We start from the raw sequence: 55,643 nt of genomic DNA, 5'->3' as shown, positions 1-55,643 counted from the left end.
GGCCCAGCTGCGGCTGGACCTGCGCACGTCGATGCGGGCCACTCAGACGGCGCTGCACGAGGGGGTCAGGCAGGACGGCTCGCTGTCGGAGTCGATCGCGCTCTTCGAGCGGCTCAGTGCCCACGGGTACGAGCTGGACGGCGAGCTGCGGCGGCTGGAGCAGGAGCCGGACAAGGCGAAGATCGCCGAGCGGCTGCCGGACCTGCGGGAGCGCACGCGGAAGATCACCCAGTCCGCCGACTCCCTGCGCTGGGCCGCCCGTGACCGTGCGCGCCGGTTCGCCGACGACGACCTGACGAGCCTGACCGGCGAGATCGCCATGGAATCCGACGCCCTCCGCGACTGGTCGCGGGCGCCGTCCGCGTCGCCGTGGGGCGACGATCCGGCCGGTGCCGGGGGTGTGGGGTATCCGGGTGCGGCGGGGACGGGCGCGGGTGCGGCCGGTTCGGGTGCGGGTGCTGGTGCTGGTGCTGGTTCGGGTGCTGGTGTCGGTGCGGGTGGTGGGTCGGAGGGGGCTTCGGCTGCGGCACCGGCTGCGGCTCCGAAGCCGCTGGACGCTCCGCCTGCGGCGACGCCGTACCCCTGGCAGAAGCAGGCCCGGCCGGAGACCACGGCCTGAGCCAGAGCGCTGTGGGGGCGGCGGAGTGGACAGGGGGGCCTGGCAGACCACCCCTTAGGGGGTGCGGGTGCCGTCGGCTGGGGCATGCGGGTGCCGTCGGCGAGTGCGACGGCGGCCGCGAGGGTCGCCACGGTGCGGTCCCGTACGGGCCCCGGCTGCCGGGAGGGCACGCGGCCCGGTAACCTCCCGCTCATGTCCCGCCATGTCGCGATCGTCACGGATTCCACGGCCTACCTGCCCCCACCGGCGATGCGGCGCCACCACATCACCGCCGTGCCCCTGACGGTGGTCCTCGGCGACCAGGCCCTGGAGGAGGGCACGGAGATCTCCGCCCGCTCCCTCGCCCTGGCCCTCCAGAAGCGCCGTCCGGTGACGACCTCCCGGCCGAGCCCTGAGGAGTTCGTCCGGACCTACCAGGAGGCCGCCGACGCCGGGGCCACGGCCATCGTCTCGCTCCACCTCTCCTCCGAGTTCTCCGGCACGTACGACGCCGCCGTGCTCGCCGCCAAGACCGCGCCCGTGCCCGTCCGGGTCGTCGACACCGGCATGGTCGCGATGGCGCTCGGCTTCTGCGCCCTGGCGGCCGCCGAGGCAGCCGAGGCGGGCGGGTCCGTCGACGACGCCGTGGCCGCCGCCGAGAAGCGTGCCGCGGGTATGTCGGCCTTCTTCTACGTCGACACCCTCGACTACCTCCGCCGCGGCGGCCGCATCGGCGCCGCGCAGGCCCTGCTCGGCTCCGCGCTCGCGGTCAAGCCGCTGCTGCAGCTCGACGGCGGCCGCATCGAGATGCTGGAGAAGGTCCGCACCGCGTCCAAGGCCATCGCCCGCCTGGAAGAGCTGGCCGTGGAGCGCGCCGGCAGCGGCAGCGTGGACATCGCGGTGCACCACCTCGCCGCACCGGAGCGGGCCGAGAAGCTCGCCGCGCACCTGCGCGAACGCGTTCCCGCCCTCGGCGAGCTGCACGTCAGCGAGGTCGGGGCGGTCATCGGGGCGCACACCGGCCCGGGGCTGCTCGCGGCGGTGATCGCGCCCCGCTGAGGGGGCGCGGTGTCGGCTGCCGGCGTCTCACTCTTGTGGGTGGCGGAGTTGTCCACAAGTGCGGGGATATCCACGGAAGTGCGGGTGTCCGGCCCGCAACTTTCTTTTCTGGCTAACGTCTTGTGGCATGACTCTTCGAACGTCCGTAGCCACCACCGTCTCCCGTTCCACCAGCGGCCCCGGGCGCGCCCGGGGCTCCGACAGCCGCTCCCGGCGGCGCCGGGCCGCTGCCGCCTTGGATGCCGAGGCCGCCCGGCGCCGCGCCGAGGCGCTGTTCGGTGTGCAGGTCGCGCCGGGGGGTGAGGCGGGTCCGTTGCCAGGGGCCTTACCGCCGCCCGAGCCGGGGCAGCCGGAGCCGGAGCGGCCCGATCCGGTACGGCCCGATCCGGTACGGCCCGGGGCGGTACGGCCCGGGGCGGGGCAGCCGGAGCCGGAGCCGAGGGCGGGGGTGGTTGAGCCCGTGCCGGCCGGGTCGGTGGTGGGCGGGGCGCGGCCGCTGCCGTTGTACGAGCGGATGCGGGAGCGACTGCCGGTGTGGGTGCAGTTGCGGTGCGGGCTGGAGCCGAGGGCGCTCGCCGCCGTCGCCGTGGTGCTGGTCGGGGCCGTGGGGTTCGCCGCCACGCAGTTGTGGTCCGGGCGGCCCGATGCCGTGGCGGCCCCCGAGATCACCGCGGTCGCCCCGTCCGCGCCCCGGCCGGAGCCCTCCCGGGTCGTGGTCGACGTGTCGGGGAAGGTCCGGGTGCCGGGGGTGCGGCGACTGCCCGCCGGGGCACGGGTCGAGGACGCCCTGGCCGCCGCCGGGGGAGTGCGGCCCGGCGCGGACACCTCCGGGCTCAACCGGGCGCGGGTGCTGGTGGACGGCGAGCAGGTGCTGGTCGGGGTGACCGGGCCACCGCCGGCCCCGGGTGCTGTCGCGGTGACCGGAGCGGCCGGGCCCGCCGCCCCGGTCAGCCTCAACACCGCCACCGTGGAGCAGCTCGACGGCCTGCCGGGTGTCGGACCCGTGCTGGCCCAGCACATCGTCGACTTCCGTACCGCGCGGGGCGGCTTCCGCTCGGTGGAGGACCTCCGCCAGGTGAACGGCATCGGGGAGCGCCGCTTCGCCGACCTGCGGGCCCTGGTGCGGCCGTGAGCGGCGCGGTGGTTCTGCCGGACGCGGAGCTGCGGGGCGGGGCCGGGGAGCCGGAGCGGGAGGGCCCGTCGGACCTCCGGCTGGTCGGGCCCGCCCTGGGGGCCTGGGGCGCGGCGGCCCTCGCGCTCGGGATGCCGGGCGGGTGGACGGCGGTCGGGGTGGCGGCCGCTCTGGTGCTGGGCGGTGTGCTGCTGGCCCGGGGCGCCGGGGGAGGAGCGGTGTGGCGGCTCGGGGCGACCGCGGTGGCCGGGGTGCTGCTGTGCGGGGCCGCCGGGGGCGCGGTCGCGGGGCTGCGGGCCGCCGAGGCGCGGGCGGGTCCGGTGCCGGAGCTGGCCCGCGGACACGTCCGGGTGGTGGCGGAGCTGACGGTCACCTCCGATCCCCGGCGGACCAGGACCGGGCCGCCCTCCGTGCTGCTGGACGCGGAGCTGACCCGGGTGACCGGACCCGACGGCAAGGTGACCCGGGCCGGCACGCCGGTGCTGGTCGTGGCCCGGCACGAGGGCTGGACGCGGTTGCTGCCCTCGACCCGGGTGCGGGCCGTGGTGCGGCTGGCGCCCGCGCGGGAGGCCGGGGAGCGGGCCGTGGCGGTGGCGCGGGCGGGGAGGGGGGCCGCTCCCGAGGTGACCGGGGGGCCGAGCCGGCTCCAGCGTGCGGCCGGTGCGCTGCGGGCCGGGCTGCGCGAGGCCACCGACGGACTGGCGCCGGACGCGCGGGCGCTGCTGCCCGGACTGGTCGTCGGGGACACCTCCCGGGTGCCGCCGGACCTGCACGAGGCGTTCCGGGCCACCGACCTGGTCCACCTGCTCGCCGTGTCCGGCTCCAACCTCACGGTGGTGCTGTTCCTGCTCATCGGGCCGCCGGGCCGGGCGTTGCGGGCCGAGCGGGGCGGGCTGGCGCCCCGGCTGGGACTGTCCCTCCGCGGGACCGCGCTCTGCGGTGCGGGGCTGACCCTCGCCTTCGTCGTGGTGTGCCGGCCCGACCCGAGCGTGCTGCGGGCCGCGGCCTGCGGTGCGGTGACACTGCTCGCGATCGGTACCGGGCGCCGCAGGTCGCTGGTCCCGGCGCTGGCCGCCGCGGTGCTGCTGCTGGTCCTCTGGGACCCGTGGCTGGCGCGCAGTCCGGGGTTCCTGCTGTCCGTGCTGGCCACCGGGGCACTGCTGGTGCTGGCTCCGCGGTGGAGCGCCGCGCTGCGGCGGCGAGGGGTGCCGGGCAGGCTCGCCGAGGTGCTGGCGGCGGCTGCGGCGGCCCAGGCCGTGTGCGCCCCGGTGGTGGCGATGCTGGCCGCCCGGGTGAGCCTGGTGGCGGTGCCGTGCAACCTGCTGGCCGAGCTCGCGGCGGGGCCGGCGACCGTGCTGGGCTTCGCGGCGCTGGCGGCGGCTCCCGTGGCCATGCCGGTCGCGGAGGCGCTGGCCTGGTGCGCCGGGGTGCCCGCCGGGTGGATCGCCGGGGTGGCCCGGACGGGTGCGGCGCTGCCGGGGGCCGAGGCCGGCTGGCCGGGCGGGGTGGGCGGCGGGCTGCTGCTGGCCCTGGTGACCTCGGCGGCGGTGTTGGTGGCGGGCCGGGCGCGGTGGCGGTGGTGGGCCGGGGTGCCGGTCGCGCTGGTCCTCGTACTGGCGGTGCTGCGGCCGGTGCCGGTGACGCGGGTGCTCACCGGGTGGCCGCCACCGGACTGGCGGTACGTGCAGTGCCCGGTGGGGCAGGGCGATGCCGGGGTCCTCGCGGTCGGCCCGGGTACGGCCGTGGTGGTGGACGCCGGGCCGGAGCCGGGGCCGGTGGACCGCTGTCTGCGCGAGCTGTCCGTCACCCGGGTCCCGCTGGTGCTGCTGACGCACTTCCACGCCGACCACGTGGGCGGCCTGGCCGGGGTGCTGCGGGGGCGGGCCGTGGGCGTCGTGCGGACCACGGCGTACGAGGAGCCGCGGGAGCAGGCCGCGTTCGTGCGGCGGACCGCCGCCGCGGCCGGGGTTCCGGTGGCCCGGGTGTGGGCGGGGGAGCGTGCGGGCGTGGGGGCGGTGCGGTGGGAGGTGCTGTGGCCGCCCGAGGGCGAGCCGCCTTCGGGGAGCCCCAACGACGCGAGCGTGGTGCTGCTGGTGCGCGCCGGCGGGGTCAGCCTGCTGCTCCCGGGCGATCTCGAACCGGCCGCCCAGAGCGCGCTGCTGACCGCCCGTCCGGAGCTGGGGCCGGTGGACGTGCTCAAGGTCGCCCACCACGGCTCGGCGCACCAGGACCCCGCCCTGCTGGAGCGGCTGCGCCCGCGCCTGGCACTGGTCCCGGTGGGGGAGAACCGCTACGGCCACCCCGCCCCCGGCACGATGGCGGCCCTGCGGAGGTCCGGGGCGGCCGTCCTGCGGACGGACGAGGACGGGGCGGTGGCGGTGCTCGGGACGGGGCCGCGGCTCCGGGCCGTGGTCTCCGGGAACCGATGGGGTGTCAGGAGGCGTCCGCTACGGATGCGTGACAGCGGGTCGGGGAACAGCAGCCGGTCACCGCGCCCTTACAAGGGGCGTCGGGTGCGGGCGAGGCCATACCGGGCGGCATCATTCTGTTTGCCCCACACCCGACAGCATGATCGAATGCCTCTTCGCCAGAAGGGCGTCAATCCATACAGCACGGGGGTGCTCCACACATGTTCGGTCGCCGACGGGGGCTTGAGACGGCCGGAAGTTCCAGTTCGACCCAGCTCGCGACGCTGGAGGTCCCGCCGTCCGCGGGGCTGCTCAGCGTCCGGGTGCTCGACCCGGGCCAACAGCCGGTCCGGCAGGCCGTATTCGAGGTCACCGACCCGATAGGCCGCCGCGTCGTGACCGGCGAGAGCGATCCGTACGGCGGCTTCCTCGCCACCGTGCCGGAGGGCGAGTACCGGATCGCCGTCACCGCGGAGGGCTACGCGCCGTACCACGGGTCGACGCTGCTGGTGGCGGGCGGTCAGCCGGGGCCCGGCGACATCGTGCTGGAGCCGGTGGACCCGCCGCTCCTCCCGGAGCCCGGGCACTGGGAACTCGACCCCGGCCACTCGGCGGTCTGCTTCACGGCGGGGCACATCGGACTGGCCCGGATCCGGGGCCGGTTCAACACGTTCGCGGGGGCGGTGCGCATCGCCGACCGCATGGAGAACTCCTCCATGCATGTGATCATCGACGCGGCGGGCATCGACACCGGGGTCCGCATGCGGGACGACCACCTTCGCTCGGCGGACTTCCTCGACGCGGCGCGCTACCCGACCATCGAGTTCTACAGCGAGCGGTTCATCCACCGGGGCGGCAGCCGCTGGGCGGTGGCGGGGGCGCTGACCCTGCACGGCGTGAGCCGTTCGGTGACCCTCGACACGGAGTACCTCGGCGTGGGCACGGGCATGGAGGGCGAGACCAGGGCCGCCTGCCGGGCGACGACCGAACTCCACCGCGAGGACTTCACGCTGACCTGGCAGTCGATGCTGGCCCGCGGGATAGCTGCGGTCGGCTCCAGCGTCGCCGTGGACCTCGACGTCCAGATCGTCCGCAAGAACTGACCCCGGCCGGGGCGGGGCCGGCGCCGGCCCCGCCCACGGATCAGGGGGCCTCCAGCCAGCCTTCGTACTCGGCGGCGAGCTCGTCAAGGGCCGCCGGGTCGAGGCGGGCGCCGGGGTCCTCGACGACGACCAGCCACTGGGCGTCCTCGGCGTCGTCCTCACCGGCCAGGGCGTCGCGGACCAGCTGGGGTTCCTCACCGATGCCGAAGCGGTCGGCGACTTCCTCGGCCACCTCCTCCGCCGCGTCGCGGTCGGGGAGCACCAGTACATGTCGAGCGTTCACCGGACCATTCTCGGGCACGCCGTCCGGGCGTCCGGAGGGGAGTCCCGCCGGGCGGGGACCGGGTGTCAGTGGGGCGTGGGATGCTGGACGGCAATGGCCACCAGGAAGAACTCCACCGACGATCCCCTCGCCCCGCTCACCCTCGCGGTGGGGCAGGAGGACCTGCTGCTCGACCGTGCCGTGCGGGAGGTGGTGGCGGCCGCCCGGGCGGCCGACCCCGACACCGACGTGCGGGACCTCGCCCCGGACCAGCTCCAGCCGGGCACCCTGGCCGAGCTGACCAGTCCGTCGCTGTTCTCCGAGCGCAAGGTCGTGGTCGTGCGCAACGCGCAGGACCTGTCCGCCGACTCGGTGAAGGACGTCAAGGCGTACCTCGGCATGCCGGCGGAGGAGATCATCCTCGTGCTGCTGCACGCGGGAGGCGCCAAGGGCAAGGCCCTGCTGGACGCCGCCCGCAAGGCCGGCGCCCGCGAGGTGCAGTGCCCCAAGATGACGAAGCCGGCGGACCGGCTGGCCTTCGTACGGGGAGAGTTCCGGGGCCTGGGCCGCTCGGCCACGCCGGGGGCGACGGAGGCCCTGGTCGACGCCATCGGCAGCGACCTGCGGGAGCTGGCCAGTGCGGTCACCCAGCTGTGCGCGGACGTCGAGGGCACCATCGACGAGGCCGTGGTCGGCCGCTACTACACGGGCCGGGCCGAGGCCTCCAGCTTCACGGTGGCCGACCGGGCCGTGGAGGGGCGCGCGGCGGAGGCCCTGGAGGCCCTGCGCTGGTCGCTGTCCACGGGCGTGGCCCCGGTACTGATCACCAGCGCGCTGGCCCAGGGCGTACGGTCCATCGGCAAGCTCGCCTCCGCCCCGCGCGGCGCCCGCCCGGCCGACCTGGCCCGGGACCTGGGCATGCCGCCGTGGAAGATCGACCGGGTCCGGCAGCAGATGCGGGGCTGGTCGGCGGACGGCGTGGCGACCGCGCTGCGCGCGATCGCCGAGGCCGACGCCGGCGTGAAGGGCGGCGGCGACGACCCGGAGTACGCCCTGGAGAGGGCGGTGGTGGCGGTCGCCCGCGCCGCCCGCCCCGGCCGTTCCTGACCCCGGGGGCCTGCCGCGGCCGGCCCTTACGGCGTGGCGGCCGGCCGCCTCCGTGACGGGCCTGCCTTCTCCAGCCCCGTCGCGAGCCAGCGCCGCAGCCGCAGGCCCAGCGGCCGTTCGACGAAGCGGTGCACCGCCCAGGACGCGGCCAGCAGCACGGCGATCAGCCCGGCGAGCAGCGCCAGGGGCGGCACCGTGCCGTGCAGCCGCTGGATGGCGAACCAGCCCAGCCGCTCGTGCAGCAGGTACAGCGGGTAGGTGAGCGCGCCGGCGGGCACCAGCCACGCCCGGTTGAAGAAGTTCAGCCGGCCCAGCGCGGCCGCGAGCAGCACGCCGTAGAAGGCCGTCACCAGGACCAGCGAGGCGGTCCAGGACACCTGGACCCGGCTCCACGCCTCGGCTCCCCGCACGAGGGTGAGCAGCTGGTGCTGGGCCAGCAGCCAGGACCCGCCGAGCATCAGCCAGAGCAGCGGCGACGTGCCGAAGCGGTACATCAGGAAGATCAGGACGCCGCCGATGAAGAAGGGGGCGTACTGCGGCTGGAACATCACCACGAGCAGCGGGATCCCGGAGACCGGGGCGAGGACCGAGCCCAGCATCCAGATCCCGCAGAAGGCCATCACCCGCCGGTACGTGAGCCCCCAGAGCAGCAGCCCGCCGAAGAGCACGTAGAAGCGCATCTCGGCCCAGAGCGACCAGTACGACGGGTCGACGTGCGGGACCTTGAGCGGCTCGTGGAGCATCGTGAGGTTGGTCAGCACCCGCGAGGCGGTCATCCCGGTGTCCCCGGACAGCCGCATCGCCACGGCGGTCGCGAGCACGCAGAACCAGAACGCCGGGAAGAGCCGCACCACCCGTGACACCGCGAAGTCCCGCACGTTCCGCCCCCAGCAGGACATGCAGATCACGAAGCCGCTGATGAGGAAGAACAGCTCGACCCCGAGCCAGCCGTACTGGGCGACGCGGTGCAGCAGCGGGAAGACGTCCTCGGTGCTCGCGCCCCACACCCCCGCCACGCCGTAGCGGTCGTAGCCGGCCAGGTGGTACAGGACCACGGCCAGGGCGGCGACGAGCCGCAGCCCGTCGAGCACGTAGAGCCGGGACGGCCGTCGCGCCGGAATGATCGTCGCCCTGCCCGGCGGCGCCCCGGCCCTGCCGGCCGCCGGTTTGAGACCGGGAACGGTCGATGTCGTCATGTGTGCGGGATCCCCCCCGTTTGATTACTTGACGGTAGTGATCCTATTCAGCCCGTTTGCGCAGGTGGGCAGGCCCGCCGGGGGAGGGAGGGTACGAGTACGGCCGGCCGCACGGTGTGCCACCCCCGCGCGCGGACCCCGGACCGGCGTGCTGTTCGATGGCCTCTCGCGCCCCGCCCGTGGGGCGCATGTGACGGCTACCGGGACGTGGTGGTTCCGGCCCCCTACGCGCGGGTCGAAGGGGTCTCTGCCGCCGGTTCCGTCGTCGTGTTCTACGGGTCTGCCACGGGCATCTCGTCCAGCCGCCGTGCCGTCATCAGCCAGGCCTCGCCGGGTGTGCCTGGCGATCCCGAGTTCTGGGATCAATTCGGCTACTCCGTGTCGGCCGCCGATCTCGACGGCGATGGGTTCTCGGACCTGTTGGTCGGGACGCCGTCCGAGGACTGGGGCGGCCACGGTGACGCCGGGGTGGTCACCGTACTGTGGGGCAGCCGTCAGGGCGTGACCTCCGGCAGCAACCTCAGCACCCCCGGCTACGAGGGCTGGTACTACGGCCACGACGTGGCCGCGACCCGCCTCGGCGGCCACGCGACCGTCCTGGTCGGCGGCAACAACGGACTTCGTTTCGTGGGTCCGTTCGACCGTACGGGGAAAGCCGCTGCGCGGATCAGCATGACGAACTACGTCATGGCCCGCCAGACCGCCCTCGGTGATCTCGACAAGGACGGGAAGGCCGACTCCGTCTACGTGTCGGGCGAGGTCTCCGGCTGGGGCGGCGGCGACATGGCCGTCAACCCCACCAGCTCCACGCGCTCGGGCGGGCTGATCCGCGGTGTGGGCATGATGCCCGCCATCGGGGACGTCAACGGCGACGGCTACAAGGACCTCGTCGTCGGCCACCCCGCCGAACCCGTCCTCGGCGCGGACGCCGCACACGTGGGCGGGCGGGTTTCCATCTGGTACGGATCGGCGGACGGTGTGCTGCCCACCGCGAAGCCGGTCCACGTCGCGCAGGACTCGTCCGGCGTGGCGGGAGTGGGCGAGAAGGGCGACCGCTTCGGCGAAGCGGTCGCGGTGGCCGATCTCGACCAGGACGGCAAGGCCGAGATCATCGTCGGCGCCCCGGGCGAGAGCATCGGCGCCGCCGTCCGGACGGGATCTGTGACGGTCATCCCCGGGACTGCGACCGGTGTCCCCGGCGCGGGCTCGTACGTGATCACGCAGGGCACCGCAGGCATCGCCGGCTCGTCGGAGACGGACGACTGGTTCGGCAGCACAGTCGCCGCCGGAGACATCACCAAGGACGGCCGTCCGGAACTCCTGATCGGCGCCGTGGGAGAGGACGGACGGCAGGGAGCCGTCTGGTCGCTCCCGGGTTCCGCCGCCGGCCCCGGGGCCACCGGAAGCACACAGATCCTGGGCTCCGCCCTGGGCCTGGGCAGCGTGCCCCGCTTCGGCGGCACCGGCGTCGTGGACTCCGCGAACTGACCTGGGCGCCGTGCCCGGGTGAGCACCTCATCGGGGACTGCGGCCGACCGCCGGCGCTCAGGTGCGGTCGCGGTTGCGCAGCAGTTCCCGCGCCGCTGTGACCGCCTCGGCGTTGAGATCTTCCGTCGGGGTGCTCCAGCGTTCATCCCAGTCGTCGAAGTCGTCTGCACAGGAGACCAGATCCTGCAGTTCGTCGGGATAGCCGAGGTCGTACGCAACATCGGCCAGGATCCGGTACGCGCCGACGGCCGGGTCGAGGGAGCCGTCCGTCATCTGCTCGGCGATCCAGTACGCCAGTGCCCACTTCGCGGCGGTCGGGTCCTGTGGAGGCTGGTAGCGCAGCCCCAGCTCGTCGAGCACCTGGTCGAACAGCTCGCGAGCCTCCGGCTCTTCCTGTCGTGTGAGCCCGGCCAGCATGCCGATCGAGGGGCAGTCGACTCCGGCGAGCAGCGCGTCCAAGCCGGCCTGGATCAGGCGGTCGGATCCGACGCTCGAACCGAAGGCGCGCCAGCGACCCAGTGCGGCGAGAACCCGGCGGGCTTCGTCCTCCGTCATGACGTGCGGTCTTCTCCCCTGGTGGTCGGGGTCGGGGTGCGCCGCGGGCCCGGGCATGCCGAAGGCCCCGGGCCGTCCTGGGGAAGGACGGGCGCCGGGGCCTTCGGTTCGAGATGAGTGCGCCGCACCCGCGTGGCGAACGCAGGCCGCGTGCGCTGGACGCGGCGCGGCGAGCACTGAAAACACCCTCATATGCCGGTTGACCTGGGGAAATGGCATCCCGCTGTTTCCCTCGTTGTACCGGTCTCTCTGCGCCCCATGTGTACGGCATGTGTACGGGCACAGAGCGGCGCCGCCGAGCGGGGGCAACCGCTTGACGACGCCTTGGCCGGACCCTTCTAACCAAGGAGTCCAGACCCATGGCTGACGCTACACGTCTGCCCGACGCGGACACCCGCGTCCTTCTCCTCGCCCTCGCGGCCCGCCTGAGCGCCGAGCGGCCGACCGAGCCGATGCGCCGCAGCGTCCTCGACGCGCTCGCCCTCACCTTCGCTGTCCGCCGACACGGCCAGACCCGCCGTGCCGACGTCGCGGAGGCCAACCTGCTGAACCACGCGCCCGACGTCCCCGACGGAGCCAGCCGCGGCCAGTACGCCCGTCTCCTCCGCCTCGCCGCCGGCGGTGAGGGATGACCGCTCCCCGCACCGTCGTGGTGCCGACCCTCGACCACGGCCCGGTCACCCTCACGTGCCCGCGCTGGTGCGTCGAGCCGCACACCACTCCCGAGCACCGGGCCGACATCTCCCACACGGGCCCCGAGCACCGGTTCGCCTTCGGTGGGACCTCTCTGCTGGTGGCGATGCTGTCCGCCGACCCCTTCGGGCCGGCCTGGCGCCGCCCCACGGCGCTGTACGTCGAGCAGCAGGACTTCGCCCGGACCCTCGCCCCGGACGGCCTGCGGCAGCTCGCTGCCGCGTACGCGGTCCAGGCGCATCGCCTACGGACCCTCGCGGATGAGCTGTCCGTCCTGCTTTCCGGCGGTGGCCAGTGACCACGCCAGCGGAGATCGCCAACCGGTGCGCCAAGGTGCGCCGCCTGGCGCAGGGTGGCGCATCCACGCGCCAGATCGCGGCGCAGCTCGGCGTGTCCAAGGACACCGTCCGCCGGGACCTCGCCAGGCCGGACGCTCCACCGCAGACGCCGGCGGAGCGACGGGCGGCCCGGGTGGCGCAGTCGGAAGCGGCGGTGCGCCAGGTTGGCGCCGCAGTTCAGGCGGTAGCCGCCGCTCAACCGGCGTACACGATCGCTGACGACGCGACGGCGCAGCGCTGGTGCGCCGAGCTGCGCGCCGCGGGCGAAGAGCTGCTGGCGCACGCCGCGCGGTTCGCGGACTACTACCCGTCCGCCACCGCCTGATGGTCACCGTTCTGTTCGCCGCTGCGGCGGTTGGCGGGTTCGCGGGGTTAGTCCTCGCGGGCCCGCCCCGCGGCCGCGGCCTCTACGCCGCGCCTGCCCTCGGCACGTGCGCCTTCATCGTCCTGCTCGCCGCGCTCGGCGCGGCTCTCCTCCCGTGAGGACCCTCATGAACTTCCCCACGTACGGGATCGTCTCGCTCGGCGGCGTCACGGTCGGCCTGTCCCTGCTCGCTTGGGAGGTCACCCGCTGGTGGCCGGGCCTGAAGAGCGCCGGCAAGCCCAAGCAGCTGCTGAAGCTGGCACCGTTCCTGATCGTCTGGCTGTACGGCATGCTGCTGGTGCTGTCCGCCGGCGGACTCCTCGGTGCCGGGGCCGACTGGAGCCTGTGGGGCTCCTCGGCCATCGGGGACGCCGCTCTCGCCTACGGTGTCGGCGGCGGCACTCCCACCGTCACCCGCGCTTCGCACCTGGTGTTGTCCGACGGCGGGCACGCGGTCGTCATCATCGCCACCGTGGCCCTGATCGCTTTGTGGACCAAGCGGCGCGGCATCAACTGGATGGTGGTTCGGGCGCTGCTGTCCGGGATCAGCCTCGGCCTGGCCTCGGGTGTCGCCGGGGCCGCGGGTTACGTCCTCTCGCCGGTCGTCTCCACCGCCGGCGACTACGTGGCAGGCCTGCTGTGACTGCGGCCCGCCAGGCGAGGAAGGACGCTCGGGCGGACGCGGGGCGACGCCTCGCTCGTGGGACCGGCCTGCTGGTGGAACTGCCCTCCCGCTGGTTCGACGTCCACACCACGGGCGCGCTCCTGGTGCGCCTGGCCGTGCCGGTGCCGGTCCTCGCCTTCGCCGGCAAGGTGCTGGAGCGTGGCCCCCACCTGATCTACGCCGTGCCGGTCGTGTGGTGCCTGGCCGCTTGGCAGCTGTCCGATTCGTCCGCCACTCCCCCACAGGAAGCGGCCGCCCCTCTCGGCGACGAATTCGCAGGTGAGACGGGCGAGATCGCGAGAGTGGTCCGGTCCCCAGAAGGGGTTATGTGCACCTACCACCCGGTGCGCACGGAGGAGTCCCAGCCCGGCGCTTGACCGGCGTTGCATCGAGTTGCAAAACGGCTCCCGGCGCGGGTTGTACGCGTCGGGAGCCGTTGGCGCTTCACTGCTCAGCCGTCAGACGGGCTGCACGCTCCGCACGCGACGTTCAGGGGCGTGCGGTTCACCGGGTCGACCATGAGGGTCACTCCGAGCCCGTGCGGACAGACCCGTCGGGGCCTCCTTCCGCGGCGTCGCTCAACTCGGGTCGTGGCCCAGCTCGCTACGACGGCACTCAGCCGCGGGTCTACCCAGCTCTCTCCGGGATTGCTCACCGCAACGTCCTTCCTCACGGAATGCAGTCGACTGTAGCGAAGCGGAGTCGGGCACGGCAGCGTTCTAGGCGGCCGGCGGCGCAGTGCAGGCCGATCCGCCCTCGGTGCACTCGCTGTGCATGCAGTCGCCCGCGTGGATCTCTGCGTCGGCCAGCGGCCCCCACAGGTAGGCGTCCGGCTCGTAACCGGCGTCGCGGATCGCGGCCATGGTGAGGTCGAGCGTGTCAGCGTCGCGGCGGAGCGTCTCCGGGCCCTCGGGCCGGTGGTCCACGAACCGGCCGAGCGACGCGCACAGCGAGCGGTACATCGCGGTGTGGAGGATGAGCGCGTGCCAGCCCATGTCAACGGTCTTGGACGGGCGCAGGTGCCGGCCCGTGGTCGTCGCGGCCGCCGCGACGAACTTGATCGCCTCGTCCACGATCCGCACCGCCAGCGGTTCATCAACGCCGTCGTTGTCGCGCATCACGAGGTGGACGACGCGGCGGAAGCCCTCGGCAGAGAGCAGCTGACGGGCGGACGTTTCCGGGATAGTGGGAGTTGCCATCGGTCCTCCAATAGTTGGGCCTGGTGGTGTGGCCCGCTCCGGTCGTGGTCCTGGCAGATGCGCGGCCGGAGCGGGGTGTCGCCCGGCCCTCCCGGTCGGCGTCACGGGAGGACCGGAGATCAGTGGGAGTCGGCCGGGTCCTGGCTGGTCATCGGCCGACACGTCGGGTCGCCCGTCGGGTGGGCGTACACGTCCGGGCGGGCGCCGGACGCCGAGTCCGGCGTCCTCACACGGGCCTCGCCCCGGATCGTGCGCTGGCAGTAGCAGCAGATGCGCACGGCTCTACCGGACCTGCTGCCAGCAGCGCACCGGGTCGTGCCAGATGCCGAACCCGTGCTGGCACGGGGTGCAGTAGACGAGGTGGGAGCCCCACCGCTGTTCGAGTCTGCCCGGCCGGCGGCAGAGCGGGCACGGCACCTTGGTGGCGCGGCAGACGCCCCCGGGATGGGCCAGCGACGGGCGGACGTCCAGGCCGAGGCCCGTCACGTGAAGGTTCGCGGCCTCGGCCTCCATCTGGGCCAGGCTCCGCCACCCGCTCACTGGGCGGCCCTCACGGCCTCGATCGGGGCGTCGAATTCCAGGTGGTCGTCGCCGCGGATGTACGCCACCCGCTTTCCGTCCTCAACCAGGACGGCCTCCAGGACGCCCTCGCGGAGCGAGTGGGTGTCGACGACGCGCTCCTTCAGGAGCGGGTGGTCGACGTGGTTGAAGGTCATCGCGTGGGCGTCCATGCCGCGGTGCTCCCTACCGTCATCAGCGGTTGATGGCAGCAGGTTGGCAGCAGGCGAGAATCGCGGGCATGCGTGATTCTCAGTGATTCTCGGGTGCGCGCCCGAAATTCCCGGTGGTTCTCACGCGGCGTGCAGGTGCGTCCGCGCCCCTGCGATCAACCGGTGTGCGGCCGGGCCGTACACGGCAGCGGACTCCAGGGCCGCCCACACGCGGGTGTACGTGCCGATGCTGTCCGGATCGTTGAGCCACAGCTCGGCATGCCAGTCCTCCGCGATGACCAAGCGGTCGTCGTACATCCAGAACCCGTTCGCCGGCGGGATCGGGACCGGCGCACCGAGCGGGACGATGCCCAGCCGTACGGTATCCAGCCCCACCACCCCTGCAAGGCGGTCGAGTTGGGCCGCAAGGACCACGGGCGGACACACGCCCGCGTGCAGGGCTGCTTCCCACATGACGATGTCGAACCGGCGCCCTGGCTGGTACAGAATCTCCTGGCGCCGCATACGCGCCCGCACCGCGTCTTCAATGTCCCTCACGGACTGGTGCAGGTCGGCGTACCGGGTGAAGACGTGCCGAGCATAGTCGGCGGTCTGGAGCAGTCCCACGACCATGGCGCCTTCCCAGGCACGCAGGTGAGCGGAGCGCTCGTACTCCACCGTGAGGGCATCCTGCACCGGCCGGTGCCCGGCGCGCAGTTGGCGGCGCCACGACCGGGTACGGGACTCCAGCCCTTGCAGGCGGGCCCGCAGCTCCTCGCCGGACTCGGGGTGGCCGGTGGCCGCGGCCCAAGCATCGAGGTCGGCCGGGGTGGCCGTCTGCCGGCCGGTCTCCAGCTTGGACACCTTCGACTGCGGCCAGCCCAGCCGGGCCGCCAAGTCACGACCGGTGGCCTCGCCGCGCAGCTCCCGGAGCCGAGCGCCGAGGGCCACCCGCGACTGCTGGAAATCGGTGCTCACCCTTGGGACGGTACCGGCTCTCGTCACGCTCTATCCGGCGGTCGCATGATGCCAGGCTGCTTCCCTGGCCTGGCAGTACCGCAGTACGTCCACGGGGTTCGTGACCAGCTCAACGCCGATCATGCGGTCCCCGGTGTCGAAATGCAGGAGCGCCACCACCCGCGCGTCGAAGATCCAGAAGTCTTCCATGGGGAGGCCGAGGAGTTCCGCTTCCACTCGGGTCAGCGTGCGGATGTCCTCACCGACTGCCCTGTTCCGGCGGGCGTTGTCCAGGAGGTACCGCTGTCCTTCCGTGGCGGGTTCGTCAAGGATGCGCACGCGCTCGAACCGCTTGCCGAGTGCGACCTGTTCCCGGCGCTCCATGCACCATGGGTCGTTGAGGTCCCACTCGACCGGCTGGCCAGCAGCGAACTGGCGGTAGGTGTCGGTGTCCTCGTCCGAGGCGTACCGTCGGCGCGTCTCAAGGCGCCACGCACAATGCGCGAGGCTGGTGAACATCCCGTCGAACTCTTCGAAGGTGATGAACTGCGGCACGTGCACGGCCTCCTTGGGGCCGAAGTTCGCCAGGAGTTCGCGCGGCACGGTAACGGCCCCCTCGTCGGCGGTCAGGTGGTCGAGCTGGTCCAACTCGGCGGGGTCATCCACGCGGGTGCCCTGCACGACGTAGTCCCCAGTGGCGGGATCTTCGTACAGCGTTGGGCATCCGTTGTTCCCGCTGTTCGTACCGACCTTCAGCAGTCGTCGGGCCATGAGGTCCCCCATCCGTGCGCACGGTCTGTGTCGATCGCACCGTAGCCACATGCCCGCAGGTGCGACAGAGCGCACGCGGGCAACAGCGCGGCGCCCGGCGTCCTCAGGTGAGGAACCGGGCGCCGTGGCCAATGGGGTCAGGCTGCGCGTCGCCTGAGCAGCTCCACCTTGGCCTGGTGCGGGGTGAGGGTTCGCGGGCCGCCGAACCGGGCGCGTGCCTGCGCGCCGACCATCCGCCGATCGCGGGCGGCCGCCCGGAGCCGCTGGTACCGGTACACGGCGACCTCCAGACTCCCGTTGGCGGCAAGCGACCGGACGGTGTCGAGGTCCATGTCCGCGCCCTCCGCCAGGCTGGCCAGCGCGCTCCCGGAGATCTCCGTCATGACGTGTGTCCCTTCTCGAAGGTGATGTGCCGCTCACGGCCAAGCCGGGCGGCCAGGGCGAGGACCTCGTCTCGTCGCTCGCCGAGGATGAGCCGTGCCCGGCGGCGGGCCCGGTGGATGTCGTGGTCCCCATCGGTGCTCCGGACGAGGAGCCGCATGTCGTCCCGACAGCCGTCCGCATCACCCCGGGGATAGGCCAGGGCTCGGAATTCGGTGAACCACACCTCGGCGGCCGCGGCAACCGCGGCAGTCTCATCCCGGCCGGCAGCCTCGTACGTCGTAACGCCGTCCCGGCCGTTCTCGCCGATGGACACCTTGGCCACGTGCAGGCCGAGCGCCCAGGCAACGACCACGTGCGCGGCCTCGTGCTCGGCAGTCCGTGCCAGGACGAGATCCGGGTCCGTGCCGAGCTGCCGACGCTGCCAGTCGACGACATCGTCCGCCGGAACGCGCAGAGGCCTGGCGCTGCCGAGGGCCCGGGAGTTCATCAGGGAAGTCACGAGGTCGTTCCCCAGGGACCGCCACGCGTCCACCGCCCGGCGGTCCCTCTGCTCCAGGCCCGCGTACAACTGCCAGGCCACTTCTTCCGAACTTGCCATCACCGCTCCTCGCCGCTGGATACGACGGGGCGGCGCCCTCGCTCGGCCACGTCACGCCCCGGGACATCTGCCAGGTACGCCGTCGGCCGCGTCCCCGGGCGATCTGCCGGGCAACGCTGCTCAGGCTGAGAGATCGGCGTGCCCCCGGCGGTGCTCCGCGTACGCGAGAACAGCGGACCGGTCCAGCAGCCAGCGGCCGCCGACCCGGCGACCCATCCCGCCAGCCGCCAGCTGCCGTACCCGCCGCTCCCCGAGGCCGAGCAGGACGCTCGCCTGGTATGTGTCGATCTCATGGGGAGAGAGTGGCCCGAGTGCCGCAGCCTGCGTTGCCGCACTGCCGTCCACGGCAACGGGCAGTCCCTCGTACTCCTGCGCAGCCAGCCGGATCGCCCGCCGCGCACCATCCACCTCCGGCCGCATCCAGGCCGGCAACTCGTCCAGGAGCCGCGCAACGTTCGGCGAGCGCAGCACCCGGTCGAAGACGTGGGCGCTGACCCCGTGAATCAGAGCGCCGTGTACGTACTCCGGCGCGGTCACGGGCGCGCTCTGCGCTTGCGGCGGCAGGGCTGGCACACCCGTTGCCCCGCGGGCAGGGAGCCGCGGCCGCTCCACAGCAGTCGGCCGCACATCGCGCACGGCACGGTCGGTTTCCTCGACATGGATCCTCCTTCAAGATCAACCGTTGGGATTTGGGCCTCGGAGAGAAAAAGGAAAGCTGGACGCGGGGCTGGGAAGAAGATCACCCCAAAAAAGACGCGTTGACCTGGGGTGACGATTTTTTTCGGCGTTGATCATTGGGGGACCCCGCGCCCAGTCTTCCGTCTCTCTCCCCGTGGATTGCCCGAGCGATTGCGGGCTGTCTCGTCATGCGCGCGGGAGAGGGTGGAACCGGATGCGCGCCTTCGTCACCAGGACCGGAAGGTGTCCGGGATGCTGGCGGCGCGAACCATGTCAGGCGATGCGGGCAGGGTGCCTGCGAGGACCGGGCACCCGTCGTCGTGCTCGATGCCTGCGTGCAGGGTCTCGCCGACGGTGGCCAAGTACGCGACTTCTCCGGTGCAGTGGCCGCACGTGTAGTTGGTGACCATGCGTGCGATCAGGTGCCTGTCGCCCGCAACGAACGTGCTGTGGGTGATGGTCACAGCGGACTCCTCGTGTCGGCGTGAATCAGGGGGTGGACGTCGAAGCGGGGAGAGGGCTTGCGGCCGCGGCGCACGGTCTCCGGGGAGGGGGCGAGGGCGATCCAGCCGTACTCCTCCAGCTGCAACAGGACGTCGTTCATGACGTCCATCTCGGTCGCCCACTCGCGTCCCTTGAGGGCCTGCCAGGCGTCGCGCGCGGAGAACGGTGCCGTGGGGGACGGGCGGGTTCGGAGCCACGTGACGACGTCGCGGAGCGGCTTGACGGCACCTTCGCGATTCTTGCCCATGAGGTCGAACACCGCTCGGGCGTGAGCGATGAAGTACGGGGCCAGCGCCAGGACGTCGAGGACGCGCTGGTGGCTGATCTCGCGAGCGCCTGGGTCTTCGTAGAGGGTGAGGCACGCGGCGATGCGGATGAGCTGGCCGCGTAGCTTGCCGGCCCAGTCGGCCAGGTCGTGAAGGTCGCCTGCGGGCTTCCTGCGCTTGGCGAACGCGTCGTAGAACGCGGCGAAGGCCTGCCGGGCCGGCGCCGACAACTCCATTGTGAGGATGTCGGGACAGGCCCACACCCGCTGGACGAGGTCGCGGATGCGGCGGTCGTAGTCGTTGGCGATGTGCTGAGGGATGGGCGGCGAGTCGAAGGTGTCCTCTTCGGTGGGAACGGGCTTGGCGTACAGGAAGCGGCCCAGGAGCCCGGACTGGCGAAACTCGGGGTTCTGCTTCTCCAGCCCGGAGATGATCCCGGGCTGCACGATCAGGCCGAGTGCGAGAAACGTGTGGGGCATCCTCGCAGAGGGGCGGCCGGTGCGGTCGATGGTGTACGGCCCGCCTGTGTAGGCCTCCAGCAGCAGATCGGTGTTGGCCTTGCCGTTGCTGCCGTACAGGCCAGCCGCGACCTTGAAGAGCCCGCCCTCGGAGGCGAGAGAGCCGATACGGCCGCCCTGCTCGTACATGCGCTTGGCGAGCGCTTCGAGGGTGATGTCGCGGACCAGGAGCCGGGGCAGCTCCGGGGTGTCGCCGAGCTCCAAGAGCTTCACGCGCGCCGCCTCGGCGTCCGCCTCGGCCTCCTGGCGCTTGTCCGGCACGGCGTTGGCGGCGTTCTGCTCCGCCTTGCTCATGCGGGCCGTGGTGATGCGGATCTCCTGCGCGGTGGCTTCGACCTCGGGTCGGGCGCGCTCGATCAGCTCGTCCTCGACCGCCCGCAGAGGCGCCGCGGCGGTGTTCAGCGCCGGAGTCTTCTTCTCGCTGGAGTCGGCGAGCGCGGCCAAGTACAGGGCGGTGGACTCCTGCCAGTCGGCCTTGACCTGGATGCGGCGGCGGCCCCCGGTCGCCGTCGAGATAGTGGCCAGCGCGGCAAAGGCGACCAGGTCCACCGGAACCTGAAGGGACGCCGCTGCGGCTGTGACGAACTCGCCGAGACCACCCAGGAGCGACGTGGGGAACTCAGGCACCGGCGGGCTGGCCAACGACACTGGCTCGTCCCACTCCGGCACCTCGATGCGCGTCCCAGAAATCCCAGAACTGCTTGCTGCGCTCACTTGGTGGACGTCACCCCGGTTTCTGGGATTTGTGGGACGCGATTGTGGGGGCACCAGTCCGGTGAAGTCGTTCCGGGTGTTGGCGCGGGCGATTGGGGGCCACGGGTGCCGTGGCTGAGCCATGCCAGCGCGTAGCCCGGACGCGATCGTGGCCAGGGCACGGCCCTCGGGGTGGTTGCCTGCGCGGGCCGCGGCGAGGAGGTGGTCACGGGCCTCGTCCTCGGTGAGCGCGCCGGCGCCCACGAGGGTGCCGAGGCTGTATGCCGCGGTGTTGATCGTGTTGTTCTGGTCGCCCTCCGGGGCGCTCGTGATCGAGTCGCATTCGGCCTGCACAGCGCGGCGGGTGTACGCGTCGTGCCGATCGCTTGGGATGACCACGGCCCCGGGAGGCAGGGACGGCGCGGGCGGGCGCGCCTGAAGCGCGTCGAGCAGCCACGCGGGCGCATCCACCGGCGGCCGCTCGGCGTCCTCCAGTGTGTAGACGACCCCGGTGTGGTGGAGGGAGCCCACGCTGATGACGTAGGCATTTCCGGCCCTCACGTCCCCGTCGAAGCGGCCCTTGAGCGCGCCGAGCCCGTTGCCCAGCCTGGCCGTGGCCGGCGCCCAGTAGTAGTCGTGGTGCCCCTTGGCCGTGTGGACCCGCATGGTCGGCGTGTGCTGGTAGCCGAACGCTTCGGCCGTGTCCTCAAGGGCCCGAGACCGGTCGCTGTCGATCACCAGGAGCTGCGCCCCGTCCGGGCGGACGCACCCGCCGACGTAGACGCCGACGTTGCGGACCTCCTGCCCGAAGAGCCGACGGACCTGCTCGTCGGTGCGGACGGTCGCCCGCGTGAACGGCTCCGCCGGGTGCTTGCCTCGGTCGGTGCAGGTCTCGGGGTCGTGCCCGCGGCCGATCCCGGCGCAGCGTGTCAACTCGGGGTGGTCCGCGGGGAACACGGCGAAGTGGCGTTGTGTCAGCCAAAGGGCCCCGGCCAGGGGGGTGCCGGCCGCGGCCGACACCGGAACGTGCATGGTCAACGTGCGGTCTCCGTCTTCTCCGTCGCGACGTCCTCGGCCAGGGCGAGGAGATCGGCGACCCAGCGGCGCGCAGCAACGCGGACGGCGCGCGCGGAAGGCTGGTCTTCGAGGTCGGCCCTGATGGAGCCGAAGGTCAGTACGCGGCGGGCCCGCTCTGCACGCGCCCGGATGAGAGCGGCGTCGGAGTACGGGCAGGCCGGCCAACGGCCGGGAAGCACGTCGGGCGTCCCCGGCGCCTGGTGGGCGCCGGGGGTCCGGCTGGGGGTGCGGCTGCTCACCGGGACGCCGTCGGGCAGTAAGCACGAATGAGGCCCTCGGCCTCGACGCGGCTGACCTGCGCGGGGTCGTAGGCGACACGCGTGTGGTCGCCGTACCGCTTGAAGACCACCAGGATTCCAGCGTCGAGTTCGGCAGTCTCCCAGTAGGCGACGGATCGCTCGGCGCCGGGACGCTTCCCCTCGGTAGTGTCGATCACGGCCTCGGCTGCGGAGTTCGCCGGCCGGGCGACCGCGGCGAGGGCGAAATCGAGGACCGCGTCTGCGTCGCCCGTCTCGCGGATCAGCGAGCCAATGCGGTCGAAGACGACGCACACGGGCGGTTCGGCATCCTGCTTGACGGCCTCGATCTGTCCGAGGACATACACGGCGCGCGGGTTGAGGGCGGGCGACAGCGCGGCGAGCGCTGCGGCGGCCGGGTTCACGGCCCGCTGGTCCGCGTCGCACGGGTCCGGCGTGTCCCTGAGCCTGACGAGCGTACTGGCGGTGGTGGGGACGGTCGTGGCAGTCTTCATCGTGAAGCTCCTTCACGGCCGCGCATACGGGACTGGTACTCCCGCGCGGCCGTTCGGCTGTTCTGGATTGGACGGCGGTGCTTCCTGGCCCCCGGTGGTGTTGGCGCACCTGCTGGGGGCCCTTTTCATGCCGCGATGGTCTGTGCTGTGAGCCAGCGCTCGACATCGCATCGGCGGTAGCGGACCGGCGCGCTGCGTCCGGTGCCGAGCTTGATGTACGCCGGCCCCGTGCCACGCCAGCGCATGTTGGCGAGCGTCTGCTCTTCCAACTGCGTCCAGTCGCTCACCTGGGCCGGGGTGAGGAGGGGGGCCGGGGCTTCCTTGCTGTGCATGGGCATGGCTTCCCTTTCGATATGCAGAGACATCGAAACGATGTGTGCACACATCGAAGAGTAGAGCCGCGGACGCAGAGAGAGCAAGAAGGATTGCGCGCGCATCATTTCGATGCCACGCTGGACCTGTGGCAGACGAGAAGAAGAACCCGCTCGGCCCCATCGGCAGTCACGTGCAGGTCGCCGTCGAGCACCTCCGCGTCGCCCGAGGGCTGACCAAGAGGGAGCTGTCCGAGAAAGTGGGGGAGCTCGGACGGTCGATCCCACCCCTGGGGATCTCACGCATTGAGGCCGGAATGAGGCGTGTTGACGCCGATGATTTGGTGGCGCTCGCACTCGCGCTGAACGTGAGCCCCTTGGTGCTCCTGCTGCCGCAGCCCGAGGTCGGCGACACGTACGTACGGCTTACCAGCAAGCTGGTGACCAGGCTGTCGGCCGCGTGGAGTTGGGTGAAAGGCGAACGTGCCATGTCTCCCGACATGGACGGTCAGCCGGACCAGGAGCAGCAGGAGCAGTACGAGCTGCTGAGCCAGTCCAAGCGGGATCGTTACGTGCGGCGTCGGCCGGCTGGTCGCGCCGCAGAGCTGGTCCTTGCGGACGTGGGCCGGGCGGTTGAGATCTCCCAGTTCACGATGTCGAGCCACCCGGAGGAGTTCGCGAACAGGATGGCGGCCGCGCGAGCCTCCCAAGATCGGCTGAACATCGAGCTTGATCGGATGGAGGCCGAATACGCCGAGCTGGTTCGAGGGCTGGAGCAGCTTCGTGCTGAGCGTCGGGATGCGGGCAGGGAGGAGTCGCATGGCCAGGGTCTGGATTGAGGACCGGGCTAACCACGCGGACTACCGAAAGGCACTGGGAGCATGGAACGAGGCCAAGAAGGCCGGCAGCAAGCGCGCCGCTCCTGGCCGGTGGCGTGTCCGGTGGTACGGCCCTGACGGTAAGCCGAAGGCGCTGACCTTTCCGAAGCTGCCGCAGGCGGAAGCCGAGAAGCGCGCTGTTGAGGAGCGCCTCGACAAGGGCACGTACCGCGACCCGAAGCAGGGCAAGATCCTGTTCTCCGAGGTGGCGGAGGAGTGGCACGGAGCCCTGCGGAAGCCATCGGAACGGACGCGGAACGACTACCGGGAGCTCCTCGACCTCTACGTGGTCCCGAAGTGGGGAGCCTGGCAGGTCTCGGCGATCCGGTGGGAAGACGTCTCCGCCTGGCTGACCGAGTTGGGCGATCAGCCCGGGAGGCGCGGCAAGCCGCTCAGTGCCGCCCGGATCGAGAAGACACACCTCGTCGGCAGCATGGTCATGAAGCGTGCTGTGATGGCCGGCCGGATCCACCTGAACCCCTTCGCCGGTCACGAGCTGACGAAGGCGGACGATGACGACGATCACGTCTACCTCACCCACGAGCAGCTGGCGGACCTGGCAGACGCGGCAGGGGAGCAGCGCACGCTGATCCTGGTGCTGGGTTACTGCGGGATCCGCTGGAGCGAGGCAACCGCGCTCAAGGCGGGCAGGGTGCAGCTCGACGCGCGCCGCCTGCGCATCGTGCAGGCGCACACGCGGGTTAAGGGCGGCATGCGTCTGGGGCCGGTGAAGAACCACGAGAAGCGGTCGGTTCCGCTGCTGCGGTCGCTGGTCGAGGTGGTGCGGCCGCTCACCGTGGGGCGGCCGGCCGACGAGCTGCTGTTTACCGGCGCCGACGGCACCCACCTGAGGTACGGGACGTGGCGGCCCGAGTTCGATGCGGCTGTGAAGGCGGCTGGCTTGGGCGGCCTGGGCATCACGCCGCACAAGCTTCGCCACACGGCGGCGTCGCTGGCCATCGCGTCCGGAGCGGACGTGAAGGTCGTCCAGACGATGCTAGGGCACAAGTCGGCGGCGATGACGCTGGACGTCTACGGGCACCTGTTCCCGGACCGCTTGGACGAGGTCGCTGACGCCCTCGATGCCGGACGCGCGTCCGCACTCGCCACCCGAGGTGCGGGCAAGCCGTCCGAGCCACGTGTACAAAATGCGTACTGCCCGCCCGGTGGGGAACCGGACGGGCAGTAGCAACTGGCCTATGACCAGGTGTTTAGCTGTGAAGCTGGTGCGCCGCACCCGCGTGGCGAACGCAGGCCGCGTGCGGCGCGGGGTTGCCGGTCAGGAGCGGATGAGAGGGCCCGCTTGGTCCCTTCCGGCGATCACATCAGAGTGCTCAGCCCTGGAGGGAGGCAACCTTGGAGGCCAGCGCCGACTTCTTGTTGGCGGCGGCGTTCTTGTGGATGACACCCTTCGAGACAGCCTTGTCCAGCTTCCGCGACGCGGCACGGGCGGCAGCGGTGGCCTTCTCGGCGTCGCCGGCGACGACGGCCTCGTTGGCCTTGCGGATGTAGGTGCGCAGCTCGGACTTGACGGACTTGTTGCGCAGGCGCGCCTTCTCGTTCGTCTTGTTCCGCTTGATCTGGGACTTGATGTTCGCCACGAAAGAGCCTTTTCAGGTTCAGAGTTTCTTCGGAAGCGTCCCGCCGCTGAGAGGGCAGACGAGACACAGCTGTCCACGATATCAGCTGCCGTTCGGGCGGCCCAAACCGAGCGCACTCGCGCGGGCGTGGGACCATGGGTACCTGCGTATCGATCCGACTTCCACCCGAGAATCAGGACACTAGGTGCCCGCGACCCCCAGCAACGTGCCCGAGCCGAGCCGTACCGACCCGGCGCTGATCCGCAATTTCTGCATCATCGCGCACATCGACCACGGCAAGTCGACCCTCGCCGACCGGATGCTCCAGCTGACCGGTGTCGTCGACCAGCGGCAGATGCGCGCCCAGTACCTCGACCGCATGGACATCGAGCGTGAGCGCGGCATCACCATCAAGTCCCAGGCCGTCCGTCTGCCGTGGGCACCGACGACGGGCGAGGGTGCGGGGAAGACGCACATCCTGAACATGATCGACACCCCGGGCCACGTGGACTTCACGTACGAGGTGTCCCGTTCCCTCGCGGCCTGCGAGGGCACGATCCTGCTCGTGGACGCGGCCCAGGGCATCGAGGCCCAGACCCTCGCCAACCTGTACCTGGCGATGGAGAACGACCTCGCGATCGTCCCGGTCCTCAACAAGATCGACCTGCCGGCCGCCCAGCCGGAGAAGTTCGCCGAGGAGCTGGCGAACCTGGTCGGCTGTGACCCGAGCGACGTCCTGCGGGTCTCCGCCAAGACCGGTGTCGGCGTGGACACCCTGCTCGACCGCGTCGTGCAGACCGTCCCGGCGCCCGTCGGCGTGGCCGACGCCCCCGCCCGCGCGATGATCTTCGACTCCGTATACGACTCGTACCGCGGTGTCGTCACGTACGTCCGTGTGGTCGACGGCAAGCTCAACAAGCGCGAGCGCATCCGGATGATGTCCACCGGCGCCACGCACGAGCTGCTGGAGATCGGCACGAACTCGCCCGAGATGCTGGCCGCCGACGGCCTCGGCGTCGGCGAGGTGGGCTACCTGATCACCGGTGTGAAGGACGTCCGCCAGTCCAAGGTCGGTGACACGATCACCCAGATGACGGGCGGCGCCACCGAGGCCCTCGGCGGCTACAAGGACCCGAAGCCCATGGTCTTCTCGGGCCTGTACCCGCTGGACGGCTCGGACTACCCGGACCTCCGCGAGGCCCTCGACAAGCTCCAGCTCAACGACGCCGCCCTGGTGTACGAGCCGGAGACCTCCGCCGCACTCGGCTTCGGCTTCCGCGTCGGCTTCCTCGGCCTGCTCCACCTCGACGTGATCCGCGAGCGCCTGGAGCGCGAGTTCGGCCTCGACCTGATCGCCACCGCGCCGAACGTGGTCTACCGGGTCGTCCTGGAGGACGGCAAGGAGGTCACGGTCACCAACCCGAGCGAGTTCCCCGAGGGCAAGATCTCCGAGGTGTACGAGCCGGTCGTGCGCGCCACGATCCTCGCGCCCACCGAGTTCATCGGCTCGATCATGGAGCTGTGCCAGACCCGCCGCGGCACCCTCCTCGGCATGGACTACCTCTCCGAGGACCGTGTCGAGATCCGCTACACCCTCCCGCTCGCCGAGATCGTCTTCGACTTCTTCGACCAGCTGAAGTCCAAGACCCGCGGCTACGCCTCCCTCGACTACGAGCCCACCGGCGAGCAGGCCTCCAGCCTGGTCAAGGTCGACATCCTGCTGCACGGCGACAAGGTCGACGCCTTCTCCGCGATCACCCACAAGGACGCGGCCTACGCGTACGGCGTGCGCCTGGTCGCCAAGCTGCGCGAGCTCATCCCGCGGCAGGCCTTCGAGGTGCCCGTCCAGGCCGCCATCGGCTCCCGGGTCATCGCCCGCGAGACGATCCGCGCCATCCGCAAGGACGTCCTCGCCAAGTGCTACGGCGGTGACATCTCCCGTAAGCGGAAGCTGCTGGAGAAGCAGAAGGAAGGCAAGAAGCGGATGAAGATGGTCGGCTCCGTGGAGGTCCCGCAGGAGGCCTTCATCGCGGTGCTGTCCAGCGACGAGTCCGGCGCGAAGAAGAAGTAACCACGTTGTCCGAAAACGGGCCCCCGCGCAGACGCGCGGGGGCCCGTTTCGTTATGAACCGGCCGCACGCCAGCTCTTACGCCCCGGCCGGGCGGCCTCTACTCTGATCACTGCTCGATGGTTACTCGCCAGTTACAAAAACCCGCCAGTCCCCACGCTCCCACGCAACTCCGCGTGGACCGGTCCGGAGGATGTCGTGAGCGACACAAAGTCCTTGATCGAGAATCGCCCGCCCACCGTGGCGTCCGTCTTCCTTGAGCGCGTCGCCGCCACGCCCGACGGGGAGGCCTACCGCTATCCCGTCCCGGCGGCCTCGGGCCAGGGGCCGGACGAGTGGAAGTCGCTCAGCTGGGGACAGGCGGCCGACCGGGTCTTCGCCATCGCGGCCGGTCTCATCGCCCTCGGCGTCGAGCCGGTCCAGCGCGTCGCCCTCGCCTCCAACACCCGCGTCGAGTGGATCCTCGCCGACCTCGGCGTGATGTGCGCCGGCGCCGCGACCACCACGATCTACCCGAGCACCAATGGCGAGGAGTCGGCGTTCATCCTCTCGGACTCCGACAGCCGGGTGCTCATCGCCGAGGACGGCGCCCAGCTGGCCAAGGCCCGGGAGCACCGCAAGGACCTGCCCGGCCTCCACCACGTCGTGGTCCTCAACGCCGACGACGCCGTCCCGGCCGAGGGCGACCCCGAGGGCTGGGTGCTCTCCCTCGCCGAGCTGGAGGAGCGCGGCAACGCCCACCTGGCCGAGCACCCCGAGGCCATCAAGGAGCGGATCGCGGCGATCACCGCCGACCAGCTCGCCACCCTGATCTACACCTCCGGCACCACCGGCCGCCCCAAGGGCGTACGGCTGCCGCACGACAACTGGTCGTACATGGCCAAGGCCACCGTCGCCACCGGCCTGATCACCGCCGACGACGTCCAGTACCTGTGGCTGCCGCTGGCCCACGTGTTCGGTAAGGTCCTCACCTCGGGCCAGATCGAGGTCGGCCACGTCACCGCCGTCGACGGCCGCATCGACAAGATCATCGAGAACCTGCCGGTCGTGCAGCCCACCTACATGGCCGCCGTCCCGCGCATCTTCGAGAAGGTCTACAACGGCGTCGCCGCCAAGGCCCGCGCCGCCGGCGGCGCCAAGTACAAGATCTTCCTGTGGGCCGCCGAGGTCGCCCGCGAGTACGCGAAGGTCACCCAGGACAACTTCCGCCGCACCGGCAACGCGACCGCGCCCTTCGGCCTCTCCGCCAAGCACGCCATCGCCGACAAGCTCGTCTACGGCAAGCTCCGCGAAGCCTTCGGCGGCAACCTGCGCGCCTGCGTCTCGGGCTCCGCCGCCCTCGCCCCCGAGATCGGCTACTTCTTCGCCGGCGCCGGCATCCACATCCTGGAGGGCTACGGCCTGACGGAGTCCAGCGCCGCGTCCTTCGTCAACCCCGGCGAGGCCTACCGCACCGGCACGGTCGGCAAGCCCCTCCCCGGCACCGAGGTCCGCATCGCCGACGACGGCGAGATCCTGCTGCGCGGCCCCGGCATCATGGAGGGCTACCACGGGCTGCCCGAGAAGACCGCCGAGGTCCTGGAGGCCGACGGCTGGTTCCACACCGGAGACATCGGCGAGCTCTCGGCCGACGGGTACCTGCGGATCACCGACCGCAAGAAGGACCTGATCAAGACCTCCGGCGGCAAGTACGTCGCCCCGGCCGAGGTCGAGGGCCAGTTCAAGGCGATCTGCCCCTACGTCTCCAACATCGTCGTCCACGGCGCCGACCGGAACTTCTGCACCGCCCTCATCGCCCTCGACGAGGCCGCCATCCTCGGCTGGGCCGCCGAGCACGGCATGGAGGGCAAGCCGTACGCCGAGGTCGTGGCCGCGCCCGAGACGAACCGCCTGGTCGAGACGTACGTCCAGACCCTCAACGAGGGCCTCCAGCGCTGGCAGACGATCAAGAAGTTCCGGCTGCTGCCCCGCGACCTGGACGTGGAGCACGGCGACCTCACGCCCAGCCTCAAGCTGAAGCGGCCGGTCGTCGAGCGCGAGTTCAAGCACCTCATCGACGAGATGTACGAGGGCTCCCGCGAGGCCTGACCCGGACCCGCGCCCCGGCAGCGGGGCGCGACGGGCATCACGTCCGACACCGTCGGGCGGTACGGGACAATGGGCCCATGCCTTCCGTACTGCCCGATGGTGAGCCCGTGCCCGACGACGGGGCGCTGCCTCCGCATGCCCTGGAAGGCGCCGGCGACCGCCCGCTCGGCTTCTACCTGCACGTGCCGTACTGCGCCACGCGCTGCGGCTACTGCGACTTCAACACCTACACCGCCACCGAGCTGCGCGGCACCGGCGGCGTGCTCGCCTCCCGCGAGAACTACGCCGACACCCTGACGGACGAGGTCCGCCTGGCCCGCAAGGTGCTCGGGGACGACCCCCGCGAGGTCCGCACGGTCTTCGTCGGCGGCGGTACGCCCACGCTGCTGCCCGCCGCCGACCTCGTCCGCATGCTCGCGGCGATCCGGGACGAGTTCGGCCTGGCCCCCGACGCCGAGGTCACCACCGAGGCCAACCCCGAGTCCGTCGGCCCCGAGTACCTCGCCGAGCTGCGCGAGGGCGGCTTCAACCGCATCTCCTTCGGCATGCAGAGCGCCCGGCAGCACGTCCTGAAGGTGCTCGACCGCACCCACACCCCCGGCCGCCCCGAGGCCTGCGTGGCCGAGGCGCGCGCCGCCGGGTTCGAGCACGTCAACCTCGACCTCATCTACGGCACCCCCGGCGAGTCCGACGACGACTGGCGGGCCTCCCTGGACGCCGCGCTCGGCGCCGGCCCCGACCACGTCAGCGCGTACGCCCTGATCGTCGAGGAGGGCACCCAGCTGGCCCGCCGGATCCGCCGCGGCGAGGTCCCGATGACCGACGACGACGTGCACGCCGACCGGTACCTCATCGCCGAGGAGGTGCTCTCCGGCGCCGGCTACCACTGGTACGAGGTGTCGAACTGGGCCACCTCCGAGGCCGGCCGGTGCCTGCACAACGAGCTGTACTGGCGCGGCGCCGACTGGTGGGGCGCGGGCCCCGGCGCCCACAGCCACGTCGGGGGCGTCCGCTGGTGGAACGTGAAGCACCCCGGCGCCTACGCCGCCGCCCTCGCCGAGGGCCGCAGCCCCGGTGCCGGGCGCGAGCTGCTGTCCGCCGAGGACCGGCGCGTGGAGCGCGTCCTGCTGGAGCTCCGGCTGGCCGACGGCTGCCCGCTGGACCTGCTGGCCCCGGCCGGGCTCGCCGCCGCCGGCCGGGCACTCGCCGACGGCCTGCTGGAGCCCGGCCCGTACGCCAACGGCCGCGCGGTACTGACCCTGCGCGGCCGCCTCCTCGCGGACGCGGTGGTCCGCGACCTGGTGGACTGAAGGAGCCGCCGGCTCGGCTCGCAGCGACGGCAGCGTTCACCCACCGGGGTGAACCCACGCGGAACCCCCGGGACGCTGCCTAACCTGTCCATAGCCTGGCGCCGTAGCTCACGGCGGCAGAAGTGGAGGCACGGAGATGACCGCTGTGGACGATCGCCGGATGACCGAGTTCTTCGAGAGTCTCCAGGCTCCCGAGGGCATCAAGGTCGAGCTCCTCAGGGGGGAAATCGTGATGATGGCCGGGCCGGACCTGGTCCACAACCTGATCGTGGAAGCGATCCAGGACTCGATTCCCCGCGATCGCTGGCTCCGGCTGCAGACCCAGGACGTCGACCTGCTGAGGGAGTCGAGCGAGCCGCAACCGGATCTCGTCGTCGTGCTCAGGGAGGCCGCGCCCGGGTCCGGACGTCTCATGCCCGTCGAGGTCGTCACGCTCCTCGTCGAGGTGGTGTCCAAGACGAGCAGGCTCCGGGACTACGTGACCAAGCGCTCCCTCTACGCGGCCGGCGGCGTGCCCGCGTACCTGATCGTGGACCCCTTCGAGGCCAAGTGCACGATGCTCACCGAGCCCTTCGGCTCGGGGGAGCAGGCCGGGTACCGGGCGGAGCGGACCAGCAAGTTCGGGGAGCCGGTTCCGCTGGCAGGCCTGGGCCTGGTCCTGGGCACCGAGGAGTTCGGCACCCTGCCGTAGGTCACGCGGGCGCCGTCACGAAGTCGATCAGTTCTTCGACGCGGCCCAGGAGCGACGGCTCCAGGTCCTGGTACGAGCGGACGCGGGACAGGATGTGCTGCCAGGCCGCGCCCGTGTTCTGCGGCCAGCCGAGGGCGCGGCAGACGCCGGTCTTCCAGTCCTGGCCGCGCGGGACCTCCGGCCAGGCGGCGATGCCCAGCGAGGACGGCTTCACCGCCTGCCAGACGTCGACGTACGGGTGGCCCACCACCAGCACGTCCGCGCCGGTCACGGCGGCCGCGATGCGGGACTCCTTCGAGCCGGGGACCAGGTGGTCCACCAGCACGCCCAGGCGGGCGTCCGGGGCGGGGGCGAACTCGGCGACGATGGCCGGGAGGTCGTCGACGCCCTCCAGGTACTCGACCACCACGCCCTCGATCCGCAGGTCGTCGCCCCACACCCGCTCGACCAGCTCCGCGTCGTGGCGCCCCTCCACGTAGATGCGGCCGGCCCGGGCCACCCGCGCCCGGGCCCCCGGGACCGCCACCGAGCCCGAGGCGGTCCGGCCGGGCCCCGCGGCCGCCGGGCGCGCGGAGGGCCGTACGAGGGTCACGACGGCCCCCTCCAGCAGGAAGCCGCGCGGCTCCAGGGGGAACGCGCGGCGCTTGCCGAAGCGGTCCTCCAGCGTCACCGTGCCGCCCTCGCAGGCGACCACGGCACCGCACCACCCGGTGGACACCTCCTCGACCACCAGATCGTGGTCCGCCGGCACCTCGGGCGCGGGCCGGGACTTCTTCCAGGGCGGGGTCAGGTCGGGACCGTACTGTCGCATTCGCACGACAGTAGGAACGGCTTCACCCTCACGCGCGCGACACGCCGAAGCGACGGGCCAGTGTGTCGCGCTGCTCACGGACGAACCGGGCATCCACCACCGAACCGTGTCCCGGCACGTACAGCGCGTCCTCCCCGCCCAGCGACAGCAGCCGGTCCAGCGCCGCCGGCCACTGGCCGGGCACCGCGTCCGACCCCGCCTGGGGCTCCCCGGACTCCTCCACCAGGTCCCCGCAGAACACGACCTCCCGCTCGCCGGGCACCAGCACCGCCAGGTCGTGGCCGCTGTGTCCCGGCCCGACGTTCGCCAGCAGCACCTGCACCCCGCCCAGGTCCAGCGTCCACTCGCCCGAGACGTGGTGCCGCGGCAGCACCAGCAGTTCCGCGGACTCCGCCGCTTCGTCCGCCGCCAGCCCCTGCTGCACCGCCGACTCGCGCAGCTCCTCGCGCTCCGCCGCGAGCAGCCCGTCCAGGCCGACCGCGCCGAACACCTCGGCCCCCGAGAAGGCCGCGGCACCCAGAACGTGATCGAAATGGCCGTGCGTGAATGCGAGGTGCGTCACTCTCCGGCCCGTCAGCAGCTCCGCCTGCGCCCTCAGCTCGGCACCCTCCCGCACGCACGAACCGGGGTCGACCATGAGCACGGAACGGTCCCCCACCACCAGTCCCACCGTGCAGTCCCACACCGGGAGCCGTCGCCGTCCGGTACGCCCGGTCAGCCGTTCCCACCCCGCCTCTTCCCAAGCCACGTCCATACCGCGACGCTACCGTGACGGGCCGCCCTTGCTAGGGGCGTACCCGGCCGCCGTACACTGGCCGGGGGATCTCTGGCACTCACACGCATCGAGTGCCAAGCCAGTGAAACGAACCGGGCATCACAGCTGGAGGTGTGCGCGATGCTCAGCGAACGCAGACTCGAGGTGCTGCGCGCCATCGTCCAGGACTACGTCGGGACGGAGGAGCCGGTCGGCTCCAAGGCACTCACGGAGCGCCACAAGCTCGGCGTCTCGCCGGCCACCGTGCGCAACGACATGGCGGTGCTGGAGGACGAGGGCTACATCGCCCAGCCCCACACCAGTGCCGGCCGCATCCCGACCGACAAGGGCTACCGCCTCTTCGTCGACCGGCTGGCGGGCGTCAAGCCGCTGTCCAGCCCGGAGCGCCGGGCCATCCAGAACTTCCTGGACGGCGCGGTCGACCTCGACGACGTCGTCGGCCGCACGGTCCGGCTGCTCGCGCAGCTGACCCGGCAGGTCGCCGTCGTGCAGTACCCGAGCCTCACCCGCTCCACGGTGCGCCACGTCGAGCTGCTCTCCCTCGCGCCGGCCCGGCTGATGCTCGTCCTGATCACCGACACCGGCCGGGTCGAGCAGCGCATGGTCGACTGCCCGGCGCCGTTCGGCGAGGCCTCGCTGGCCGACCTGCGGGCCCGGCTGAACAGCAGGGTCGTCGGCCGGCGGTTCGCGGACGTGCCGCAGCTGGTGCAGGACCTGGCGGAATCCTTCGAGACCGACGACCGGGGCACCGTCCAGGTCGTGCTCTCCACGCTGCTGGAGACGCTGGTCGAGGAGACCGAGGAGCGGCTGATGATCGGCGGCACCGCCAACCTCACCCGCTTCGGACACGACTTCCCCCTCACGATCAGGCCGGTGCTGGAGGCGCTGGAGGAGCAGGTCGTGCTCCTCAAGCTGCTCGGCGAGGCCAAGGAACCGGGCGTGACGGTACGCATCGGGCACGAGAACGCCCACGAAGGGCTGAACTCCACGTCCGTCGTGTCGGTCGGCTACGGTTCGGGCGGCGAGGCAGTCGCCAAACTCGGCGTGGTCGGACCGACCCGCATGGACTACCCCGGAACGATGGGAGCGGTACGCGCAGTGGCACGTTACGTCGGACAGATCCTGGCGGAGTCGTAAGTGGCCACCGACTACTACGCCGTACTCGGCGTACGCCGCGACGCGTCCCAGGACGAGATCAAGAAGGCCTTCCGCCGCCTGGCGCGCGAACTCCACCCGGACGTCAATCCGGACCCGAAGACGCAGGAGCGCTTCAAGGAGATCAACGCCGCCTACGAGGTGCTGTCGGACCCGCAGAAGAAGCAGGTCTACGACCTCGGCGGCGACCCGCTGTCCGCCTCGGGCGGCGGCGGTGCCGGCGGCTTCGGCGCCGGTGGCTTCGGCAACTTCTCCGACATCATGGACGCCTTCTTCGGTACGGCGTCCCAGCGCGGCCCGCGCTCGCGCACCCGGCGCGGCCAGGACGCGATGATCCGTCTCGAGCTGGAGCTCGACGAGGCGGCCTTCGGCACGACCAAGGACATCCAGGTCGACACCGCCGTGGTCTGCACGACCTGCTCCGGCGAGGGCGCCGCCCCCGGCACCTCCGCCCAGACCTGTGACATGTGCCGCGGCCGCGGTGAGGTCTCCCAGGTCACCCGGTCCTTCCTGGGCCAGGTCATGACCTCGCGCCCCTGCCCGCAGTGCCAGGGCTTCGGCACCGTCGTCCCGACCCCGTGCCCCGAGTGCGCGGGCGACGGCCGGGTCCGCTCCCGCCGCACCCTCACGGTCAAGATCCCGGCCGGTGTGGAGAACGGCACGCGGATCCAGCTCGCGGGCGAGGGCGAGGTCGGCCCCGGCGGCGGCCCCGCCGGCGACCTGTACGTCGAGATCCACGAGCTGCCGCACCCGGTCTTCCAGCGGCGCGGCGACGACCTGCACTGCACGGTCACCATCCCCATGACGGCGGCGGCCCTGGGCACGAAGTGCCCGCTGGAGACGCTGGACGGCATGGAGGAGGTCGACATCCGGCCCGGCACCCAGTCCGGCCAGTCGATCCCGCTGCACGGGCGCGGCGTCACGCACCTGCGCGGCGGCGGCCGCGGTGACCTGATCGTCCACGTCGAGGTGCAGACCCCGGCGAAGCTGGACCCGCAGCAGGAGGACCTGCTGCGCCAGCTGGCGAAGCTGCGCGGCGAGGAACGCCCGACGGGCCAGTTCCAGCCGGGCCAGCAGGGGCTGTTCTCGCGTCTGAAGGACGCTTTCAACGGCCGCTGACGGCAGTGGCCCCCGGCGACGGGGGCCTTGCCGGGGGTCCGGGGGTGGCCCCCGGGCAGACACAGTCAGCCGGGTCGGCAGGGGCTGTTCTCGCGTCTGAAGGACGCCTTCGACGGCCGCTGACCGTTCGCGGAGCGTGCTCCGGCGGCCGCTGGGCGAACGCCCAACGGCCGCCCGGAGAACCGCCGGTGCGCCGGCTCCGGGCGGACTATGCCAGGCGAATGCCCTGATTCGGCACCGTGCGGGGGACGTGGCACGATGCAGGTCATGTCCTCCGCGCTGAGCGATCTCCACCCGCACCCGATCGTGCAGGCCCCCATGGCGGGCGGCGCCTCCGGCCCGCAGCTCGCCGCAGCCGTGTCCGGCGCGGGCGGACTGGGCTTCCTGGCCGGCGGCTACAAGACCGCCGACGGCATGTACCAGGAGATCAAGCGGATGCGCGCGCTCACCCGCGCGCCGTTCGGCGTGAACCTCTTCATGCCCCAGCCCGGCCACGCCGACCCCGCCGAGATAGCGGCCTACCGGGGCCAGCTCGCGGGCGAGGCCGCCTGGTACGACGCGCCGCTGCCCGAGGACGTCGACGACCGCACCGACGACGGGTACGACGCCAAGCTCGCGATCCTGCTCGATGACCCCGTGCCCCTCGTCTCCTTCACCTTCGGCTGCCCCGCCCCCGAGCTGCTGGCCGCCTTCGCCGCCGTGGGCACCCGTACGGTCGTCACCGTGACCTCCGCGGAGGAGGCCCGTACGGTCCAGGCCGCGGGCGCCGACGCCGTCTGCGTCCAGGGCATCGAGGCCGGCGGTCACCAGGGCACCCACCGGGACGACCCCGAGACCGACTGCGCCGGCTTCGGACTGCTGCCGCTGGTCGCCCAGGTACGCGAGGCCGTGGCCCTCCCGATCATCGCCGCCGGCGGGCTGATGCGCGGCGCCCAGATCGCCGCCGTACTGGCCGCCGGGGCGGAGGCCGCCCAGCTCGGCACCGCCTTCCTGGTCTGCCCCGAGTCGGGCGCCAGCCCCCTGCACAAGCGGGCCCTGACCGACCCGCTGTTCTCCCGCACCGAACTCACCCGGGCCTTCTCGGGCCGCCCCGCCCGGGGCCTGGTCAACCGCTTCATGCGCGAGCACGGCCCCTACGCGCCGGCCGCCTACCCGCAGGTCCACCACCTGACCAGCGGGCTGCGCAAGGCAGCGGCCGAGGCCGGCGACCCGCAGGGGATGGCCCTGTGGGCCGGGCAGGGGCACCGGCTGGCCCGGACGCTGCCGGCCGCGGAGCTGGTGGAAGTCCTCGTGGCCGAACTGGCAGAGGCGCAGAGCGCGTTGACAAGGAGTGCGTCATGACAGCCCCCGTATTCGTGGTCGAGAAGGTGCCCGCCGGGCCCGAGTTCGTCCTGGACGGTCCGGAGGGGCGGCACGCGGTCTCCGTCAAGCGGCTGGAGCCGGGCGAGGACGTGGTGCTCACCGACGGCCGCGGCCAGTGGGCCGAGGGCGTCGTGAAGGCCGCCGAGGGCAAGGACCGGCTGGTCGTCACGGACCTGCACGAGGTGCTGACCGAGCCGGACCCGCGGCCGCACGTCACGGTGGTCCAGGCGCTGCCCAAGGGGGACCGCGGGGAGCTGGCCGTCGAGACCATGACCGAGACCGGCGTCGATGCGATCGTGCCGTGGCAGGCCTCCCGCTGCATCACCCAGTGGCGGGCCGAGCGCGGGGCGAAGTCGCTGGCCAAGTGGCGCAACACGGCCCGCGAGGCCGGCAAGCAGTCGCGCCGGGTGCGGTTCCCCGAGGTGGCGGAGGCGATGTCCACCAAGCAGGTCGCGCAGCTGCTGGCCGGCGCCGACCTGGGCGTGGTGCTGCACGAGGACCGGGACCACCCGTCCGAGGCGCTGGCCACGGCCGCCCTGCCGGAGACCGGGTCGATCGTGGTCGTGGTGGGCCCCGAGGGCGGGGTCTCGCCGGAGGAGCTGGCGGTCTTCGCGGAGGCGGGCGCGCGGCCGTACCGGCTCGGGCGCTCGGTGCTGCGCACCTCGACGGCGGGCACGGCCGCGGTGGCCGTCCTGCTGGCCCGCACCGGCCGCTGGTCGTGACACCGGCGTCCGGCCGGGAAACGCGGACGCCCGCGAGGCGGGGGGCCGATACGATGCGCCCGTACCGATCAAGGAGCCGCGAGGAGGCCGCACATGGCTGGCGAGGCACAGCCCGACTGCCTGTTCTGCAAGATCGTCACCGGTGATGTCCCGGCCACGATCGTGCGGGAGACCGAGACCACCGTCGCCTTCCGCGACATCAACCCCCAGGCACCGACGCACGTCCTGGTGATCCCCAAGGCGCACTACCCGGACGCGGCCTCCCTGGCCGCGGCCGAGCCGGCGCTGGCCGCCGACGTGCTGCGCGAGGCCGGGGCGGTGGCCGCGGACGAGAAGGCCGACGGCACCGGCTACCGCGTGGTGTTCAACACCGGCGCGGGCGCCGGCCAGACCGTCTTCCACGCGCACGCCCACGTCCTCGGCGGCCGCGGCCTCGAGTGGCCCCCCGGATAAGCCGTGTCCGTACGGGAATTCGTGGTGCTGGGCACGGCGAGCCAGGTGCCCACCCGCCACCGCAACCACAACGGCTACCTGCTCCGCTGGGACGGCGAGGGCTTCCTCTTCGACCCGGGCGAGGGCACGCAGCGGCAGATGCTGCGGGCCGGCGTGGCCGCGCACGACATCAACCGGATCTGCGTCACGCACTTCCACGGCGACCACTCGCTCGGCCTGGCCGGGGTGATCCAGCGGATCAACCTCGACCAGGTGCCGCACCCGGTCACCGCGCACTACCCGGCCAGCGGCCAGGTCTTCTTCGACCGGCTCCGGTACGCCACGGCGTACCGCGAGACGGTCCGCATCGACGAGGCCCCGGTCGCGGCGGACGGAGTGCTGGCCAAGGGTGACGCGTACACCCTGGAGGCGCGCAGGCTCTCCCACCCCGTGGAGTCCTTCGGCTACCGGATCACCGAGCCCGACGGGCGCCGCATCCGGCCCGAGCTGCTGGCCCGGCACGGGATCAGCGGCCCCGACGTGGGCCGCATCCAGCGGGACGGCGTCCTGGACGGCGTCACGCTCGACCAGGTCAGCGAGCACCGGCCGGGCCAGAGCTTCGCCTTCGTCATGGACACCCGGCTGTGCGAGGGCGTGCATGCGCTCGCCGAGGGCTGCGACATGCTCGTGATCGAGTCCACCTTCCTCGACGAGGACGTGCGGCTGGCCACCGATCACGGCCACCTGACCGCCGGGCAGGCGGCCACGGTCGCGCTGGAGGCGGGGGTGAAGCACCTCGTGCTGACCCACTTCTCCCAGCGGTACACCGACCCCGACGCCTTCGAGCGGCAGGCCCGGGCGGCGGGCTTCCAGGGCGAGCTCACGGTCGCCCAGGACCTCCTGCGCATCCCGCTGCCGAAGCGCCGTTAGCGGGCCCGGGCGGGGGGGGGGCGGGCCCCGCCCCCCCCCCCCCCGCCCCCCCCCCCGCGGCCCCCCCCCCCCCCCCCCGCCGCGGGGGGGGGGGGGGGGCGAGCCCTGCTGTAGTGATCTGAGACACACTGGGTTTGAGCCGACTGCCGGCGGGCAGGGCTGCACACTTTCTCGCGTACGGACCCGGGGAGCACGCCATGGCCAGCAGGAACGGACAGCACCGCCGGGGCGCACTGGACCCGCTCAGAGAGGTCCGCGCCCCGCAGGACCCCGGCTGCGACGTCTTCCTGACCGGCACGGTCTTCCTCGACATCATCTTCACCGGCCTCGACTCGGCCCCCGTGCGCGGTACGGAGTCCTGGGCGCGCGGCATGGGCCAGAGCCCCGGCGGCGTCGCGAACATGGCCACCGCCCTCGCCCGCCTCGGGCTGCGCACCAGCCTGGCCGCGGCCTTCGGCGACGACTTCTACGGCGAGTACTGCTGGGACGCGCTGGCGCAGGGCGAGGGCATCGACCTGTCCCAGTCCCGCACGGTGCCCGGCTGGCACTCGCCGGTGACGGTCTCCATGGCCTACGAGGGCGAGCGCACGATGGTCTCCCACGGCCACGAGGCGCCCCCTCCGGCCGGTCCGGGACCCTTCCCGGACTGTCCGCCCCGGGCCCGGGCCGCGGTGGCCTCCCTGGAGCCGGGCCGGCAGGAGGAGTGGATCGCGGCCGCGGCCGGCCGCGGGGCCCGGATCTTCGCCGACGTGGGCTGGGACGAGACCGGCCGGTGGGACCTGGACGGGCTGGCCGGCCTGGCGCACTGCGAGGCGTTCCTGCCCAACGCGGGGGAGGCCATGCGGTACACGGGCGAGGACGACCCGCGGGCGGCGGCCCGGAAGCTGGCCGAGCGGGTGCCGATCGCCGTGGTCACGATGGGCGAGCAGGGCTCGTACGCGGTGGACGGGCGCACCGGGGAGACCGCCGAGGTGCCCGCGATCACCGTCGAGGCCCTCGACCCCACGGGCGCGGGCGACGTGTACGTGGCGGGCTTCCTGACCGGCACCCTGGCCGAGTGGCCGCTCGCGGACCGGCTGGCCTTCGCGGGGCTGACCGCCGCCCTGTCGGTGCAGGAGTTCGGCGGCTCGCTCTCCGCCCCGGGCTGGCCCGAGGTCGCGGCCTGGTGGTACGGGGTGCGCTCGCTGCCCGGCGGGGTGCCGGAGGGGCTGCGGCACTACGGATTCCTGGACGGACTGCTGCCGGGCGACGCGCCCTCCCCGGAGCCTACGGGGGCCCGGCGCCGGGCCGTGCCGACGATCGGCTTCCGCAACACCGCGTGAGCGTCGTGCCGCGCACCGTCCACCGTCCGGAAAACCCCCTCGGATCACCGCGGGCGGCGTCGTACGCTTGGAAGTCCAGGAGGCCGCGACCGGCGGGGCCTCACTACGGGAGGTATGCGCAGGCCACAGTGCCAGCCCATGACTCAGACACCCACAGCCAGCAGCCGCCCCCAGCGCCCCGAAGGCGCGGGTGACGCCCTTCTGCCGGGCCAGGCGCGAGCCCATTTCACCGTTCCCGCGAAGCACCCCATGGTGATGGTGCTCGGCTCGGGTGACGCCCTGTTGCGCGTGATCGAGAGGGCCTTCCCCGCCGCCGACATCCACGTGCGCGGCAACCAGATCAGCGCGGTCGGTGACGCGCGTGAAGTCGCTGTGATACAGCGGCTGTTCGACGAGATGATGCTGGTGCTCCGCACCGGTCAGCCGATGACGGAGGACGCAGTGGAACGCTCGATCGCCATGCTCAGGGCGAGCGAGAACGGCAACGGGCCCGACGAGACGCCGCACGAGGTGCTCACCCAGAACATCCTCTCCAGCCGCGGCCGCACGATCCGCCCCAAGACCCTCAACCAGAAGCGGTACGTCGACGCGATCGACAAGCACACGATCGTCTTCGGCATCGGCCCGGCCGGTACCGGCAAGACCTACCTCGCCATGGCGAAGGCGGTCCAGGCCCTGCAGTCCAAGCAGATCAGCCGGATCATCCTGACCCGGCCCGCCGTCGAGGCGGGCGAGCGGCTCGGCTTCCTGCCGGGCACGCTCTACGAGAAGATCGACCCGTACCTGCGGCCGCTGTACGACGCGCTGCACGACATGCTCGACCCCGACTCCATCCCGCGCCTGATGGCCGCGGGCACGATCGAGGTCGCGCCGCTGGCCTACATGCGGGGCCGTGCCCATCCGACCTTCACGAAGGTCCTGACGCCCGACGGCTGGCGCCCGATCGGCGACCTCCAGGTCGGTGACCTGGTGGTCGGGTCGAACGGCGAGCCGACCCCGGTCCTCGGCGTCTACCCGCAGGGCGAGAAGGACATCTATCGCGTCACCGCCCAGGACGGCGCGTCCGTGCTCTGCTGCGGGGAGCACCTGTGGACGGTGCGCACGGCTGCCGACAGGCGTCGTGACAAACCGTGGCGAGTGCTGGAGACCCAGGAGATGGTCGACAGCCTCCGCGCGGGTCACGCGCGCCGCTACGAGCTGCCGCTCCTCACCGCCCCTGTCGAGTTCCCGGCGCGGGAGGTCCCGATGGACCCCTACGCCCTGGGCCTGCTGCTGGGCGACGGGTGTCTCACCGGCTCCACCACGCCTTCCTTCGCCACGGAAGACGAGGAACTGGTCCGTGCCCTGGAGGCGGCGCTCCCCGGCGTCGGCGCGCGGCACCGGGGAGGGCCCGACTACGTCCTCAACCGGGTGAAGTCGCCGGGCGACGTGGTCACCCTGGAGAATCCGGTCACCCGGATGGTGCGCGAGCTGGACCTGATCGGTACCCGCTCCCACTCCAAGTTCGTGCCGGACGACTACCTGTTCAACACGGCAGAGGTCCGTCTCGCGGTGCTGCAGGGCCTGTTGGATGCCGACGGCGGTCCGGTCGTGCAGCAGGACCGCACCTGCCGGGTGCAGTACTCGACGGCGTCGATCCTCCTGCGCGACGACGTGATCGCGCTGGTCCAGTCACTCGGCGGCGTCGCGTACACGCGGCGGCGCCCTGCGGAGGGACGCCACCAGGGCAACGCCGTGGCCGCTCATCGGTACGACTCCCACGTGGTCGACATCAGGCTCCCCGAAGGGATCGAGCCCTTCCGCCTCACCCGCAAGGTCGAGAAGTACCACGCTGCAGGTGGTGGCGGCCGTCCGATGCGCTTCATCGACTCCATCGAGCCGGCGGGGCGGGAGGAGGCGGTGTGCATTCAGGTGGGCGCAGAGGACTCGCTGTACGTCACGGAGGACTACCTGCTGACGCACAACACCCTGAACGACGCCTTCATCATCCTCGACGAGGCGCAGAACACGAACCCCGAGCAGATGAAGATGTTCCTGACGAGGCTCGGCTTCGACTCGAAGATCGTCATCACGGGCGACGTGACCCAGATCGACCTCCCCGGTGGCACCAAGTCGGGCCTGAAGCAGGTGCAGGAGATCCTCGAAGGGGTCCCCGACGTGCACTTCTCACGGCTCACCTCGCAGGATGTCGTACGGCACAAGCTCGTCGGCCGTATCGTCGACGCGTACGAGCAGTACGACAGCCGCAACGGTTCCCAGGGGAAGTAGTCCAACAGCACCATGTCGATCGACGTCAACAACGAGTCCGGTACCGAGGTCGACGAGCAGGCGATCCTCGACATCGCCCGCTACGCCCTCACCCGGATGCGGATCCACCCGCTGTCCGAGCTGTCCGTGATCGTCGTCGACGCCGACGCCATGGAGCAGCTGCACATCCAGTGGATGGACCTGCCCGGACCGACCGACGTCATGTCCTTCCCGATGGACGAGCTGCGTCCGCCGGCGAAGGACGACGAGGAGCCCCCGCAGGGGCTCCTCGGTGACATCGTGCTCTGCCCCGAGGTCGCCAAGAAGCAGGGCGAGGACGCCCCGACGCAGCACTCCATGGACGAGGAGCTCCAGCTCCTGACCGTCCACGGAGTGCTGCACCTGCTCGGCTACGACCACGAGGAGCCGGACGAGAAGGCCGAGATGTTCGGCCTCCAGGCCGCCATCGTGGACGGCTGGCGCGCCGAGCACGGCCTGACCGGCCCGTCTCCCGCCCCGACCGTCTCGTGAGCCTCCCGCAACTGGTCACCGGCGCGGTCCTGCTGGTCATCGTGGCCTGGCTGGCCGCCTGCGCGGAGGCCGGCATCGCCCGCGTCTCCAGCTTCCGGGCGGAGGAGGCGGTACGGTCCGGGCGGCGCGGCAGCGCCAAGCTCGCCCAGGTCGCGGCGGACCCCACGCGCTACCTCAACGTGGCGCTGCTGGTCCGGGTCGCCTGCGAGATGGCCGCCGCCGTGCTGGTCACGTACGCCTGTCTCGACGCCTTCGGCGAGACCTGGAAGGCCCTGCTGGTCGCGATCGCCGTGATGGTCCTCGTCTCGTACGTGGCCGTCGGCGTCTCGCCGCGCACCATCGGCCGCCAGCACCCGCTGAACACCGCCACGGCCGCGGCGTACGTCCTGCTGCCGCTGGCCCGGATCATGGGCCCGATCCCGCAGCTGCTGATCCTCATCGGCAACGCGCTCACCCCCGGCAAGGGCTTCCGCAAGGGACCGTTCGCCTCCGAGGCGGAGCTGCGCGCCCTGGTCGACCTCGCCGAGAAGGAGTCCCTGATCGAGGACGAGGAGCGCCGGATGGTGCACTCGGTCTTCGAACTCGGCGACACCCTGGTGCGCGAGGTGATGGTGCCGCGCACCGACCTGATCTGCATCGAGCGGTACAAGACGGTCCGTCAGGCCACCACGCTGGCGCTGCGCTCCGGCTTCTCGCGGATCCCGGTCACGGGCGAGAACGAGGACGACATCGTCGGGATCGTGTACCTCAAGGACCTGGTCCGCAAGACGCACATCAACCGCGACGCGGAGGCGGACCTGGTGTCGACGGCGATGCGTCCGGCGGTGTTCGTCCCGGACACCAAGAACGCGGGCGACCTGCTGCGGGAGATGCAGCAGGTCCGCAACCACGTCGCGGTGGTCATCGACGAGTACGGCGGCACGGCCGGCATCGTGACCATCGAGGACATCCTGGAGGAGATCGTCGGCGAGATCACCGACGAGTACGACCGCGAACTCCCGCCCGTGGAGGAGCTGGGGGACGACCGCTACCGCGTCACCGCCCGCCTCGACATCACGGACCTCGGCGAACTCTTCGGCCTGGAGGCCTTCGACGACGAGGACGTGGAGACGGTCGGCGGCCTGCTGGCCAAGGCCCTGGGCCGGGTGCCCATCGCCGGCGCCACGGCCGTGGTCGACCTGCCGGACGGGCGGGCGCTGCGGCTGACCGCCGAGTCCCCGGCGGGCCGCCGGAACAAGATCGTCACCGTGCTGGTGGAGCCCGTCGTGGCCGAGGAGGCCGCGGAGTGACCCCCGGGGAGCTGCGCGCGTTCTGCCTGTCCTTCAACGCGGCCGTCGAGGAGTTCCCCTTCAACCCCGACACCTCGGTGTTCAAGGTGCTGGGCAAGGTGTTCGCGCTGAGCGCGCTGGACGCCTCGCCCCTGAAGGTGAACCTCAAGTGCGAGCCGGAGCAGGCCGTGCGGCTGCGGGCGGAGCACGAGGCGATCGTGCCGGGCTGGCACATGAACAAGCGGCACTGGAACACCGTGAGCGTGGCCGGGGTGCCGGACGCGCTGCTCCGGGAGCTGGTCGAGGACTCGTACGACCTGGTCGTGGCCGGTCTCCCGAGGGCCGAGCGGCTCCGGCTGGACCGGCCGTAGCGGTGCCCTCGCGGCGGCCCGGCCCCGGGGCGGGTTCCGTCCCGGGGCCGTGACGTAGCTAACGCGGTCCCGAGGTCACGATTCGGAACCCTGTCCGATTCCTCCGATCTCCCTGCCTTAGCCTGGCTTTGCTTGTGCCAAGATCCCCTTGCTCAGGCTTCGGAGGGGAGAGCGCCTCGGCGGTCCGTCCACCGGACCGCCGAGGCGCTCCTTTTCCCCGCTCCTTATGCTGATCGGCATGACCGACACCACGGAGCAGACCCCCGCCCTCGACCCCGAGGACCGCAAGATCATCACGCTGGCGCGCAGCGCCCGGGCCCGCAACGGCGTGGCCGAAGGCGCGGCGGTCCGGGACGAGACCGGCCGTACGTACGTCGCGGGCACCGTGGACCTCGCCTCCCTGAAGCTCAGCGCCCTCCAGACCGCCGTCGCCATGGCCGTGGCCAGCGGCGCGCAGTCCCTGGAGGCGGCCGCCGTGGTCACCGCCGCCGAGGAGCCGGCCGAGGCCGACCGCGCCGCGGTCCGCGACCTGGGCGGCCCCGGGACGCCCGTGCTGCTCGCCGGCCCCGACGGCACCGTCAGGCTGACGGTGCGGGCAGGCTGACCCCGGTCCCGTCCTTGCGGCGGATGACCATCGCCATCAGGGCGGCCGCGGCGCACAGCGCGCCCGAGGCGTACCAGACCAGGTCGTACGAGCCGAAGGCGTCGCGCGCCACGCCGCCCAGGAAGGCGACCAGGGCCGCGCCCACCTGGTGCGAGGCGAGGACCCAGCCGAAGACGATGGCGCTGTCCTCGCCGTACTGCTCGCGGCACAGGGCGATGGTGGGCGGCACGGTGGCCACCCAGTCCAGGCCGTAGAAGACGATGAAGAACAGCATCGGCGGGTGGACGGACGGGGCCAGCAGCGCCGGCAGGAACAGCAGTGAGACCCCGCGCAGGGCGTAGTACACGGCCAGCAGGCGGCGGGGCTCGAACCGGTCGGTGAACCAGCCCGAGGCCACCGTGCCCACCACGTCGAAGACACCGATCACCGCGAGCAGCGAGGCGGCCGCCGTGATCGGCATGCCGTGGTCGTGGGCGGCGGGCACGAAGTGCGTCTTGACCAGGCCGTTCGTCGAGGCGCCGCAGATCGCGAAGGTGCCGGCCAGCAGCCAGAACGGCCCGGTCCTGGCCGCCCGGAACAGCACCGCCACCGCCCGCCGGGCCGCGCCCGGCACGGGCGCCGGCTTGGCCACCGGCTCGGTGGACCCGTACGGGGCGAGCCCCACGTCGGCGGGGTGGTCCCGCAGCAGCAGCCACACGAAGGGCACGACCGCCAGGGCCGAGAGGGCCACGGTCACGGCGGCCGGGCGCCAGCCGTGGTGCTGGACCAGCCAGGACAGCAGCGGCAGGAAGACCAGCTGGCCCGAGGCGCCGGCGGCGGTCAGGATGCCGGTGACCAGCCCGCGCCGGGCGGTGAACCAGCGGTTCGTGACGGTGGCGGCGAAGGCCAGGGCCATCGAGCCGCTGCCCAGGCCGACCAGGATCCCCCAGTACAGGACCAGCTGCCAGGACGCCGTCATCCGGACGGTCAGCAGCGAACCGACCGCGATCACGGTCAGGGCCACGGCCACCACGCGGCGGATCCCGAAGCGGTCCATCAGCGCGGCGGCGAACGGCGCGGTCAGCCCGTAGAGCGCGAGGTTCACCGAGACGGCGAAGCCGATCGTGCCGCGGGACCAGTCGAACTCCTCGTGCATCGGCTCGATCAGCAGGCCGGGCAGGGAGGCGAAGGCCGCCGCGCCGATGATCGTCACGAAGGTCACCGCCGCCACGAACCAGGCGCGGTGGACGCGGCCCGGCGGGCGCACGGGCGTCGGGGTCGGGGCCGCCGTCTGCGGCTGGATCGTCGTCACCCCCACAGCATCCGTGGCCGGATCCGGGTGATCGAGTGGCCCGATGGTCAGCATTCGCTACGATCGGGCCATGGCCCATCGCGTCGTCGTGCTCGCCCTCGACGGGCTGCTGCCCTTCGAGCTCGGCATCCCGCACCGGATCTTCGGCCGCGCCAAGGACGCCGCCGGACGGCCGCTCTACGAGATCCTGACCTGCGGCCTGGCCCCCGGCGCGGTCCGCACGGACGCCGACTTCGCCGTAGCCGTCGAGCACGGGCCCGACCTGCTGGCCACCGCCGACACCGTGGTCGTTCCCGCCTCGTACGAGCTCGGCCCGGTCTTCGAGGAGGGCCGGCTGACCCCGGAGCTGGCCGCCGCCCTGGCCCGCATCCGGCCGGGCACCCGGCTGGTCTCCATCTGCACCGGCGGGTACGTGCTGGCCGCGGCCGGCCACCTCGACGGGCGCCGCGCCACCACGCACTGGGCCTCCGCCGAGCACTTCCAGCGGCTCTTCCCGGCCGTCCGGGTCGACGCGGACGTGCTGTACGTCGAGGACGGGCCGGTGCTCACCTCGGCGGGGGTCGCCGCCGGCATCGACCTGTGCCTGCACATCGTCCGGCGCGACCACGGCTCCGCCGTGGCCAACGAGGTGGCCAGGCGGACCGTCGTACCGCCCCACCGGGACGGCGGCCAGGCGCAGTTCATCGACCGGCCGGTGCCCGCCGCCGGCGCCGCCAGCACCACCGCGGCCCGGGGCTGGGCACTGGAGCGGCTCAACGAGCCGCTGCGGCTGAGCGACATGGCGCGCCGGGAGGCCGTGTCCGTACGCACCTTCACGCGGCGGTTCCGCGAGGAGTCCGGCCTGAGCCCCGGGCAGTGGCTGGCCGGGCAGCGGGTGGCGCGGGCGCGGCACCTGCTGGAGTCCACCGACCTGCCGGTGGAACGGGTGGCCCACGAGGCCGGCTTCGGCACCGCCCAGTCCATGCGCAAGCACCTCCAGGCGGCGCTGGGCGTGACACCCACCGCCTACCGGCGGACCTTCCGCGCGGAAGGTCCGGGCCGTACGGGCGGGGCACCCGGCCCGGCGGACTCCGCCAATACCTGATGGGCCATCAGTCGATGGCCGGCGCCGCCATTGACTTCTGCCGCCCCCCGCTCGTGAATGGCCGTCAGCGCGACGGGGGTCCGACCACAGGGGGACGAAATGACGGCACGCAGTCGCCGGCTCGCGGCGGCCCTGGGCGTCCTCGCGCTCGCCGCCCTCGGCGTCCCCGCCAACGCGGCGAGCCCGGTGGACCCGGGGGAGACCACCGGTGCGGTGGAGTTCCCCACCCACTGCGTACCGCCCCAGGAGGCGGGCCTGCCGCCCGCCGACGGCCCGACCACCGCCCTCGTCACCGTCGACGACCCGGCACCCGAGGTGGGCGACACGGTCACCGTCACCTACCAGGTGACCAGGACCGCCGCCGCCAACCCGCTCGAAGCGGAACTCCCGGCGGACGTCCTCACCCCGACCGGCAAGGTGGTCCTCGGCGGCGCGCAGAACGGCGAGGTCACCGTCACCGGACCCAAGAGGAACGCACCGGTGCCCGGTCACGGCGCCTTCCCCGCCTTCACCATGACCGGCACCTTCACCGTCACCGAACCCGGCGAGATCACCCTCGCCCCGGGCGACTACACCCTCCACACCAGCCACCTCATGGAGCTGGACACGCCCTGCACCACCGACCCCGCCGACCCGGCCCCCGTGGCCGAGCGCCTCACCGCCACCGCCGTCCCCGGCGCCAACACCCGCGCCCTCTCCCTCGCCGCGGCCTCGGGGAAACCCGGCGCGAAGGTACGCGTGACCGGCGCGGGTTTCACCCCGGGCGCCGCCGTCACCGTGGCCGGCCGCACGGGCGCCGCCGAGACCGCCGACAAGGTCACCGCCCTCGCCGACGGGCTCGGCGTGGTCCTCGCCGAGCTGCCGGTCGCCGACCGGGCCACGACCGCCGTCGTCGCGTACGAGGGGCCCGCCTGGACCGCGGAGCGGGGCACAGGACCGGCCACGTACGCCGTCATCGAGGCCGCCCCGCTGCCGCCCGGCACCCAGAAGATCGGCCTGACCGTCGAGCCCGGCGCCCTCTCCATGACCCAGGCGGGGGAGGAGATCACCCTCACGGCCGTCCCCTACGGCCAGGGCGGCACCGCGGAGGGCCGGATCCACACCGTCACCGTCAAGGACCAGCGCGGCGGCCCGGCCGGCTGGGCCCTCACCGGAAGGCTCACCGACTTCACCGGACCCGGCGGTGTACGCATCGACGGCGCCGGCCTCACCTGGACCCCCGTCTGCGCCACCAGGCAGGGCAGCCCCAGCACCTGCGTCCCCGGCACCCCCGGGCCCGTGGGAGCGGAGGGCGCCACCCTCGCCGGCACTCCGGACGCCTCGCTCGTCGGCGGCGAGTTCACGGTGGACGCGGAGGTCGCGCTGACCGTCCCGCCCTACACCGCCCCGGGCTCGTACGCCGCCCTGCTGACCCTCACCCTCTCGTGACGGGCGCGGGCGGGCGCGCAGGGAGGCGCCCGGGCGCACGGGGCGCCCGGAGCCCTCTCCGCGCGGCCCGGCTGCTCGTGGCGCCCGCCCTGGCCCTGCTCGGTCTCCTCACCCCGGCGGCGGCCGCCCCCGCCTCGGCCGCCGACAACGGCCAGTGGTCCGTCGTGCCCGCCGCGACCCGGATCGCGCAGCGCCCGTACTTCTTCCTCGCCGCCGACCCCGGCGGCCGGGTGGACGATCGGGTCACCGTGACCAACAGGACGGCGGGCCCGCTCACCTTCCGCCTGTACGCCGCAGACGCCTACAACACCGCACGGGACGGCGGCTTCGCCGTACGGGGCCCCGACGAGCCGCGCACCGGCGTCGGCGCCTGGGCACGGCTGTCCCGGGAGCGGGTGACCGTACCGGCGAGGTCGTCCGTCACCGTGCCCTTCGCCCTGACGCTGCCGGAGCGGGCGGAGCCCGGCGACCATCCCGGCGCGATCGTGGCCCTGGACGAGCGGGCGGCCCCCGGCGGCGCGGGGCTGGGCGTGCGGCAGGCCGTCGCCGCCCGCGTCCACCTGCGGGTCAGCGGGCCCACGGCCCCGATGATCGCCGTGGAGGGGCTGGGCGTGCGTCGGGAGGGACGGGCCGCGGTGGTCACGTACACCCTGCGCAACCTCGGCAACGTCACCCTCCACCCCGCGGCCACCCTGCACGCCCGGGGCCTCCTCGGACGCGACCTCCACCGCCGCGAGCTGCGGCGGATCCCGGGCGACCTGCTGCCGGGCGAGTCGGTGAGGCTCACCGAACGCTGGACCGGCACCCCGGGCTTCGACCGCGTCGCGCTGAGCGTCTCCGTGCGGGCCGCCGGCACCGCCGACCGCGCTGCCGTCGCCTTCCGCACCGGCCCCTGGACCGGGGCCGCCTCCCTCGCCCTGACCGCGGCTGCCGTGCCCCTGGCGCTACTGGTCCGACGCCGCCTGACGCACCCGTTCCGACAGCCGGCGCGGCGTACTGGTCGGCGGTCCCGGCCCGATCGGGGAGAATGGCTCGCATGAGCGATCGTTCCTCCTCCGCACACCGCGCTGGCTTCGCGTGCTTCGTCGGCCGCCCCAACGCCGGCAAGTCCACCCTGACCAATGCACTCGTGGGCACGAAGGTCGCGATCACCTCCAACCGGCCGCAGACCACGCGCCACACCGTCCGGGGCATCGTGCACCGCGAGGACGCCCAGCTCGTCCTGGTCGACACCCCCGGACTGCACAAGCCGCGCACCCTCCTGGGCGAGCGCCTGAACGACGTGGTCCGCACCACCTGGGCCGAGGTCGACGTCATCGGCTTCTGCCTGCCCGCCGACCAGAAGATCGGCCCCGGCGACAAGTTCATCGCCAAGGAACTCGCGGGGATCAAGAAGACCCCGAAGATCGCCATCGTCACCAAGACCGACCTGGTCGACTCCAAGGCGCTCGCCGAGCAGCTGATCGCCATCCAGCAGCTCGGCGCCGAGCTGGGCATCGAGTGGGCCGAGATCGTCCCGGTCTCCGCCGTCGGCGACCAGCAGGTCCAGCTCCTCGCGGACCTGATCGCCCCGCTGCTCCCCGAGAGCCCGCCGCTCTACCCCGAGGGCGACCTCACCGACGAGCCCGAGATGGTCATGGTCGCGGAGCTGATCCGCGAGGCCGCGCTGGAAGGCGTACGCGACGAGCTGCCGCACTCCATCGCGGTCGTCGTGGAGGAGATGCTGCCGCGCGAGAACCGCCCGGCCGACAAGCCCCTCCTCGACATCCACGCCAACGTCTACATCGAGCGCCCCAGCCAGAAGGGCATCATCATCGGCCCGAAGGGCTCCCGCCTGAAGGAGGTGGGCATGAAGTCGCGCAAGCACATCGAGGCGCTGCTCGGCACGCCCGTCTTCCTCGACCTGCACGTCAAGGTGGCCAAGGACTGGCAGCGGGACCCGAAGCAGCTGCGGAAGCTGGGCTTCTGACGTCCTCGCGCACCACACACGGAAGGCCGCCGCCGGCGGGGCGATCACGCCCGCCGGCGGCGGCCTTTCCGGTACTTCTGCGCCCTCGGGCGACCGTTACTCGGCCCCGCGCCGCTGAGCGAACTCCCAGGCGTCGGAGACGATCCCGGCCAGGTCCGGGCGGCGCGGCGTCCAGCCGAGCCGCCGGTGCGCCGTCTCGGCCGAGGCGACCAGCACGGCCGGGTCGCCGGCCCGGCGGTCCGCCATCACCTCGGGGATCGGGTGGCCGGTGACCTTGCGGACGGTCTCGATGACCTCGCGCACCGAGAAGCCGTTGCCGTTGCCCAGGTTGCAGATCAGGTGCTCGCCGGCGGTCGCGGCCGTCAGGGCGGCCAGGTGCGCCTCGGCGAGGTCGGCGACGTGGATGTAGTCGCGCACGCAGGTGCCGTCCGGCGTCGGGTAGTCGTCGCCGAACACCGAGATGGCCTCGCGGCGGCCCTGGGCGACCTGGAGCACCAGCGGGATCAGGTGGCTCTCCGGGTCGTGCCGCTCGCCGCACTCGCCGTACGCGCCCGCCACGTTGAAGTACCGCAGCGAGACGGCCGCCAGACCGTGCGCCGCGCACTCGCCCGCGATCATGTGGTCGACGGCCAGCTTGGAGGCGCCGTACGGGTTGGTCGGCGCGGTCGGCATCGACTCGGTGATGGGCGTGGACTCCGGCTCGCCGTACGTGGCGGCGGTGGACGAGAACACCAGCTTCCGCACACCGGCCCCGCGCATGGCGGCGAGCAGCGCCATGGTGCCGCCGACGTTGTTCTCCCAGTACTTGGCCGGGTTCACCACGGATTCGCCGACCTGCGAGAACGCTGCGAAGTGCAGCACCGCCTCGAAGGAGTCGTCGAGGTGCGCGGCCGCGTCGCGGATGTCGGCCTCGATGAAGGAGGCGCCGGCCGGGACGCCCTCGCGGAAGCCGGTGGAGAGGTTGTCGAGCACGACGACCTCGTGGCCGGCCTCCAGCAGGTGGGCGGCGACGACGCTGCCCACGTAGCCGGCCCCGCCGGTGACCAGGTACTTGCTCACTCGCCCGCTCCCTCGTGCAGCTCCTCGGTGACGTAACCGCGCAGCCAGGTCCGGAACTCGGGGCCGAGGTCCTCGCGCTCGCTGGCGAGGCGGACGATGGCCTTGAGGTAGTCGCCGCGGTCGCCGGTGTCGTAGCGGCGGCCCTTGAAGACCACGCCGTGCACCGGGCCGCCGACGGTTTCGTCGGCGGCGAGCTGCTGGAGCGCGTCGGTGAGCTGGATCTCCCCGCCGCGGCCCGGCTCGGTCTCCCGGAGCACGTCGAAGACCGCGGGGTTCAGGACGTAGCGCCCGATGATCGCGTAGTTCGACGGCGCCTCGCTCGGCTCCGGCTTCTCCACGAGGCCCGTGATGTGGACGACGTCCTCGTCCTCGGTGGCCTCGACCGCCGCGCAGCCGTAGAGGTGGATCTGGGCGGGCTCGACCTCCATGAGGGCGATGACGGAGCCGCCGGTGCGGTGCTGGACCTCGACCATCCTGGCGAGCAGGGGGTCGCGGGGGTCGATCAGGTCGTCGCCGAGGAGGACGGCGAAGGGCTGGTCGCCGACGTGCGGGGCGGCGCACAGGACGGCGTGGCCCAGGCCGCGGGGGTCGCCCTGGCGGACGTAGTGCATGGTGGCCAGGTCGCTGGACTCCTGGACCTTCTTCAGGCGGTCGTCGTCGCCCTTGGCCACGAGCGCGGACTCCAGCTCGTAGTTGCGGTCGAAGTGGTCCTCCAGCGGCCGCTTGTTACGGCCCGTGATCATCAGGACGTCGCTCAGACCCGCGGCGACCGCCTCCTCCACCACGTACTGGATCGCCGGCTTGTCGACGACGGGCAGCATTTCCTTCGGAGTCGCCTTGGTCGCCGGCAGGAACCGGGTGCCGAGTCCGGCCGCCGGGATGACGGCCTTCGTGACCGCCTGCTGCGCATTGCTCATGCCCATGAATCCACCAACTTGTCGCACATGAAAGAACCCGGCCCGTCCGTCAACGGTCGAGGAAGGAGAAGAGCGCTTCCCAGCGGGCCACGATCTTCTCGGGGGCGTACCGCTGTATTCGCTCGCGGGCCAGCTCGCCCATGGAGTCCCGGAGTTCCTTGTCCGAGATGAGGGTGCTCAGGGCGCGGGCCAGGCCGCTGGTGTTGCCCAGCGCGGCCAGCAGGCCGTCCTCGCCGTCGTTGATGATCTCGCGGACGCCGGGGGCGCAGTCGAAGGCGGCACACGGCACGGCGGCCGCCATGGCCTCCATCAGGGCGAGCGGGAAGCCCTCGCCGCGGGAGGACTGCACGAAGATCGAACCGGCGCGGAGGGCGCCCGCCACGTCGCTGGTACGGCCCATCCACTGCACCGACGAGTCCAGGCCGAGCTCGGTGCACTGCTTCTTCAGCATCTCCTCGTCCTCACCGGAACCGAAGATCTGCAGCGTCCAGTCCGGGTGCTTCGGCGCGACCTCCGCCCAGGTGTCCAGGAGCATGTCGATGCCCTTCTGGTCGGACAGGCGGCCGATGCTGGTGACCACCTTCTCCGTGCGCGGCGAGGGCACGTCCGGGATGAAGGGCAGCGGGTTGGGCATGAAGGACGCGTTGTTCAGGCCCTGGCGGATCCAGAGGTCGGAGTCCTCCTGGGTCAGCACCAGCATCCGGTCGACGTCCTTGTAGAACTTCTGCACCCGGCCGAAGCGCGAACAGGCCTTGCTGTACTCGAAGGACTCGTGGCTCATGCCGATGACGGTCAGCCCGGAGGTGTCCGCGAGCGTGACCCACTCCATCGCCCACACCTGCGTGACGATGACGACCGCACCCGGCTTCGCCGCGGCGAACAGCGCGGTCAGCTTGGCCGCCTGCTCCTGCATGCCCTCGTCGCGCCGGGCCTTCACCCGGTGCCGGGCGACGTTGAACTTGTGCACGCCCCTGGTGCTGGGCACCTTCGGCGGGTGCTCGCCGTACAGCACGGTCGTTGGGTACGGCAGTTCGCCGCCCAGGTCCTGGACCACCTCGGGCTCGGTGATGCCGATGACGTGGACGTTGTGCCCGCGGCCGGTGAACAGCCGTGCCATCTGGTGCGTCCAGGTGGTCACACCGCCCAGCTCGTCGACCTGGTTTCCGACGAAGAAGATGTCGCGCCGGGGATCGGCGAACTCGGTCATCCATTCCTCCTGTGGGAGAAGAACTCGTCGACGATGCGACGGGCGGAAGAACCCGTGTCGTACTCGCCGAATTCGGCAACAAAACGCTTGCGGTCGGCGGCGTGCTCACGCGCCGAGGACTCCAGCGAAACGATTCCCTCGAACAGCTCGCCGGCGGTGCGCACCACCGGGCCCGGGGCGTTCTCGAAGATGTCCCAGTAGGCGCCGCGCTCCTCCACGTACTCCTCGTAGTCGTACGCGAAGAGGAAGACGGGCCGGTCGAGCAGCGCGTAGTCGAACATGATCGACGAATAGTCGGTGATCAGCGCGTCGGCCAGCTCCAGCACCGGCGTCACGTCGGGCACCGACGAGGACACGTCGACGACCTTCCCGCGCACCGAAGGCGGCAGCGTCACGTGGTTCAGGTAGTGCGAACGCACCAGCAGCACGTACCGGTCGCCGAAGCGCTCCGCGAACTCCTCCACGTCGAAGGGCAGCTCGAAGGCCTTGCTGCCGTTGCCGCGCTGCCGGAAGGTCGGCGCGTACAGCAGCACCTGCTTGTCCGCGGGGATGCCGAGCTGCTCCGCGAGCGGGCCGCGCTCCCGGGTGCCGGTGGCGTCCTCCCGCTCCTTGGCGCGCACGAGCGCGTCGTTGCGCGGGTAGCCGGTGCGCAGCAGCACCGACTCCTTCAGCCGGAAGGCGCGGGCGAGCGTGCGCACGTCGTGCTCCGTGCGGACCAGGAACCGGTCGAAGCGGTCGAGGGTGCGCTGGAGCTCGTCCTGCTGGGGCTTGGACTTGAGCTTCCAGGCCGCCTCGTCGAAGCCCATGCGCTTGAGCGCGGAGCCGTGCCAGGTCTGGATGTACGTGGTCTCGGGGCGCTTGGTGAGCTTGAGCGGGAAGCCCTGGTTGTCCACCCAGAACTCCGCCTGCGCCAGCGCCTTGAGATAGGGCAGCGACCAGCGCCGCACGAGGGTGGCGTCCTTCGGGAAGCCCTTGGGCTTGCCCTCGTACGACCACACGGCCTCGAAGTCCACGCCCTGGCGGCGCATCTCCTCGTAGATGGCCTTGGGGCTGTCGCTGTACTGCTTGCCGAGGTGGCTCTCGAAGACGACCAGGCCCTTCTTGACCGGCAGCTTCGAGAACACCTCGTGGTACAGGCGCAGCTTCGTGTCGGTCGAGGCGAGCTTGCCGCGGACCTTCTTGGCCTTGCGGACGCCCGTCTTGGCGAGCTGCCCGGGGGCGCCCTGCACCCGGCGGTCGATGAAGGCCTGCAGGGCCTCGCTGCGCCGGTCGTGCGAGACCAGGCAGAAGGCCAGGTGCCCCTTGGGGGAGACCTCGGGCTCCAGGTGGTCGGCGACCATGCGGGTCAGCCGCGGCCGCACCGGCAGCGCGCCCTCGACCAGGTCCGGGTCGACCACGGACAGGCGGGTCGTGGTCCGTACGCCGTCCACGTCGAGGTGCAGCCGTACGTCCCACACGGCGTCCACCACTCCGACGGGGCGCAGCTGCGCGGCGAGGTCGGCGGTGGCGGACCACGCGATGGTCCCGCCCTCGTGCGTCACGGACGCGACGGGGAAGGAGACCGGCTTGACGCCGACCTTGCGGCGGGCCCGGAACTCCAGTTCGGCGCCGAGCTTCGCGCCGGGCTTGATGCGGCCCAGGGGGTTCACCACGGCACCGCTCAGGGAGACCGCGCCGTCGCGGACCTCGTACGAGGTCAGGGCGTTGCGCAGGAACATCCTGTCGATCGCCTTGGCGTGCAGGCCGAGGTCGGTGACGTCGAGCACCTTGCGGCCGAACTCGTCGTCGAGGTGCTCCTCGCACCAGTAGATCCGGCCGTCGCGCTCCACCAGCGGGGCCGAGATCTTGTCCTTGTTCGCCAGCGAGTCCACGGCCGGCAGCAGGTTGTCCCAGTCCTCGCGCGTCAGCAGGTACGCGCAGATCGCCTGCAGCGGCGTGACCTGCTCGTAGGCGTCGGGGTGGATGGTGTCGAGGTAGCCGTTGGCGAGTTGGGCGAATTCGTGGCGGTAGTCGTCGTCGAGGAGGGGGAGGTCGCGCAG

58 protein-coding genes (1 of these 58 running past the window's edge) are annotated in these 55,643 nt (G+C 72.3%); 34 read left to right on the top strand and 24 right to left on the bottom strand.

The window, feature by feature from the left end; genetic code table 11:
* The 5 genes from ACIQUQ_RS33110 to ACIQUQ_RS33090 form a co-directional block, all read left to right on the top strand.
* Positions 1-619 carry the 3' portion of a hypothetical protein gene (locus tag ACIQUQ_RS33110; RefSeq protein ID WP_403983498.1) on the top strand. The gene continues 194 nt to the left of window position 1, outside the view, so only the last 619 of its 813 coding nucleotides appear in the window; its start codon lies beyond the left edge, outside the window; the stop codon is at positions 617-619.
* Between the two features lie 192 nt (positions 620-811).
* Positions 812-1,657, top strand: coding sequence for a DegV family protein (locus ACIQUQ_RS33105; protein WP_403983496.1), 846 nt, complete (start codon positions 812-814; stop codon positions 1,655-1,657).
* 448 nt (positions 1,658-2,105) lie between these two features.
* Positions 2,106-2,789 (top strand): helix-hairpin-helix domain-containing protein, encoded by a 684-nt coding sequence (locus ACIQUQ_RS33100; protein WP_403983494.1) that lies wholly within the window; start codon positions 2,106-2,108, stop codon positions 2,787-2,789.
* Positions 2,786-5,581, top strand: coding sequence for a ComEC/Rec2 family competence protein (locus tag ACIQUQ_RS33095; RefSeq protein WP_403983492.1), 2,796 nt, complete (start codon positions 2,786-2,788; stop codon positions 5,579-5,581). The genes ACIQUQ_RS33100 and ACIQUQ_RS33095 overlap by 4 nt, the downstream gene beginning before the upstream one ends.
* Entirely contained in the window at positions 5,482-6,300 is an 819-nt protein-coding gene (locus ACIQUQ_RS33090) for a YceI family protein (protein ID WP_403983524.1), read from the top strand. Before ACIQUQ_RS33095 ends, ACIQUQ_RS33090 begins: the two co-directional genes overlap by 100 nt.
* 40 nt (positions 6,301-6,340) lie before the next feature.
* On the opposite strand, the gene ACIQUQ_RS33085 is transcribed toward ACIQUQ_RS33090, so the two are convergent.
* Positions 6,341-6,583, bottom strand: a complete 243-nt coding sequence (locus tag ACIQUQ_RS33085) for a hypothetical protein (RefSeq protein WP_403983490.1) — start codon at positions 6,581-6,583, stop codon at positions 6,341-6,343.
* Positions 6,584-6,676: 93 nt separating this feature from the next.
* On the opposite strand from ACIQUQ_RS33085, the gene holA reads away from it, so the two are divergent.
* Positions 6,677-7,669, top strand: coding sequence for a DNA polymerase III subunit delta (gene holA / locus ACIQUQ_RS33080; RefSeq protein WP_403983488.1), 993 nt, complete (start codon positions 6,677-6,679; stop codon positions 7,667-7,669).
* A 26-nt stretch (positions 7,670-7,695) separates the two neighbouring features.
* Here holA and ACIQUQ_RS33075 read toward each other — a convergent pair whose 3' ends face one another.
* Positions 7,696-8,865 (bottom strand): acyltransferase family protein, encoded by a 1,170-nt coding sequence (locus ACIQUQ_RS33075; protein ID WP_403983486.1) that lies wholly within the window; start codon positions 8,863-8,865, stop codon positions 7,696-7,698.
* A gap of 267 nt (positions 8,866-9,132) precedes the next feature.
* On the opposite strand from ACIQUQ_RS33075, the gene ACIQUQ_RS33070 reads away from it, so the two are divergent.
* Positions 9,133-10,353 (top strand): VCBS repeat-containing protein, encoded by a 1,221-nt coding sequence (locus tag ACIQUQ_RS33070; RefSeq protein WP_403983484.1) that lies wholly within the window; start codon positions 9,133-9,135, stop codon positions 10,351-10,353.
* 57 nt (positions 10,354-10,410) lie between these two features.
* On the opposite strand, the gene ACIQUQ_RS33065 is transcribed toward ACIQUQ_RS33070, so the two are convergent.
* Complete coding sequence (locus ACIQUQ_RS33065; protein WP_403983482.1) at positions 10,411-10,965, bottom strand: hypothetical protein; 555 nt, start codon at positions 10,963-10,965, stop codon at positions 10,411-10,413.
* Positions 10,966-11,267: 302 nt separating this feature from the next.
* Here ACIQUQ_RS33065 and ACIQUQ_RS33060 point away from each other — a divergent pair, with 302 nt between their 5' ends.
* The 5 genes from ACIQUQ_RS33060 (at position 11,268) to ACIQUQ_RS33040 (ending at position 13,344) form a co-directional block, all read left to right on the top strand.
* Positions 11,268-11,540, top strand: a complete 273-nt coding sequence (locus ACIQUQ_RS33060) for a hypothetical protein (protein WP_403983480.1) — start codon at positions 11,268-11,270, stop codon at positions 11,538-11,540.
* On the top strand, positions 11,537-11,899 hold the full coding sequence (locus ACIQUQ_RS33055) for a DUF6907 domain-containing protein (protein ID WP_403983478.1): 363 nt from the start codon (positions 11,537-11,539) through the stop codon (positions 11,897-11,899). The genes ACIQUQ_RS33060 and ACIQUQ_RS33055 overlap by 4 nt, the downstream gene beginning before the upstream one ends.
* On the top strand, positions 11,896-12,264 hold the full coding sequence (locus ACIQUQ_RS33050; protein ID WP_403983476.1) for a helix-turn-helix domain-containing protein: 369 nt from the start codon (positions 11,896-11,898) through the stop codon (positions 12,262-12,264). Before ACIQUQ_RS33055 ends, ACIQUQ_RS33050 begins: the two co-directional genes overlap by 4 nt.
* A gap of 166 nt (positions 12,265-12,430) precedes the next feature.
* Positions 12,431-12,946 carry a hypothetical protein gene (locus tag ACIQUQ_RS33045; RefSeq protein ID WP_403983474.1) on the top strand — a complete coding sequence of 172 codons (516 nt, stop codon included), beginning with the start codon at positions 12,431-12,433 and terminating at the stop codon, positions 12,944-12,946.
* Between the two features lie 74 nt (positions 12,947-13,020).
* Entirely contained in the window at positions 13,021-13,344 is a 324-nt protein-coding gene (locus tag ACIQUQ_RS33040) for a hypothetical protein (protein ID WP_403983472.1), read from the top strand.
* 342 nt (positions 13,345-13,686) lie between these two features.
* On the opposite strand, the gene ACIQUQ_RS33035 is transcribed toward ACIQUQ_RS33040, so the two are convergent.
* The 13 genes from ACIQUQ_RS33035 to ACIQUQ_RS32975 form a co-directional block, all read right to left on the bottom strand.
* Positions 13,687-14,166, bottom strand: a complete 480-nt coding sequence (locus ACIQUQ_RS33035) for a hypothetical protein (RefSeq protein ID WP_403983470.1) — start codon at positions 14,164-14,166, stop codon at positions 13,687-13,689.
* A 282-nt stretch (positions 14,167-14,448) separates the two neighbouring features.
* Positions 14,449-14,706: a hypothetical protein gene (locus ACIQUQ_RS33030; protein WP_403983468.1), complete on the bottom strand. Its 258-nt coding sequence runs from the start codon at positions 14,704-14,706 to the stop codon at positions 14,449-14,451.
* On the bottom strand, positions 14,703-14,897 hold the full coding sequence (locus ACIQUQ_RS33025; protein WP_403983466.1) for a hypothetical protein: 195 nt from the start codon (positions 14,895-14,897) through the stop codon (positions 14,703-14,705). The genes ACIQUQ_RS33030 and ACIQUQ_RS33025 overlap by 4 nt, the downstream gene beginning before the upstream one ends.
* 120 nt (positions 14,898-15,017) lie before the next feature.
* Positions 15,018-15,854, bottom strand: coding sequence for a helix-turn-helix domain-containing protein (locus ACIQUQ_RS33020; protein WP_403983464.1), 837 nt, complete (start codon positions 15,852-15,854; stop codon positions 15,018-15,020).
* 30 nt (positions 15,855-15,884) lie between these two features.
* Positions 15,885-16,604 (bottom strand): DUF6879 family protein, encoded by a 720-nt coding sequence (locus ACIQUQ_RS33015; RefSeq protein WP_403983462.1) that lies wholly within the window; start codon positions 16,602-16,604, stop codon positions 15,885-15,887.
* A 137-nt stretch (positions 16,605-16,741) separates the two neighbouring features.
* Complete coding sequence (locus tag ACIQUQ_RS33010) at positions 16,742-16,987, bottom strand: hypothetical protein (protein ID WP_403983460.1); 246 nt, start codon at positions 16,985-16,987, stop codon at positions 16,742-16,744.
* Positions 16,984-17,586, bottom strand: coding sequence for a hypothetical protein (locus tag ACIQUQ_RS33005; protein WP_403983458.1), 603 nt, complete (start codon positions 17,584-17,586; stop codon positions 16,984-16,986). The genes ACIQUQ_RS33010 and ACIQUQ_RS33005 overlap by 4 nt, the downstream gene beginning before the upstream one ends.
* A gap of 120 nt (positions 17,587-17,706) precedes the next feature.
* A complete protein-coding gene (locus tag ACIQUQ_RS33000) occupies positions 17,707-18,123 on the bottom strand; it encodes a hypothetical protein (protein WP_403983456.1) in 417 nt (138 codons plus the stop codon).
* Between the two features lie 368 nt (positions 18,124-18,491).
* Positions 18,492-18,728 carry a hypothetical protein gene (locus ACIQUQ_RS32995; RefSeq protein WP_403983454.1) on the bottom strand — a complete coding sequence of 79 codons (237 nt, stop codon included), beginning with the start codon at positions 18,726-18,728 and terminating at the stop codon, positions 18,492-18,494.
* Positions 18,725-21,277 carry a DUF3987 domain-containing protein gene (locus ACIQUQ_RS32990; protein ID WP_403983522.1) on the bottom strand — a complete coding sequence of 851 codons (2,553 nt, stop codon included), beginning with the start codon at positions 21,275-21,277 and terminating at the stop codon, positions 18,725-18,727. The genes ACIQUQ_RS32995 and ACIQUQ_RS32990 overlap by 4 nt, the downstream gene beginning before the upstream one ends.
* A 2-nt stretch (positions 21,278-21,279) precedes the next feature.
* The gene (locus tag ACIQUQ_RS32985) at positions 21,280-21,561 is read right to left on the bottom strand and encodes a hypothetical protein (protein WP_403983452.1); all 282 of its coding nucleotides are present in this window, start codon (positions 21,559-21,561) and stop codon (positions 21,280-21,282) included.
* On the bottom strand, positions 21,558-22,073 hold the full coding sequence (locus ACIQUQ_RS32980) for a hypothetical protein (protein WP_403983450.1): 516 nt from the start codon (positions 22,071-22,073) through the stop codon (positions 21,558-21,560). Before ACIQUQ_RS32980 ends, ACIQUQ_RS32985 begins: the two co-directional genes overlap by 4 nt.
* Positions 22,074-22,198: 125 nt before the next feature.
* Positions 22,199-22,405 (bottom strand): helix-turn-helix transcriptional regulator, encoded by a 207-nt coding sequence (locus tag ACIQUQ_RS32975; RefSeq protein WP_403983448.1) that lies wholly within the window; start codon positions 22,403-22,405, stop codon positions 22,199-22,201.
* A 128-nt stretch (positions 22,406-22,533) separates the two neighbouring features.
* Between ACIQUQ_RS32975 and ACIQUQ_RS32970 the strand changes: the two genes are divergently transcribed.
* Both ACIQUQ_RS32970 and ACIQUQ_RS32965 read left to right on the top strand, forming a co-directional pair.
* Complete coding sequence (locus ACIQUQ_RS32970) at positions 22,534-23,223, top strand: helix-turn-helix domain-containing protein (protein WP_403983446.1); 690 nt, start codon at positions 22,534-22,536, stop codon at positions 23,221-23,223.
* A complete protein-coding gene (locus tag ACIQUQ_RS32965) occupies positions 23,204-24,451 on the top strand; it encodes a tyrosine-type recombinase/integrase (protein ID WP_403983444.1) in 1,248 nt (415 codons plus the stop codon). Before ACIQUQ_RS32970 ends, ACIQUQ_RS32965 begins: the two co-directional genes overlap by 20 nt.
* 145 nt (positions 24,452-24,596) lie before the next feature.
* On the opposite strand, the gene rpsT is transcribed toward ACIQUQ_RS32965, so the two are convergent.
* A complete protein-coding gene (gene rpsT / locus ACIQUQ_RS32960; protein WP_403673059.1) occupies positions 24,597-24,863 on the bottom strand; it encodes a 30S ribosomal protein S20 in 267 nt (88 codons plus the stop codon).
* 184 nt (positions 24,864-25,047) lie between these two features.
* Here rpsT and lepA point away from each other — a divergent pair, with 184 nt between their 5' ends.
* The 4 genes from lepA to ACIQUQ_RS32940 all read left to right on the top strand — a co-directional run bounded on the left by lepA (position 25,048) and on the right by ACIQUQ_RS32940 (position 31,000).
* Positions 25,048-26,913 (top strand): translation elongation factor 4, encoded by a 1,866-nt coding sequence (lepA, locus tag ACIQUQ_RS32955; protein WP_403983442.1) that lies wholly within the window; start codon positions 25,048-25,050, stop codon positions 26,911-26,913.
* Positions 26,914-27,109: 196 nt separating this feature from the next.
* A complete protein-coding gene (locus tag ACIQUQ_RS32950) occupies positions 27,110-28,999 on the top strand; it encodes an AMP-dependent synthetase/ligase (protein WP_403983440.1) in 1,890 nt (629 codons plus the stop codon).
* A gap of 77 nt (positions 29,000-29,076) precedes the next feature.
* Positions 29,077-30,309 carry a radical SAM family heme chaperone HemW gene (gene hemW / locus ACIQUQ_RS32945; protein WP_403983438.1) on the top strand — a complete coding sequence of 411 codons (1,233 nt, stop codon included), beginning with the start codon at positions 29,077-29,079 and terminating at the stop codon, positions 30,307-30,309.
* Between the two features lie 136 nt (positions 30,310-30,445).
* Positions 30,446-31,000 carry a Uma2 family endonuclease gene (locus tag ACIQUQ_RS32940; protein WP_403983436.1) on the top strand — a complete coding sequence of 185 codons (555 nt, stop codon included), beginning with the start codon at positions 30,446-30,448 and terminating at the stop codon, positions 30,998-31,000.
* Between the two features lies 1 nt (position 31,001).
* Here the strand turns inward: ACIQUQ_RS32940 and ACIQUQ_RS32935 are convergent, their stop codons facing one another.
* Together ACIQUQ_RS32935 and ACIQUQ_RS32930 are read right to left on the bottom strand one after the other, a co-directional pair.
* Entirely contained in the window at positions 31,002-31,811 is an 810-nt protein-coding gene (locus ACIQUQ_RS32935; RefSeq protein ID WP_403983434.1) for a DUF3097 domain-containing protein, read from the bottom strand.
* A 28-nt stretch (positions 31,812-31,839) separates the two neighbouring features.
* Positions 31,840-32,565 carry an MBL fold metallo-hydrolase gene (locus tag ACIQUQ_RS32930; protein WP_403983432.1) on the bottom strand — a complete coding sequence of 242 codons (726 nt, stop codon included), beginning with the start codon at positions 32,563-32,565 and terminating at the stop codon, positions 31,840-31,842.
* A gap of 141 nt (positions 32,566-32,706) precedes the next feature.
* Here ACIQUQ_RS32930 and hrcA point away from each other — a divergent pair, with 141 nt between their 5' ends.
* From hrcA to ACIQUQ_RS32870, 12 genes are all read left to right on the top strand, one after another.
* Entirely contained in the window at positions 32,707-33,723 is a 1,017-nt protein-coding gene (gene hrcA, locus ACIQUQ_RS32925; protein ID WP_403983430.1) for a heat-inducible transcriptional repressor HrcA, read from the top strand.
* Complete coding sequence (gene dnaJ, locus ACIQUQ_RS32920) at positions 33,724-34,860, top strand: molecular chaperone DnaJ (RefSeq protein WP_403983428.1); 1,137 nt, start codon at positions 33,724-33,726, stop codon at positions 34,858-34,860. It abuts the gene before it with no gap.
* A 267-nt stretch (positions 34,861-35,127) separates the two neighbouring features.
* Positions 35,128-36,201 (top strand): nitronate monooxygenase, encoded by a 1,074-nt coding sequence (locus ACIQUQ_RS32915; RefSeq protein ID WP_403983425.1) that lies wholly within the window; start codon positions 35,128-35,130, stop codon positions 36,199-36,201.
* Positions 36,198-36,944: a 16S rRNA (uracil(1498)-N(3))-methyltransferase gene (locus tag ACIQUQ_RS32910; RefSeq protein ID WP_403983423.1), complete on the top strand. Its 747-nt coding sequence runs from the start codon at positions 36,198-36,200 to the stop codon at positions 36,942-36,944. The genes ACIQUQ_RS32915 and ACIQUQ_RS32910 overlap by 4 nt, the downstream gene beginning before the upstream one ends.
* Before the next feature lie 93 nt (positions 36,945-37,037).
* Positions 37,038-37,397, top strand: coding sequence for a histidine triad nucleotide-binding protein (locus ACIQUQ_RS32905; RefSeq protein WP_399956777.1), 360 nt, complete (start codon positions 37,038-37,040; stop codon positions 37,395-37,397).
* A 3-nt stretch (positions 37,398-37,400) separates the two neighbouring features.
* The gene (locus tag ACIQUQ_RS32900; protein WP_403983422.1) at positions 37,401-38,306 is read left to right on the top strand and encodes a ribonuclease Z; all 906 of its coding nucleotides are present in this window, start codon (positions 37,401-37,403) and stop codon (positions 38,304-38,306) included.
* Positions 38,307-38,503: 197 nt separating this feature from the next.
* Positions 38,504-39,628 carry a carbohydrate kinase family protein gene (locus ACIQUQ_RS32895; RefSeq protein WP_403983420.1) on the top strand — a complete coding sequence of 375 codons (1,125 nt, stop codon included), beginning with the start codon at positions 38,504-38,506 and terminating at the stop codon, positions 39,626-39,628.
* A 138-nt stretch (positions 39,629-39,766) separates the two neighbouring features.
* Entirely contained in the window at positions 39,767-41,896 is a 2,130-nt protein-coding gene (locus ACIQUQ_RS32890; RefSeq protein WP_403983418.1) for a PhoH family protein, read from the top strand.
* A 12-nt stretch (positions 41,897-41,908) separates the two neighbouring features.
* The gene (gene ybeY, locus ACIQUQ_RS32885; RefSeq protein ID WP_399956764.1) at positions 41,909-42,406 is read left to right on the top strand and encodes an rRNA maturation RNase YbeY; all 498 of its coding nucleotides are present in this window, start codon (positions 41,909-41,911) and stop codon (positions 42,404-42,406) included.
* Complete coding sequence (locus ACIQUQ_RS32880) at positions 42,403-43,695, top strand: hemolysin family protein (RefSeq protein WP_403983416.1); 1,293 nt, start codon at positions 42,403-42,405, stop codon at positions 43,693-43,695. Before ybeY ends, ACIQUQ_RS32880 begins: the two co-directional genes overlap by 4 nt.
* Positions 43,692-44,045 carry an MmcQ/YjbR family DNA-binding protein gene (locus ACIQUQ_RS32875; RefSeq protein WP_403983414.1) on the top strand — a complete coding sequence of 118 codons (354 nt, stop codon included), beginning with the start codon at positions 43,692-43,694 and terminating at the stop codon, positions 44,043-44,045. Before ACIQUQ_RS32880 ends, ACIQUQ_RS32875 begins: the two co-directional genes overlap by 4 nt.
* 238 nt (positions 44,046-44,283) lie before the next feature.
* A complete protein-coding gene (locus ACIQUQ_RS32870) occupies positions 44,284-44,649 on the top strand; it encodes a cytidine deaminase (protein ID WP_403983412.1) in 366 nt (121 codons plus the stop codon).
* On the opposite strand, the gene ACIQUQ_RS32865 is transcribed toward ACIQUQ_RS32870, so the two are convergent.
* Positions 44,624-45,994, bottom strand: a complete 1,371-nt coding sequence (locus ACIQUQ_RS32865; RefSeq protein WP_403983410.1) for an MFS transporter — start codon at positions 45,992-45,994, stop codon at positions 44,624-44,626. The genes ACIQUQ_RS32870 and ACIQUQ_RS32865 overlap by 26 nt on opposite strands.
* A gap of 16 nt (positions 45,995-46,010) precedes the next feature.
* Between ACIQUQ_RS32865 and ACIQUQ_RS32860 the strand changes: the two genes are divergently transcribed.
* The 4 genes from ACIQUQ_RS32860 to era all read left to right on the top strand — a co-directional run bounded on the left by ACIQUQ_RS32860 (position 46,011) and on the right by era (position 50,421).
* Entirely contained in the window at positions 46,011-47,024 is a 1,014-nt protein-coding gene (locus tag ACIQUQ_RS32860; RefSeq protein ID WP_403983408.1) for a GlxA family transcriptional regulator, read from the top strand.
* 99 nt (positions 47,025-47,123) lie between these two features.
* Positions 47,124-48,452 (top strand): beta-xylosidase, encoded by a 1,329-nt coding sequence (locus ACIQUQ_RS32855; protein ID WP_403983406.1) that lies wholly within the window; start codon positions 47,124-47,126, stop codon positions 48,450-48,452.
* A 77-nt stretch (positions 48,453-48,529) separates the two neighbouring features.
* Positions 48,530-49,492 carry a DUF916 domain-containing protein gene (locus tag ACIQUQ_RS32850; protein ID WP_403983404.1) on the top strand — a complete coding sequence of 321 codons (963 nt, stop codon included), beginning with the start codon at positions 48,530-48,532 and terminating at the stop codon, positions 49,490-49,492.
* Complete coding sequence (gene era, locus ACIQUQ_RS32845) at positions 49,480-50,421, top strand: GTPase Era (RefSeq protein WP_399956739.1); 942 nt, start codon at positions 49,480-49,482, stop codon at positions 50,419-50,421. The genes ACIQUQ_RS32850 and era overlap by 13 nt, the downstream gene beginning before the upstream one ends.
* A 96-nt stretch (positions 50,422-50,517) precedes the next feature.
* Here the strand turns inward: era and galE are convergent, their stop codons facing one another.
* The 4 genes from galE to ACIQUQ_RS32825 all read right to left on the bottom strand — a co-directional run.
* Complete coding sequence (gene galE / locus ACIQUQ_RS32840) at positions 50,518-51,480, bottom strand: UDP-glucose 4-epimerase GalE (RefSeq protein WP_403983402.1); 963 nt, start codon at positions 51,478-51,480, stop codon at positions 50,518-50,520.
* A complete protein-coding gene (galU, locus tag ACIQUQ_RS32835; protein ID WP_403983400.1) occupies positions 51,477-52,397 on the bottom strand; it encodes a UTP--glucose-1-phosphate uridylyltransferase GalU in 921 nt (306 codons plus the stop codon). Before galU ends, galE begins: the two co-directional genes overlap by 4 nt.
* A 49-nt stretch (positions 52,398-52,446) precedes the next feature.
* The gene (locus tag ACIQUQ_RS32830) at positions 52,447-53,604 is read right to left on the bottom strand and encodes a glycosyltransferase (protein ID WP_403983398.1); all 1,158 of its coding nucleotides are present in this window, start codon (positions 53,602-53,604) and stop codon (positions 52,447-52,449) included.
* The coding region (locus ACIQUQ_RS32825; RefSeq protein WP_403983396.1) for a CDP-glycerol glycerophosphotransferase family protein at positions 53,601-55,643 on the bottom strand (2,043 nt) is incomplete at its 5' end. The genes ACIQUQ_RS32830 and ACIQUQ_RS32825, both read right to left, overlap by 4 nt.

Origin of the sequence: Streptomyces sp. NPDC101118, from assembly GCF_044759445.1 — a bacterium.
GTDB lineage: Bacteria > Actinomycetota > Actinomycetes > Streptomycetales > Streptomycetaceae > Streptomyces.
This window is presented reverse-complemented; position numbering and strand designations above follow the sequence as displayed.

Bases quoted from the DNA above. Each gene is read 5' to 3' on its own strand.
- ACIQUQ_RS32965 (WP_403983444.1), top strand. From the start codon at position 23,204: ATGGCCAGGGTCTGGATTGAGGACCGGGCTAACCACGCGGACTACCGA.
- ybeY (WP_399956764.1), top strand. From the start codon at position 41,909: ATGTCGATCGACGTCAACAACGAGTCCGGTACCGAGGTCGACGAGCAG.
- ACIQUQ_RS33075 (WP_403983486.1), bottom strand. From the start codon at position 8,865: ATGACGACATCGACCGTTCCCGGTCTCAAACCGGCGGCCGGCAGGGCC.
- ACIQUQ_RS32860 (WP_403983408.1), top strand. From the start codon at position 46,011: ATGGCCCATCGCGTCGTCGTGCTCGCCCTCGACGGGCTGCTGCCCTTC.
- ACIQUQ_RS32930 (WP_403983432.1), bottom strand. From the start codon at position 32,565: ATGGACGTGGCTTGGGAAGAGGCGGGGTGGGAACGGCTGACCGGGCGT.
- ACIQUQ_RS32915 (WP_403983425.1), top strand. From the start codon at position 35,128: ATGTCCTCCGCGCTGAGCGATCTCCACCCGCACCCGATCGTGCAGGCC.
- ACIQUQ_RS32910 (WP_403983423.1), top strand. From the start codon at position 36,198: ATGACAGCCCCCGTATTCGTGGTCGAGAAGGTGCCCGCCGGGCCCGAG.
- ACIQUQ_RS32855 (WP_403983406.1), top strand. From the start codon at position 47,124: ATGACGGCACGCAGTCGCCGGCTCGCGGCGGCCCTGGGCGTCCTCGCG.
- hemW (WP_403983438.1), top strand. From the start codon at position 29,077: ATGCCTTCCGTACTGCCCGATGGTGAGCCCGTGCCCGACGACGGGGCG.
- ACIQUQ_RS33045 (WP_403983474.1), top strand. From the start codon at position 12,431: ATGAACTTCCCCACGTACGGGATCGTCTCGCTCGGCGGCGTCACGGTC.
- hrcA (WP_403983430.1), top strand. From the start codon at position 32,707: ATGCTCAGCGAACGCAGACTCGAGGTGCTGCGCGCCATCGTCCAGGAC.
- ACIQUQ_RS33035 (WP_403983470.1), bottom strand. From the start codon at position 14,166: ATGGCAACTCCCACTATCCCGGAAACGTCCGCCCGTCAGCTGCTCTCT.
- ACIQUQ_RS33060 (WP_403983480.1), top strand. From the start codon at position 11,268: ATGGCTGACGCTACACGTCTGCCCGACGCGGACACCCGCGTCCTTCTC.
- ACIQUQ_RS32870 (WP_403983412.1), top strand. From the start codon at position 44,284: ATGACCGACACCACGGAGCAGACCCCCGCCCTCGACCCCGAGGACCGC.
- ACIQUQ_RS32890 (WP_403983418.1), top strand. From the start codon at position 39,767: ATGACTCAGACACCCACAGCCAGCAGCCGCCCCCAGCGCCCCGAAGGC.
- ACIQUQ_RS33025 (WP_403983466.1), bottom strand. From the start codon at position 14,897: ATGGACGCCCACGCGATGACCTTCAACCACGTCGACCACCCGCTCCTG.
- ACIQUQ_RS32905 (WP_399956777.1), top strand. From the start codon at position 37,038: ATGGCTGGCGAGGCACAGCCCGACTGCCTGTTCTGCAAGATCGTCACC.
- era (WP_399956739.1), top strand. From the start codon at position 49,480: ATGGCTCGCATGAGCGATCGTTCCTCCTCCGCACACCGCGCTGGCTTC.
- galU (WP_403983400.1), bottom strand. From the start codon at position 52,397: ATGAGCAATGCGCAGCAGGCGGTCACGAAGGCCGTCATCCCGGCGGCC.
- ACIQUQ_RS33010 (WP_403983460.1), bottom strand. From the start codon at position 16,987: ATGACGGAGATCTCCGGGAGCGCGCTGGCCAGCCTGGCGGAGGGCGCG.
- ACIQUQ_RS33065 (WP_403983482.1), bottom strand. From the start codon at position 10,965: ATGCCCGGGCCCGCGGCGCACCCCGACCCCGACCACCAGGGGAGAAGA.
- ACIQUQ_RS33055 (WP_403983478.1), top strand. From the start codon at position 11,537: ATGACCGCTCCCCGCACCGTCGTGGTGCCGACCCTCGACCACGGCCCG.
- ACIQUQ_RS33105 (WP_403983496.1), top strand. From the start codon at position 812: ATGTCCCGCCATGTCGCGATCGTCACGGATTCCACGGCCTACCTGCCC.
- ACIQUQ_RS32865 (WP_403983410.1), bottom strand. From the start codon at position 45,994: ATGCTGACCATCGGGCCACTCGATCACCCGGATCCGGCCACGGATGCT.
- ACIQUQ_RS32935 (WP_403983434.1), bottom strand. From the start codon at position 31,811: ATGCGACAGTACGGTCCCGACCTGACCCCGCCCTGGAAGAAGTCCCGG.
- ACIQUQ_RS32940 (WP_403983436.1), top strand. From the start codon at position 30,446: ATGACCGCTGTGGACGATCGCCGGATGACCGAGTTCTTCGAGAGTCTC.
- ACIQUQ_RS33005 (WP_403983458.1), bottom strand. From the start codon at position 17,586: ATGGCAAGTTCGGAAGAAGTGGCCTGGCAGTTGTACGCGGGCCTGGAG.
- ACIQUQ_RS32980 (WP_403983450.1), bottom strand. From the start codon at position 22,073: ATGAAGACTGCCACGACCGTCCCCACCACCGCCAGTACGCTCGTCAGG.
- ACIQUQ_RS33015 (WP_403983462.1), bottom strand. From the start codon at position 16,604: ATGGCCCGACGACTGCTGAAGGTCGGTACGAACAGCGGGAACAACGGA.
- ACIQUQ_RS32830 (WP_403983398.1), bottom strand. From the start codon at position 53,604: ATGACCGAGTTCGCCGATCCCCGGCGCGACATCTTCTTCGTCGGAAAC.
- holA (WP_403983488.1), top strand. From the start codon at position 6,677: ATGGCCACCAGGAAGAACTCCACCGACGATCCCCTCGCCCCGCTCACC.
- ACIQUQ_RS32990 (WP_403983522.1), bottom strand. From the start codon at position 21,277: ATGCACGTTCCGGTGTCGGCCGCGGCCGGCACCCCCCTGGCCGGGGCC.
- ACIQUQ_RS32975 (WP_403983448.1), bottom strand. From the start codon at position 22,405: ATGCACAGCAAGGAAGCCCCGGCCCCCCTCCTCACCCCGGCCCAGGTG.
- ACIQUQ_RS32895 (WP_403983420.1), top strand. From the start codon at position 38,504: ATGGCCAGCAGGAACGGACAGCACCGCCGGGGCGCACTGGACCCGCTC.